Genomic DNA, 49,582 nt, shown 5'->3' on the forward strand with positions numbered 1-49,582 from the left:
GCCATCCGGGAGGTGCATCGGAGTGAAGCCATGACCCTCGATACCGAGGTGATGTCGCTACGGCAGGTGCCGCTGTTTCGGGAGGTCGAGCCGTCGCGTCTCAAGCTCCTCGCCTTCGCCAGCGAGCGGGTGCATTTCGAGGCCGGCCAGACCTTCTTCGTCCGCGGCGAGGCGGCGGACGCGGCCTATCTCATCCTCGAAGGTTCGGCCGCCGTCTCCATCGACGGCCCCGTCGGCCCCTTGCGCCTCGCCCTGCTCGGACCGAACGCCCTGGTCGGGGAGATGGGCATCCTCGCCGATCAGCCGCGCTCGGCGACCGTGACCGCCGATGGCGCGACGACGGCGCTGCGCATCGATCGCGACGTGTTCCTGGAACTGCTCGCCCAGTTTCCGCAGATCGGCATCGCCGTGATGCGCGACCTGGCGCTGCGCCTCGAACAGACCAACCAGCGGCTCGCCGAGCGCAACGGCAGCGCGTGACGTAGAGCGCCGCCGCGGCGGGTCAGCGGTACTTCCACCCCCACTCGCCGTAGATCGGGTAGCCCCGCCGCCGCGCCTCGTAGGCTGCCCCGGGATCGTTCGGGCGGTAGCCGCCGCGGTAGGCGTAGGGGCTCGGCTCGATGTCGTCGGGGTTCTGCAGTTGCTGGCGCAGGTCGTCGTCGCCCTCGCCCGAGGAGCCGCCCGCGCCGAAGGCCCAGGCGGAGCCAGCCGGCAGCACCAGGGCGGTCAGGACCGCCGCGCCTCCGATCAGCCTGCGCTTCATCGCCGGTCTCCGTGCGCCACCGACCCGTCAACGGCGACGGCCCGCCGCCGGTTGCGGTCCGCAGCGTCGCAAACGGCCTACGGCGTCGGATAGGTGATGAATTCCATCAGCGAGCCGTCCGGGTCGCGGAAGTAGACGCTGATCCCCGCTCCGGCCGCGCCGCTGCGCTCGACCGGGCCGAGTTCGACCGGGACACCGTGGGCTTCGAGATGCGCCCTCGCCTCCTCGATCGGTCCGGACCAGCGGAAGCACAGGTCGCTGTTGCCGGGCATCACCGGCTCCCGCGCCCGCGGCGTGCCGATCTGGCCCGGGCCGTGGACGTTGAGCTGCACGCCGCCGAAGCGGAACACCACGCCCTTGCCGAACGGGATCACCTCCGCCCGCAGCACGTCGCGGTAGAAGGCCGTCGAGCGCTCCCAATCGGAGACGTGGATGACGCAATGGTCGAGGTGGATCGCCGGGGCCAGCGCCGCCGCGTCGGTGTCGCCTCCCTCGGCGAGCTGGGTCTCCGTCTCGGGCATGCGTCTCTCCTCCGAATGCGGTTGCGCCGCCCAGATAAGGCGGCCCGCCGTCGCGGCGAGGCGCCCTCACGGCAACGTTCCTGGCTCGATGCGGCCTCGAAGTCACACCCGACCCGCCTCGGGACGGGTAGTCATAGAGCCATGACATGCAACCTCGACCCGACCCCGGGAGCGACGACAGGAGCCCCTATGGCAGCCCGCAAGACCGCCCTCCTGACCACCCGCCGGGTGATGCTCGCCGCGCTCTGCCTCGTGCCGCTCGCCGCCTGCCAATCCGCGAAGCCGGGCCTGATGGCCGGGGCCGACGACGACGCGGCCTGGTACATCGGCACGATGCCCGACAAGCCGTTCGACGTGCCGCTGGTCGACAGGTCCCGCATCGATCCGAAGTACCGCCGGCAGGAGGTCGCCTATAACGGCCCCGAGGCGCCGGGAACGATCGTCGTCGATATCGACAAGCGCCAGCTCGCCCTGGTGCAGGAGGGCGGCACCGCGCTCCAGTACGGCGTCGGCGTCGGCAAGGCCGGCTTCTCGTGGAAGGGCGACGCACGGGTCGGGCGCAAGGGGGTGTGGCCCGATTGGAGCCCGACCACGACCATGGTCTCGCTCAATCCCGGCATCGAGCGCTCGCGCAAGGGCGGCATCGACAACCCGCTCGGCGCGCGCGCGCTCTACCTCTACCAGGGCAACCGCGACACGTTGTTCCGCATCCACGGCACCAACGAGCCCTGGAGCATCGGCGAGCAGATGTCCTCGGGCTGCGTGCGCCTGCTCAACGAGGACATCGTCGATCTCTACGAGCGCGTTCCCGTAGGCGCTCGGGTGATCGTGAGGCGCAGCGGAAAGTACCGCGCCTGATCGGACCGCGCAGGGAACTTTTCGCGCCCGCCGAACGTCCTCATCCCGCGGTCAAGCTTGATCGCGGGATCGACGCCGCACGAACCTGCCCATGACCCTCTCCATCACGAACCTTCAGCCGATCATCGCGATCCTGGCCGGCATCCTGATCCTGATCGCCCCGCGGCTGCTCAACTACATCGTGGCGATCTATCTCATCGTCGTCGGGCTGATCGGGCTGGGTGTGCTGCGGCACTTGTCCTGAGCCCCACCGCCGATCCGGAGGCTGCGGCGATGGCCGCGTTCGGGCGCGATGAAACGTGCCTGAAACCGGCGGTCGCACGGCGATCTTCGTCATCCCGTGCCCTTCGGCGCCGGGATGCCATCCCCTTTTTCGGATGGTGCTCCAGCCTCTGACAGAGCGATCACATCGTCACTCCTCCTCACGGAGCGACGCGAAGCTTATCCTTGCACTGCGACATGAGATGCGCCACGCCCGCGTGAGCGGCGCTTGGTCGCCACGTCCGTCCAGCGGAGAGACTGATGACGAAATGGGTCTATTCCTTCGGTGACGGCAAGGCCGAGGGCGAGGCGTCGATGCGCAACCTCCTCGGCGGCAAGGGGGCCAACCTCGCCGAGATGTCGAACCTCGGCCTGCCGGTGCCCCCCGGCTTCACCATCACCACGGAAGTCTGCACCTACTACTACCAGCACGATGAGACCTACCCGGCGGAACTCGCCGACGAGGTGAAGGCCGCCCTGGAGAAGGTGGGCGCGCTGACAGGCCGCCGCTTCGGCGATGCCGACAAGCCGCTGCTCGTCTCGGTCCGCTCGGGCGCCCGCGCCTCGATGCCGGGCATGATGGACACCGTGCTCAACCTCGGCCTCAACGACGCCACGGTCGAGGCCCTGGCGAAGGACGCCGAGGACGAGCGCTTCGCCTACGATTCCTACCGCCGCTTCATCACCATGTACTCGAACGTCGTGCTCGGCGTGGAGCACCACGCCTTCGAGGAGGCACTGGAGCACTACAAGGAGCAGAAGGGCCTCAACCTCGACACCGAACTGAAGGCCGGCGACTGGAAGCACCTGATCGGCGTCTACAAGAAGATCGTCCGCGACGAGCACGGCTCCGACTTCCCGCAGAAGCCGGAGGATCAGCTCTGGGGCGCGATCGGCGCGGTGTTCGATTCCTGGATGATCCCGCGGGCCAAGAAGTACCGCGAGCTGAACAACATCCCCGAGAGCTGGGGCACGGCCGTGAACGTCCAGGCCATGGTGTTCGGCAACATGGGCGACACCTCGGCCACCGGCGTCGCCTTCACCCGCAACCCGTCGACCGGCGAGAGCGCGCTCTACGGCGAGTTCCTGATCAACGCGCAAGGGGAAGACGTGGTGGCGGGCATCCGCACGCCGCAGGACATCACCGAGAAGGCCCGGATCGAGGCCAAGAGCGACAAGCCTTCGATGGAGAAGGCGATGCCCGAGAGTTTTTCGGAATTGACCCGCATCTACGGGATTCTGGAAAAGCACTACCGCGACATGCAGGACATGGAGTTCACCATCGAGCGCGGCAAGCTCTGGATGCTCCAGACCCGCAACGGCAAGCGCACCGCCAAGGCGGCCCTGCGCATCGCCGTCGAGCTCGCGGGCGAAGGCCTGATCTCTAGGCAAGAGGCGGTCAGGCGCATCGAGCCCGGCGCCCTCGACCAGCTCCTGCATCCGACCATCGATCCGGATGCCGAGCGCAAGGTGATCGCCACCGGCCTGCCGGCCTCGCCCGGCGCGGCGGTCGGCGAGATCGTGTTCAACTCCGAGGAAGCCGAAGAGGCCAGGAAGGCCGAGCGCCGCTGCATCCTCGTGCGCATCGAGACCTCGCCGGAGGACATCCACGGCATGCACGCGGCCGAGGGCATCCTCACGACCCGCGGCGGCATGACCAGCCACGCGGCGGTGGTCGCCCGCGGCATGGGCAAGCCCTGCGTCTCCGGCGTCGGCTCGATCCGCATCGACTACAAGGCCAGGACGCTCACCGTCGGCGGCGTGACCCTGAAGGCGGGTGACGTCATCACCATCGACGGCTCGACCGGGCAGGTGATCCAGGGCGAGGTCAAGATGCTCCAGCCGGAGCTGTCGGGCGACTTCGCCGCGCTGATGGAGTGGGCGGACGCGGTGCGGACCATGAAGGTGCGCACCAACGCCGACACCCCGGCCGACGCCCGCGCCGCCCGCAAGTTCGGCGCCGAGGGCATCGGCCTGTGCCGCACCGAGCACATGTTCTTCGAGGGCGACCGCATCGTCGCGGTGCGCGAGATGATCCTCGCCGACGACGCGGAAGGGCGCCGTGCGGCGCTCGCCAAGATCCTCCCCTACCAGCGCCAGGACTTTCTGGAGCTGTTCACGATCATGTCGGGCCTGCCCGTCACGATCCGCCTGCTCGATCCGCCGCTGCACGAGTTCCTGCCGCACACGGACGAGGAGATCCGGGAGGTGATGTCGGCCACCGGCATCGCCGAGGACAAGATCCGTCACCGCATCCGCGAACTGTCCGAGCACAACCCGATGCTCGGCTTCCGCGGCTGCCGCCTCGCCATCGCCTTCCCCGAGATCGCCGAGATGCAGGCCCGCGCGATCTTCGAGGCCGCGGTCCAGGCCGCCAAGGATACCGGCGCGCCGGTGACGCCGGAGGTGATGGTGCCGCTGGTGTTCACGCGGATGGAGTTCGACATCGTCAAGGCCCGCATCGACGCCATGGCCAAGGCCGTGGCGGAGGAGACCGGCGCGAAGCTCGCGTATCAGGTCGGCACGATGATCGAGCTGCCGCGCGCCGCCCTCAAGGCCGGCGAGATCGCCGAGACCGCGGAGTTCTTCTCCTTCGGCACCAACGATCTCACCCAGACGGCGCTGGGCATTTCCCGCGACGACGCCGCGACCTTCCTCGGGCCCTACACCCAGAAGGGCATCCTTTCGGTCGATCCGTTCGTGTCGATCGATCAGGAGGGCGTGGGCGAACTGGTGAGGATCGGCGCCGAGCGCGGGCGCAAGACCCGCGAGGGGCTCAAGCTCGGCATCTGCGGCGAGCACGGCGGCGACCCGGCCTCGATCGGCTTCTGCCAGGAGGTCGGCCTCGACTACGTCTCCTGCTCGCCCTTCCGCGTGCCGATCGCCCGTCTCGCGGCGGCCCAGGCCGCCCTCGGCAGCGATGCCTGAGACCGATGCCGCAAGACCCCGCGGGCCATGGCTCGCGGGGGCTTCGGGGAAGAGGCGACAAGCTTCGCAATTATTTTGCGGACAGCCCCCTGAACCCGTGTCGCGCGGGCACGTTACCTGCTAGCGGAAGACCTCAGCGCGGCGCGCGCCGATCGGCCTTCCGACCAGGGCACCCGCGGGACTTCCAGCCATGTCGAATCCCGACTCCCCTTCCGCCCTTCTCGATCATCGCACCATCGTTCCCGGCCACCGGGCGATGCAGGCCGCCTATCTCTGGATCATCGCGACGTTCGCCGCGGCGACCGGCGTGGTCGGGCTGGTCTATCTCGAAGCCGACCGCAACGGACGCGAGGCGGGCCGGATGATCGTGACGGCGCAGGGCGGCACCGGCTACGTCGCCGTCCTGGTCGACGGCATGGCCCGGCGCCACGGCCGCCCGGCGCCTTAACCGTCCGGCAACCACGTTCGCGATTAAACTCCACGCCGTGAGGAACGGTCGCATCGGCCTGCGCTAGGCTGGGGCTTCCGGCCGCTCGTGAGCGTGGAGTGTCGGCGTTGCGTACGAGACGCGTTCGAGGTCTGGGGCTCGGCCCCCGCTGGATCGTCTCGGCCGTCGTGCCGTGGATGCTGGCGAGCGGGCTTCTCATCTCCTTCACCGCGACGGCCGGCACCGACGCGACGCTGCGGCCGGGCCGACTATCCGAGCGAGATGTCGCCGCCGGTCCGCTCGCCGCCTCCACGACGTGGAGCCCGGACGTGATCGATGCCGGGCTGGTGGCGCCCGGCAGCGCGCACGAGGCCGAGCCGGGGGAGGACGGGCTGCCGGCGCCGGCCGACTCGGACGGCGCCACGCCCGCCACACCCCGCGCCGTTGCCCTGTCCTCCGTGACGCCCGCCCCCGCCGACGCGACGCCGATCGAGGTCGCCGCCGCGAACCTCGTGCTGCCCGGCTTCTCCGCGCGCCTCGATCACGGGCCGTCCGTCCTCGACCCGCAGACGTCCACGCCGGAGGCCAAATCCCACTACGCCGACCTGATCGAACCGGAGGCGATGGACCGCGAGCAGCGCTGCCTCGCCGAGGCGGTCTATTTCGAGGCCCGCAGCGAGTCCGAGGAAGGTCAGGCTGCGGTGGCGCAGGTGGTGCTCAACCGCGTCAAGAGCGGGCTCTATCCGTCCTCCGTCTGCGGCGTCGTCTACCAGAACCGCCACCGCTTCATGGGCTGCCAGTTCTCCTTCGCCTGCGAGGGCAAGTCGCTGCGCATCACCGACGCCGAATCCTGGCGCACCGCGACCCGCGTCGCCGGCGCGGTGATCGAGGGCCGCACCTATGTCAGCGAAGTCGGTGGCGCGACCCACTACCACGCCGACTACGTCCGCCCCGGCTGGTCCCGCCGGCTCAAGCGCAAGGACATGATCGGCCGGCATATCTTCTATCAGTTGAAGCCGAACCAGACGTGAGGGGCGGCGGACGGCACCGCGCCGCGGGCCGAGACTTGCCGGTGGATCGGAGACCGTTCTTGGAGCCGTCGCGGTCCTGGAGCGATCCAGGGCGCCGCATTTTCCGAAAAAAGTCGCGCCGCTGGGTCGCTTCGCCATCACTCGCGAACGACGGCTTGGCAAAAGTCACCAGACGTGCCCGCTCACCGCCCCCGCTTCGGATAATTGGCTCTCCCGATCACCAGCAGCTTGTCCGAATCCCGGTCCGGCGCGAACAGGCCCAGCGTCTCGCCGCGGCGCCCTTGCGTCCGCGCGGCGCGGTCGGCTCGAAGAGGCGCTCGAACACGAGGCCGTCGTCCGCCTCCCTTCGGGTCCAGCCCTCGAACACGGGGGGCACGTCGAAGCGGGCGGGGCCGAGCGTGATCTCGGCGGCGCGGGCGGGCTGCTCCACCGCGAACGGCAGGGCGAGGCCGAGCCACACCCCGCTCGGGCGAAGCCGCCCCGTCACGTCACGACGCTCGGCTCCGCGCGGCCGGTCAGCGCCGCGATGTCGGCCAGTTCCCGCGCCACGGCGACCACCGGGCCGAGGACGTCGGCCACCGGCAGCTCCAGCCGGTCGGGCGCGGATTCGTAGCGCTCGATATAGACCCGCAGGGTCGCGCCGGCGGTGCCGGTGCCCGAAAGGCGGTAGACGATGCGCGCATCCTCCTCGAAGATGACACGCACGCCCTGCGCCTCGGTGACCGAGCCGTCGACGGGATCGACGTAGCGGAAATCGTCCGCCGCCTTCACCGTGAGGCCGCCGACTTTGCCGCCCGGCAGGGAGTCGACCTTGGCGCGCAGGCCATCCATCAGCCGCTTGGCGGCGGCGGCATCGATCTCCTCGTAGTCGTGGCGGGTGTAGTAGTCGCGCCCGTATCGCCCCCAGTGCTCGCGCACCAGATCCCGGGCCGGCTTGGCCGTGGCCGCGAGGATGTTGAGCCAGAGCAGCACCGCCCACAGCCCGTCCTTCTCGCGCACGTGGTTCGAGCCGGTGCCGGCGCTCTCCTCGCCGCACAGGGTGATGCGGCCGGCATCCAGCAGGTTGCCGAAGAACTTCCAGCCGGTCGGCGTCTCGAACGCCTCGATGCCGAGGGAGGCCGCGACGCGATCGACCGCCCGGCTCGTCGGCATCGAGCGGGCGACGCCCGCGAGCCCTCCGGCATAACCCGGCGCCCGGTGGGCGTGGGCGGCCAGCAGCGCGAGGCTGTCGCTCGGGGTGACGAACAGGCCGGGCGCCACGATCATGTTGCGGTCGCCGTCGCCATCCGAGGCCGCGCCGAAATCCGGCGCGTCCGGCCCCTGCATCAGGTCGAAGAGCGCGTGGGCGTGGACCGGATTCGGATCGGGATGGTGGCCGCCGAAATCCGGCTTCGGCTCGCCGTTGACGACGGTGCCGGGCGCCGCGCCGAGCGCGCCTTCGAGGATCGCCTTGGCATAGGGGCCGGTCACCGCCGAGAGCGCGTCGAAGCGCATCCGGAAGCCGGAGGCGAACATCTTCGACAGGGCCTCGAAGTCGAACAGTTCGCGCATCAGCGCGGCGTAGTCGGCGACCGGATCGATCACCTCGACCGTCATCCCGTCGATCTCGGTGGTGCCGATCCGGCCGAGGTCGAGATCGGGCGCGTCGGAGATGCGGTACTCGCCGATCGCCTTGGTGCGCTCGAAGATCGCCGCCGTGACGCTCTCCGGCGCCGGGCCGCCGTTGCCGCCGTTGTACTTGATGCCGAAATCGCCCTGCGGCCCGCCCGGATTGTGGCTGGCCGAGAGCACGATGCCGCCGACCGCCCGGTGCTTGCGGATGACGCAGGAGGCGGCCGGCGTCGAGAGCAGGCCGCCCTGCCCCACCAACACCCTGCCGAACCCGTTGGCGGCGGCGATCTTCAGGGCGATCTGCACCACCTCCTCGTTGTAGAAGCGGCCGTCGCCGCCGACGACCAGGGTCGCGCCCTTGTGCTCGGGGATGCAGTCGACGATCGCCTGCACGAAGTTCTGGACGTAGTGCGGCTGCCGGAAGACGGGCACCTTCTTGCGCAGGCCCGAGGTGCCGGGCTTCTGGTCCGGATAAGGGCTGGTCGGCACCCGTTTCGACGCCATGGTTCGCTCGATTCTCGCAAGGGATCGGTTCGCAGGTCGTAGTGCGGTTTGCCGGTTCGAATAGGGCGGCGGCGCCGATTTCCTCAAGCTTCGGCGGTGCCGTCACGCCTCGGAGCCGGAGCGGACGTTCAGGACCGACGGGTTTTTCCTCAATCGCCCGGCGATGGCCTCGACGCTCGTCCGAGAGAGCCGCACGAAGGCGATGCTCACCTCCTCAAGGCCCTCCTCCTCGCCCGGGCGCACCACGAACTGGCGCACCCGCGAGGCCCGCTCGCCCGTGACCTCCTGCAGCGTGTCGATCGAGAGGCTGCCGGCCTTGACCGTGAGGTGGAGCGCGCGCGTCTGCATCCGGTCGCGCCAGCTCTCCTCGATCGGCTTCACCCCGGCCAGAATGCCGACGACGAGGACGGTGGCGGCGATGGCGGCGACGTAGAGACCGCCGCCGACCGCGAGTCCGATCGCCGCCACCGCCCACAGGCTCGCGGGCGGTGGTGAGGCCCTTCACCACCTCGCCGCGCAGCAGGATCGTGCCCGCGCCGAGGAAGCCGATGCCGGAGACGACCTGCGCGGCCACGCGGGAGGGATCGAGCACGACATCCTTCTGCCCGAGCACGTCGGAGAAGCCGAAGGCCGAGACCAGCATGAACAGGCAGGCGCCGACGCAGACCAGCATGTGCGTGCGCAGGCCCGCGGCCCAGAGCAGCCGCTCCCGCTCGAAGCCGATCACGCTGCCCATGGCGCCCGCGAGCACCAGCCGCGCCACCATCTCCCCGTTGCCGAGCATCGCCCTCCTCGTATCCGCCGCGGCGTCGAGACTGCGCCCGGCGCTTCCAGGGTGCAACGCGTCCGAGCCTTGACGCTTCCGGCCGCGCGGGTCCAATGCGGCGCGAGTTTCAAGCCGTCACGGGCCGTCGATGCCGCCGCTTCTCGCCCTGCCCTTCCCGGCCATCGATCCGGTCGCGGTCTCGATCGGACCGGTCGAGATCAAGTGGTACGCGCTGTCCTACATCGCCGGGCTGATCGGCGGCTGGTTCTACGCCCGCCGGCTGGCCGCGGCCGATTCCCTCTGGGGCGTGGTCAGGCGTCCGACGCTCGCCGACATCGACGACCTGATCGTCTGGGTGGCGCTCGGCGTCGTGCTCGGCGGGCGCATCGGCTACGTGCTGTTCTACAACCTGCCGCTCTACCTCGATCACCCGATGGAGATCCTGGCGATCCGCAACGGCGGCATGTCGTTCCACGGCGGCTTCCTCGGCGCGATCCTGGCGCTGCTGCTGTTCGCCCGCGCGCGGAGCCTCAACGGCTACACCATGCTCGACCTCGCCGCGGTGGTGGTGCCGATCGGCCTGTTCTTCGGGCGCATCGCCAATTTCGTGAACGGCGAGCTGTGGGGCCGACCCGCGCCCGACTTTCCCTACGCCATCGTGTTCCCGACCGGGGGCGACGTGCCGCGCTATCCCAGCCAGTTGTTCGAGGCGGGCACGGAAGGGCTCCTGCTCTTCATCGTCATGGCTCTCGCCGTGCGGCGCTTCGGCTTCCGCAAGCCGGGCCTGCTCGGCGGCATCTTCGTGCTCGGCTACGCGCTGACGCGCACCTTCTGCGAGTTCTTCCGCGAGCCGGACCGGCAGCTCGGCTTTCTGTTCGGCCAGGACGTGAACGCGCTGGGCGGCGGCGTCACCATGGGCATGCTGCTCTGCGTGCCGATGGCGTTGGTCGGGCTCGTCTACATCGTGCTCGCCGCCCGCGGGGTGACGCGGCCACGGCCGAAAGGGCCGGAAATCCAGGCCGAAGCCGGGCAGATCTGAGCGTGGAGCCCGGGGCGACACCGCTTTTCGCGATCCTCGCGCGGGAGATCCGCGAGAGCGGGCCGATCGGGCTCGACCGCTACATGGCGCTCTGCCTCGGCCATCCGCGCCACGGCTACTACGCCACGCGCGATCCCTTCGGGGCGGCCGGCGACTTCGTCACCGCGCCGGAGATCAGCCAGATGTTCGGCGAGCTGATCGGCGCCTGGGCCGCCGCGGTTCTGGCGACAATGCCGGGCGAGCGCCCTTGCCTGGTGGAACTCGGGCCCGGCCGCGGCACGCTGATGGCCGACGCGCTGCGGGCGCTCCGCGCGGCCGGCGCCGCCTTCGACCTCCACCTCGTCGAGACGAGCCCGGTCCTGCGCCGGCTCCAGGCCGAGCGGCTCGCCGGGGCCGCGCCGACCTTCCACGATTCGGTGGCGAGCCTGCCCGACGCGCCGCTCCTCGTGATCGCCAACGAGTTCTTCGACGCCCTGCCCGCCCGTCAGTTCGTGCGCACGGGGCGAGGCTGGCGCGAGCGCCGCGTCGGCCTCGCGCCGGGGGGCGATGCGCTGGCCTTCGGCCTCGATCCGGAGCCCGACCCGCGCCTCTCGGCGGAGGCGCCCGAGGGCGCCGTGCTCACCCTGCCGAGTCAAGGGCTCGCCGTGATGCGCGACCTCTGCCGACGCCTCGTCGCCCGGGGCGGTGCCCTGCTCGCCATCGATTACGGTCACGACCGATCCCGTTTCGGCGATACCTTTCAGGCCCTCGCCGACCATCGCTTCGCCGATCCGCTGGCCCGACCGGGCGCGGCGGATCTGACCCTTCACGTCGATTTCGGAGCGCTCGCCCGCGCCGCCCTCGTGGAGGGCGCGGCGGTGCACGGACCCGTCACGCAGCGCGATTTCCTGTTTGGGCTCGGGCTGGCGGCCCGCGCCGAGCGGCTCTCGGCCCGTGCGACGCCGGCCCAGGCCGAGGCGATCGGAGCTGCCTTCGCCCGCCTGACCGATCCCGATCCGCACGGCATGGGGGCCCTGTTCAAGGTGCTCGGCGTGAGCCATCCGGCGCTGGGCCCCCTGCCGGCGCTCCCGCCTCCCGTCGAGAGACCCTGAGAGCCCATGTTCATCGAAGCGCCCGAACTCAGCTCGCACTCTTACGTGCGGCACGCCTTCTTCACTCGGCAGGGCGGCGTCTCGGAAGGGCTCTACGCGTCGCTGAACGGCGGGATCGGCTCGCAGGACGAGGCGGCGCGGGTCGGCGAGAATCGGGCGCGGATGTGCGCGCAGCTCGGACTGCCGAGCGGGAATCTCGTCAGCCTCTATCAGGTCCACTCGGCCGAGGTGGTCACCGTCGAAGCGCCCTTCCCCCTCGCCGAGCGTCCGAAGGCGGATGCCATGGTGACCCGCGTTCCCGGCCTCGCGCTCGGCATCGCCACCGCCGATTGCGGCCCGATCCTGTTCGCCGATCCGGAGAATCGGGTCGTCGGCGCCGCCCATGCCGGATGGAAGGGCGCACTCGGCGGTGTCGTCGAGGCGACGGTGACGGCAATGGAGGTGCTCGGCGCGCAGCGCGAAAACATCGTCGCCGTCCTCGGGCCGACGATCTCGCAGCCCTCCTACGAAGTCGGCGCCGAGTTCGTGGATCGCTTCCGTGCCGAGGTGCCCGATTCCGAGCGGTTCTTCGCGGGGGGGCGGCCGGGCCATGCCCAGTTCGACCTTCCAGCCTTCATTCTCGATCGGCTGGCGCAGGCGGGCATCGGCGAGGCGGCCTCGCTCGGCCTGTGCACCTATGCCGACTCCGACCGATTCTACAGCTTCCGGCGCACCACACACCGGAAAGAGCCCGATTACGGCCGACTGATCTCGGCGATTGCACTGACGCCCTGACGGTTTATCTTACAGAATTCACAAAAATCGTTGCATCGATGCAACGCCCGCCGCAAGGGCACCCACGGCCAGGCTTTTGTGCGCTGAAGCACTCGCATCCCGCGCCGCATCCATCGTAAGCCTTCCGACGTCGCGGAACGCCGTGGTTGTATCCCTGCGACAATCTGTCCGGAACCGTCACCAAAAAAGCTCGGCCGTAAGTGAACCTTGGCCGTTTGGCGGCGTTTCCCGGTTGGCAACGACGGCAGTCTAAAGACCACTGCCACAAAGGGGCCGCCTTCTGGACGGTCGGCGTGGTCGAGCCGCAACAGCATCTTCCGGGATGCTGCAATAGATACGGGGCACCGTGCCGCTCCGCTTCCCTGGAGGCGGCGGCACAGTCTAAAGAGGATCAGAGTGATGAAATCCTTCCTTCGCGCCGGTACGGCCATGGCCGGCATCGCCTTCGCCGGTTCGGCGCTCGCCGCCGACCTCCCGCGCCGCGCGGCTCCCCCGCCGGTGTTCCAGCCGGTGCCGGTCTTCACCTGGACGGGCTTCTACGCCGGTTTCAACGCCGGTTACGGCTTCGGCACCGGTAACGACAACAACACCCCGACCGTGATCGGCGTCGGCCCCGCCAGCGGCCTCGTCGGCGCCGGCACCACCGCGGTTGTCGCCTTCAACAACCGCCGCAGCGACGAAGGCTTCGTCGGCGGTGGTCAGATCGGCTACAACTACCAGTTCACCCCGGGCTCCGGTGTCGTGATCGGTGTCGAGGCCGACGCCCAGTACGTCGATTTCGGCCGTGACCGGAACCGCTTCGCCCTGGCCGGCGGCCCGCTCCTGGCCGGCACCCAGGTGTTCAACCCGAACGGCCTGTCGGGCCTCGACTTCTTCGGCACCGTCCGCGGCCGCCTCGGCTACGCCTTCGACCGCACCCTCGTGTACGGCACCGGCGGCTTCGCCTACGGCTCCGGCGGCGGCTCCGACTTCGGCCTGCCCGGCGGTTCCTCCGACGACTTCCGCACCGGCTGGGCCGCCGGTGGTGGTATCGAGTACGCTCTCCCGACCGACTCGTTCCTGAACTTCTTCAAGTCCTCGGCCGTCACGCTGAAGGTCGAAGGTCTGTACGTGAACCTCGATCGCGGCAACCGTCTGAACGGCGCCTTCGGTGCCACCCCGGCCGGCAACCTCGTCTACACGAACAGCCCGGGCGTCGTGCTCGCCTCCGGCAGCGTTGCCCGTCAGCGCGAGACCGAGTTCGCCGTCGTCCGCGCCGGCCTGAACTACAAGTTCGGCTCGTACTGAGACCCAATAGCCGGCGGTTCCTCAGCGAACCGCCGGACATCGTTCGGAAAAGCCCGGCCTCGCGGCCGGGCTTTTTTGTCGTCCGCTGAAGACAAACCGACCGATTCCGGCCGCGGCGAGAACGGACAATCGCTGGACGCCCCCTGACAAAAGCTCGACCGGCCCCCATCTCGTAACCGCCGTGCGGTGACGACGCCGTCGGCGCCTTCAGGAGGACGGCTCCATGAACAGCGAAGAACGCGACATCATCAACGGCATCTTCCAGCGCCTCGAACAGGCCTCCGGCCAGCCCCGTGACGCCGATGCCGAGCGCTTCATCGCCGAGAAGCTGCGCAGCCAGCCCTACGCCCCCTACGCGATGGCCCAGTTGATCTACGTGCAGGAGGAGGCGATCAAGAGTCTCAACCAGCAGCTCGAGCAGGCCCGCAGCCAAGCCCAGTCCCAGCCCTCGGGCGGCGGCTTCCTATCGAGCATCTTCGGCGGCGGCCAGCGCTCCGAGCCGCAGCGCCCGGCCGGCCAGCCCTGGGGCCAGCAGGGCGGATACGGCGGTCCGCAGCAGGGTTACGGCCAGCCCGGCGGGTACGGCAGTGCACCTCAAGGCGGCCCCTGGGGTGGCCAGCCGCAGCAGCCGGCCCGCGGCGGCGGCGGCTTCCTCGCCACCGCCCTGCCGATGGCGGCCGGTGCGGCCGGCGGCATGCTGCTCGGCAGCGCCCTCTCCAACGCCTTCGCAGGCGGCCATTCCGCCCTCGGCAGCGCCGCCGCGGCAGGCCTCGGCGGGGGCGGCGAGACGATCGTCGAGAACAACGACTTCGGCGGCGGGGGCGACCAGGATCTCGGCTCGGCGCTGGGCGGCAGCGACGGCGGCTTCCAGGATGCCTCGTTCGGCGGCGATTCCGGCGGTGACTTCGGCGGCGATCTCGGCGACGGCGGCGACGACGACTGGGCCTGATCCCGCCTGATCTGCCCCGACGGATCGAAAAGCCCGGAGCCGGTGGAACCGGTGCCGGGCTTCTTCGCTCGAGTCTGTCGGTGTGTGCGGAAGCGGGAAGTGTATCGGCAATAGAGTGAACCGGGTCGGGTTTCCCGGAGGCCGTTTGATTTGGGTCACGCAGCCAAGGCCTGCGCCTCCTTGAGTAAAGTAGCGCGCTTCGGCTTCGGCGGGAGGTACATTTCCAGACCGGTTCGAGCAGGCGGCGGGTGTTGAACCAGTCGACCCATTCGAGGGTGGCGAACTCCACCGCCTCGAAGCTGCGCCACGGTCCGGATCAATGGATCACCCGGTCGCGCGGACAGATGGCGGCCGGGTCGGGGATCGTGGTGCGAACCTTCTTGCCCCGCACGATACCCTCCAGCCCCGTGACCCGCATCAGCCGCGCCACCGTGCAACGGGCCGCCGGGATCCCTTCCCGGACGAGTTGCCGCCAGACCTTGCGCACGCCGTAGACGCAGAAGTTTTCCTTCGAACACGCGCCGGATCTCGACCATCAGTGCCGCGTCCGAGCGAGTCCGGGCCGGCAGCTTGCCGGGATCGACCCGCCGCGCAGCATGAGCGTAGTACGTCGACGGGGCGATCGGCAGGACCTTGCAGATCGGCCTCATCCTGAGGCTCTCGAAGGACGGCCCCGTAGGTCGATGGGGTTGGTCCGTCTTCGGATCCCCCGGTGAGCGGTGAGCGCCTCCTTGCGCGTGAGCCGTGAAGGTCAGCGTCTTGTCGGCGTCTTGGATGTGGATCGTCGGCTCCGGCACCGATGGCTTGGCCACGTTCGGCCCGGCAGCGCGTTATCCGCATCAGTCGATCTCGAACGGAGCCGTCCCGTGTCCGCACGTGCCGCCTTGTTTCTCCTGACCCTCGTATCGGCCGCGGAGGCCGCTCCCTTCGACAACCTGAAAGAGGATCTCGCATCCTGTCTGCGCTTCGAGTCGGCCGGGGCGAGGGCGCAGAGATCGATGCCGATGAAGGACAGAGCGGGACTGGCGCTTCAGCGCTGCGCCGTCGAGTTCGAAAGGCTGGATCGCGCCGACGGCCGCCGCCTGCGGAGCGATCAAGGCCTCAGTCCTTCGACCTGGTCGGTGCTCAGAAGCGTCTTCGGTTCTGGCAGCCGTGGACGCAGCCCGGTGCCGAGGTAGCGATCGATCGTACCACCGAGTGTTTTCCTTTGGGTTCACCGGTGAATCGACGACCTTGGTTGGGGCCTGCCGGATTGCCATGTCGCTCTATGCCGACATGAGAAGGAGGGCGGCTCGTGTACGCCGAGGACGCAATCGGTCTGCTCGCGTCCGAAGCGGAGGGGCGGAGCAACCCGTTCCCGTGGCGAACCGCATCAATTCCGTGAAGATGTGTGCAGCAGCACTGACGGATGCCTGACAGGATCGGTCGATAACCGCGACTGCCGTCCGAGTGCGTCCCTGTTGCGCGGTCCGGCCCGGTAGGATGTCGGCCGTCACGTCTCGACGGGACCGGCCATTCGCAGCGGCGGCACTCAGGACTGGACTGGTGCTTGGCCAGATAGCGCCGCATCCTGGCGGCTCCCTGTCTCTCGAAGGCCGGCAGCAGCCGCGGCAGAATCCACGGGAAGAAGGCGCAGAGGCGAGAGAGAAAGCCGTCGCCATAGGGCGCGTAATACTCCAACCCGCCCTCCCGGATCGCCCGCATGATACCCTTGACGACCGTTTCGGGCGCCAACGGTTCCGCGAGGAAGTTCAGGGGCGATCCCCCGGCACGGGCCTCGGCCAGCAGCATCTTCGTGTCGACCGAGGAGGGATAGACGCCCGAGACGGCGATTCCGCGCTCGCGCATCTCGAGCGCCAGGGCCAGCGTGAGGCCGCGCAGGCCGAACTTGCCGGCCGAGTAGATCGCGCTGTTCTTCAGCGGCAAGATACCCGCCATCGAGACGACGTTGACGATGGATCCGCCCGTCGAGACCTGTGGCAGAAAGGCCGCCAGCACGCGGATCGGGCCGAGGAGATTGATCTCCATCTGCCGCTCGATCGCCCCGGAACTCGCCCTGCGGAACGGTCCGGGCACGATGCAGCCGGCGTTGTTGACGATCGCATGGACACAGGGGAAGCGAGCCTGGGTCGCGGCGGCCGCCTCCGCCACGGAGGCGGGATCGGTCACGTCGCACCGCAGGGTCGTCACCTCGTCGCCGAACGCGCGCTGGCAGTCCGCGAGCCCGGCGTCATCGATGTCCAGCATCACCACGTGGAAATGACCTTCGATCAGACGTCGAGTCAGAACGCGGCCGATCCCGCCGGCCGCTCCCGTGACGATGGCGATTCTGCTCAAAGGGTTGCTCACTCCACCGCTCCAACTGCTCGAGTTCGGCTGACGTTCGCCGCTGCCGGGCCGGCTTTGTCCGGACGCGGCGTGAACGCCTGCACGTGGTCGTGGTCGCGACGGAGCCCCTCGAAAGACGCATCGTCGAGATCCGGCCAGCCGAGCCGGCGGCGGACCTCCGACATCAGCCTCCGGAAGGTCGCGGTGTGAACGTAGTTGGTGTGGCGGGGAGATTCGACGTAGGTCCTGCCCCCGCGCAGATCCGGGAAATGGTCCCTGCGGCGTCCGTCGAGCCAGTCGCGGCCGTGGCCGGTCTCGGTCGCGTGGATGTCGGCGACGATCAACTGCGCCATCTCGTCGAAACGACGGTAGGCCGCGTCCGCGAACTCGGTGAAGCCGAGGACGTAGAGGCCACGCCGCTGGCGGTGGAGCACGTTGAGGTAGAGCTGAGGACGGCCTCCGTTCCAGGCGAACAGAGCGGGGTCGAAGAAGGGCATGGCGTAGACGTAGCCGGTGGCGAGCACCACCACGTCGACCGCCTCCTCCGAGCCGTCGCGGAAAACCACGCCGTCGGCGCGGAAGGCCGCGATGTCGGGCTTCGCGATCAGGTCGCCGTGGCTGAGATGGTGCAGGATCTGCGTGTTCATGATCGGGTGGCTGGACAGCGCATCGTGATCCGGCTTCGGCAGGCCGAGGCGGGTCAGGTCGCCGTTCAGCGTGTCGAGCATGGCCCCGACATCGCCCGACACGGCGATGCCCCGCGGTGGAGGAACCTGCCCGCTCATCATCAGGTCGGTCGGCACGCCGAAGAGGTGCTTGGGGATGAAGCGGTAGCCGCGCCGCACGCTGAAGAAGGCGCTGCGGCCGAACTTCGCGGCGTCGCAGGCGATGTCGACGCCCGAATTGCCGGCGCCGACGACGAGCACGCGCTTGCCGGCGAAGGATTGCGGCCGGGTATACGCCACCGAGTGGAGAACCTCGCCGCGGAACGCGCTGCGACCGGGGATCTCCGGCAGATTCGGATGCCACGTCACGCCGGGGCAGGCGATGACGCCGGCGTAGCGGCGCACCTCGCCCGTCGACAGCGTGACCCGCCAGCCGCCCTCGGCCGGCTCGGCCGACGTCACCGCGGTGTTCAGGGTCACGTGCTCGTAGAGCCCGTAGGCGCGGGCGAAGCTGCGGATGTAGTCGAGGATCTGCCGGCAGGACGGGTAGTCCGGGTAGTGCTCCGGCATCGGGAAGCCGTAGAAGTACGAGGTCCACTTCGACGAGATGAAGTGGGCGCTCTCGTAGATCGGCGTGCCGGGGTTGTCGGGATCCCACAATCCGCCCACGTCGCCGTGCCGTTCGAAGCAATCGAACGGAACGCCTTCCGCGAGGAGGGCCCGCGCCATGATGAGACCGCTCGGCCCGGCGCCGACGATGCAGTAGCGGTTGCGGTAGGTCTCCACCGGCACGGCCGCGCGCGTGCGCACCGGGCGGTACTCGGTCGCGGCGATCTGCGCGTAGGCGCCCGGCCGCTTCCGCTTCAGCCAGCGGGCATAGCCGACCGCGACGGCGGCGAGCGGCAGGAACAGCCAGGGCAGGCTGTTGACGACCGGATTGTCGGTGCCGGTCAGCGTGCCGTAGTTCAGCGTGACCAGCACGAGGAAGGCCGTCAGGCCCAGGGCCGCGACCGCGGGCAGGATCTTCGTGGCGAGCGGTCGTGACGGGCGCACAGTCCGGAAGAAGCCGATCACGGCGAGCGCGCAGGCGATCTGCATGGCGATGATGCCGATCGTTCCGAGACCGATCATTGACGATGCGATGCCGAGATACGGGCTGACGCCGCAGAGGCCGAGACCGATCACCAGCGCGGTCTCGAGCCCCGTCATTGCGATGCTCGCGACGTGGGGCGAGTGGTGATCGGGATGGAAGCGCGCGAACGTCGTCGGCAACAGGCGGTCGCTGGCCAGCGCGAACACGTAACGGCTCGCGGCGTTGTGGACCGCCAGGAAGCTTGCCAGGATGCTCAGGACCAGGAGGATGCCGAAGGTCGCGGCCAGCCCCTCGCCGCCGTAGGCGGTCGCCAGGGTGAACAGGAAGTTGCCCGACTCGCGCTGCGCGAGCGCGCGGACCGCCTCGGGACCGGCCGCGCCGATGATGATCCAGACGGAGGCGAGATAGAACACGCCGACGAGGCCGAGCGCCGCGTAGGTCGCCTGCGGGATGGCGCGCCGCGGATCGCGCGTCTCCTCGCCGTAGAGCGCCACGGCCTCGAAGCCGACGAAGCAGACGATGGCGAAGGGGATGACGGCGCCGATGCCCGGATCGGCGAGGTGGGCGAGGCTCCAGACATCCGGCGGGAACGCGCCCAGGCCCTTCTGCGCGATCACGAGAGCCTCGAAGACCAAGAGGACGGCGAACTCCGCCGACAGCAGCCAGGTCAGGAGCTTGGCCGAGAGATCGAGCGAGCGGTATCCGAGCAGGCCGATGAGGCCGATGCCCGCCGCGGCGCAGGCGAGCCAGGAGACCTCGATGCCGGCCTCGTGCAGGACCAGCGCGGCGAAGTAGCCGAACCCGGCCGCGGTCCCGACGGCGTAGGCCGCGTAGGCGATCGCCGCCGCATAGGCCGCGACGACGCCGGCGGGCCGGCCCAGGCCCTGGCCCACCTGCGTGTAGAAGGCGCCCCTGCTGACGATCTCGCGGCTGAGCGCGGTGTAGCCGACGGCGAAGCAGGCCAGCGTTAGGCCGACCAGCGCGAAGGCCCCGGGCATGGACAGCCCCGCTTCCCGCGACAGGGCGAGCGGCATGTTGCCGATCAGGGCCGCCAGCGGGGCGGCGGCGGCGACCACCAACACGACGACGCGGCCGGGACCGATCAACGCGGCGCGCCTGTGGGCGGTCGGGTAGATCTCGGACGTGCGGTTCGGCCGATTCATCGAACAAGCCTTCTCGGCAGGGAACGCGCCCGGATGTGCGCAGATGCGAGCGGGCCGCCGGGTCGGGCGGATGCCCGTGGGGAGAGGGCGCCGGCGATGCGGCCCGTCCCGTCGAGGATCTGGCGGATTTCCGGGATCAGCAGGTCCCGCCTGCCCGCTTGGACCGGGACGGGCGGGAGCGCCGGCTCCTCCTCCGCGATCGGGATCGAGCCGGCGAACGCCGCTGGCCCTGATCATCCAGTCCGGGGCGCCGATCTGCTCCCGCCGCACAGCACGCATCGCGGCCAGGGCCGCCCGTGAAGACCGCAACGGGAGTCAGGGCGGCGGCAACGGGAATCGGCACAACGGCGTCGTATCCGGATCCCGGGTCTCCCGGCAGCAGGGCGAGGATAAGCCCCGCTTCCGGCGGGGGGCATGCGGGCGGGATACGGCAAGCGGCATTTAGGCCGTGAGGCGGATCGGGGCCGCCTCCGTCGTGGCCGCTCCGGAGCCAGCCGTCCTGCGGGCTCTGGCCATCGTGATCAGCACGCCGAGGGCGCCACAGACCTCCAGGCTCATGTCGCGCGCGAGCGTGCCTACCGCGTGCGCGTTGATCAGGGCATGCGTCGCGCCGGGGAAGCGGCGCAGCATCACCGGCACGCCGGCGTCCTCCAGCCGTTTGGCATAGGCCTCTCCCTCGTCGCGCAGCGGATCGAAGGCGGCCACGCCGACATAGGCCGGCGGCAGACCCTCGACCGTCTCCGCCAGGAGCGGCGACACCCTCGGGTCCAGGGCCTCGGACGGATCGGACAGGTAGTGGTTCTTGTACCAGCGCATCTGGGCCGCGGTGAGGAAGAAGCCTTCCTTGAACAGCTCGTAGGACCCGCTTTCCCTGGACAGGTCGGTGACGGGCATCAGCATCGCTTGGAAGGCGGGAACCGGCATCTCCTTGCGGGTACGGGCGCGCTCCGCCGCGATCTGGCAGACCACCGCCGTCAGGTTGCCGCCCGCGCTCTCGCCGCTCACGCCGACGAGATCCGGGTCGCAGCCCCAGGACGCCGCGTTCGCGACCGCGAAGTCGAAGGCCGCGAGCGAGTCGTCCAGCCCCTTGGGGAACTTGTGCTCGGGCGCGAGCCGGTAATCGACCGAGAGGACGCAAACCCCGGCTTCGGCGACCAGGAAGCGGACGAGCGAGTCACAGGACTCGAAGCCGCCGAGCACCCAGCCGCCGCCGTGATAGTAGACGACGAGAGGCAGGTCCTTGCCGGCCGCCTCGGGCTTGTAGAGACGAACCGGGACCGGGCCATGTGGTCCCGGGGCCGTGAGATCCTGGACCGAGCCGACCGGGCGCGGGTCGCCGAATACCCAGGCCTCGACCGCGATCTCCTTGCGTCCCTCCGGCAAGGGCTTGGTCTCGAAGGTATCGCCCCCGACCAGCTTGATCAGCCGTATCCCGAGCTGGACCGTCGGATGCAGCGTCTGACCGTCGATCCGGATCGGGGTGCCTGCCAGCAGGCGCTGGATGCCGGTCGGCAGGCTCCCGAGCGTGCGCATGACGGTGCGGGCGATGCGATCGCCGAAGGTGATGAAGGATGGTGTCATCGAATCCTCGACATGGCGAACGGTGCAGGAGGGTCGGGCCGCGGGCGGACTTCAGAAGTCCAGCAGGTACGAGAGGCCAGTCACGACGGCGTAGCCGGGTCCCGCCGTGCCGTCGACCGTCGCACCGGCGGCGAACGTCTGCGATCCGCCGGACAAGCGCGCGAGCAGGACGCCGGAGGCGATCTTGCCGTAATCGGTCTTGTATTCGAGACCCAGGCCGACGCCGACGCTGGCCGGCAGGATGAAGGCCGCGCTTCCGGTCTTGGTGTCCCAATTCAGGTTGACCGTGCCGGACAGGCGGTCGGTGAAGGCGTGACCGACGCCGACCTGCGTGGTGAAGCCATCCCGCAGGCCCAGGATCTTGCTGGACGGTCCGAGCTGGTCGATGGTGAAGCCGAATTGCGGCAGCACGCTCCAGTTGACCCAGGTGAACGCGCCGTAGACGAGCCATTGCGGGGCGATGCCGGTCTGCGCGTAGACCCGGACGGATTGCGGCAGCGTCCCCGCGCCCGTGGCGACGAGCGGTCCGCCGGACAGCCCGATCGCCGAGGCCAGCGGTCCCAGGGTGAAATTGCCGGTCAGCGCGTGATCCACCGCGGAGCGATACATCACCTGCATGCGCATCGCGTATTCGGGTACCGCGTAGGCCAGGCCGACGCGGTACCCGGCCTTCGCGTCCTGTTCGAGGTTCAGCGTGCCGAGCCGGGTGTTCTCCCGGTACTGCACGCCCTCCAGGAAGCCGCCGCCGAGCACGTAGAGCTTGCCGGGCCCGACATTGGCGCTGGCGGCGCAGGTGGTGCCGTATTCCTGGGTCGTCAGCCGGATGCTGCGCGTCGCGTTGGGCAGCAGGCCGACCTCCGCGAACGAGAGTGCCTGAGCATTCTGCGCGGCGAGGTTGTAGCTCGCCTCGATGCCGTACGGGTACGAGAAGTGGAAGGCGCAGGAGAGCTCCGGCGCGATCCGGAACTTGACGGCGAAGCTCGGCGCGGGAATCGGATCCACGTAGTTGGCGTATCCGACCCGCTGCCCCCGGATCGTCGAGAAGCTCTGGTTCGGGAAGATCCCGAGGGCGCCGATTCGGATGCTGAAGTTCCCTTCCGTGAACAGGATGTCCGTGTCGGCGACCGGCAGCGAGAAACCGCCGGCATGGGCCGGCGCGGCACTCAGCCAGCCGAGCGCGCAGAGAATGGCAGAATACTTTCTCAGAGTCGCGCCGTTATTAATACCGATCATTGCCCGATGTCCCCTCAGCAAAAACTGTCTATACTACTATATCACTGGAAGCCCGCGCATGTAAAATCTGCATTCTCAAAACATGGAAATGATCCTGTGCTGTTGCATTTTTGTGCCGGTGCGGCGGGCCCGCAGCGGCTCACCGCATCATGAAGCGGGCAAGAAGCCGTGCGACCGGTCCGTAGGGAGGCGCGGCCAGGCGCGCCGGATTGAAGCCCCGCACCCGGGTGATGCCCCGGGCGTGGGAGAATCGGCGGAAGCCGTCGCGGCCGTGGTAGGCACCGATCCCGCTCGGCCCGACACCGCCGAAGGGCAGGTCGCCCTGGACGATGTGCAGCAGCGTCCCGTTGATGGTGACGTTGCCCGACAGCGTCCCGTCCAGGACCGCCGTCCGGACCGCGCGGCTCTGGGTGAAGAGGTAGAGGGCGAGCGGGCGCGGCCGCGCCTGGACGAATCGGATGGCGTCTTCGACCCGGTCGTAGGGAAGGATCGGCAGGATCGGCCCGAAGATCTCCTCGCGCATCAGCAGCGCGTCCGTGGGCGGGTCGAGCACGATGGTCGGGGCCATCCGGGTCGCCTCGCCCGCGGCGACGGCATCGTAGCTGAGGACGCGCACACCGCGCTCCCGGCATTCCGCGAGCATGCGGGCGAGGCGGGTGTGGTTGTGCGCGCCGACGAGGCTCGTGTAGTCGCCCTCCCGTCCGCGGGGATAGCAGGACGCGATCTCGGCCAGGATGCGCTCGGCCAGGGCGTCGATGCGCTCGCGCGGCGCCAGGACGTAGTCCGGAGCGATGCAGGTCTGACCGGCATTCATCATCTTGCCGAAGACGAGGTCGCGCGCCGCGCCGGCCAGGGGATAGTCCGGTGCGACGATCGCCGGGGACTTGCCGCCGAGTTCGAGCGTCACCGGCGTCAGGTTCTCGGCGGCCGCAGCCATCACCTTGCGGCCCACCGCCGTCGAGCCGGTGAAGACGAGGTGGTCGAACGGCAGGCGCGAGAAGGCCTCCGCCGTCTCGACGCCGCCCGTGACGACGCAGACCTCTTCGAGGTCGAAGACCTCGGAGACCGCCTCCTGCAGAACCTCCGCCGTCCGCGGCAGCAGTTCGGACGGTTTGATCATCGCGCGGTTGCCGGCCGCCAGCACGTCGACCAGCGGTCCGAGTGCCAGCAGCAGCGGATAGTTCCACGGCACCATGATGCCGACGACGCCCAGGGGCTGGTAGATCACCTGATTGCGGAACGGCCAGAATTCGAGCGCGGTGGCGCGGCGCTCCGGCGCCATCCAGCGTTTCAGCGCGCTCCGCGCATGGGCGATCGCCCGGAGCAGCGGCGCGAGTTCGAGCAGCGCCGTCTCGTGCGCCGAGCGGCCCGAGAAATCCTGCGCGATCGCCGCGCACAGGTCACGATTCCGGGACCGGATCAGGGTCTCGAGGCGCTTCAGTCGATCGCGCCTGACCGAGGGCGGCGGAGATCCGTCCCGCATGAAGGCCGCGCGTTGCGCATCGAGCAACGGGGCGAACGGCGGGACGGCGGTCGACATGGCGTCAGATCCGGGGACGGAGGCCGGAGCCGCCGTGGCAGCGCGGGTCCGCGCCGTGGATCGCATCGCGCCGGCGGCCCGCCGCCGTCTCCGGCAACGAAACCGTATCGATCGAGCGATGTCGTGCCCAGGGATTCATGCGGCTCACCGAAAGCATCTTGCGCGACGACCGTGTTTCTTCGCCTTGAGCAATCATGGAAAAGAGCCTAAGCTCGAAATATCATCGAGACCGACAAGCATCGTCTTATGTTTCACGTTCGGACGTTAGGACTGGTGATCCGGCTCAGAAAGGTGCCGGTCGTGACAATCACGGGTCACATTCGGCCAAACGGGGCGAGCCGGACGCGCCGCGATCCGAGACAAGCGCCGTGATCGAGCCGGCCGCGACACCGAGGGGCGAACCGGCCGAATCCCGCGCGGCCCCGGACGAGACCGCGGATGCGCGCTACGTGACCGCGAACATCCCGGTCTTCCTGCTCCGCTGCCTGGCGGCCACGCTCGAAGACCTGGGCTTCAACCCGTCGCGCATCACCCTCGGGTTCGGGCTGACCCTGGACGATCTCGCCGATCCGAGCTGCCGCGTCTCCTTCCGCCAGGGGCACGAGATCATCCGCCGCGCGCTCAGGCTGGCCAAGGGATACGCCCTCGGGCTGGAGACCGGCAGCCGCGAGACGATCACCTCCATCGGCCTCGTCGGCTACGCCATGATCACCAGCCGCACCGTCGGCGCGGCGATCGACCTCGGGCTCGCGCTGCAGAAGGACACCGGCAGCATGCTGGAGTTCGACAAGCGGATCTCCGGCCGGGACGTGATCGTCTCGGCCAGCAGCCGGTTCCACGCCCCCGACATCAACATCTTCCTGGTCGAAGAGGCGTTCGCGAGCTTCCTGCAGATCGGGCGCGGGCTCGTGGGCGAGCGCTTCCGGCCGCGGCGGATCGAGCTGGCCTATCCGCCCCCTGCCTGCGCGGAGGCCTATCGCCGGATCTTCGACTGCGAGATCCGCTTCGGGTGCACCGAGAATCTCTTCGTCTACGACGCGGAGGAACGGGCCAGACCGCTGACGACTTCGGATCCCCTGAGTCACCGCGAGGTGATGAGCTTCCTCGAACGCAATCGTGTCCGCTGCCGCGAGGCGCAGGAGATCATCGACTCGGTCGAGCGCGTGCTGCGGCAGAACCTTCGGCAGGCACCGAACTGCGAGCGCGTCGCTCAGGAACTCGGCCTGTCCGAGCGGACCCTGCGGCGGCGGCTGGCGGAGTTCGACACCTCGTTCCAGGATCTCCTCGATCGGCAGCGGCGGAACCGGGCCCTGGAACTCCTGGCCAATGCCGGGCTGACGCTCGACGAGATCGCCCTCGCCGTCGGGTTCACGGACGCTCACAACTTCCGCCGTGCGTTCCGGCGCTGGACCGGCAGCACGCCGGGCGCGGTTCGCTCGGACGCCGCCAGATTATGGCCGGAATAGACCCTGGTTTGGGTCCATGCGGCCCTTAGAGAACGCTAGGGTGCCGGCTATCGTCGTGGCTCGATCGTCAAAGCCTCGAACGGACGCACGGTGCAGCCCACCGACCACAACAACGGCGACGCCTATATCCTGTCGCTCGATCTGGGAACGAGCGGCTGCAAGGTCGGCCTCGTCTCCCTGACCGGCGTCGTCGTCGACTGGGCCTTCCGTCCGGTGCCGCTCGTCGTGGTCGATCAGGTCGGCGCCGAGCAGGATCCCGGCGAGTGGTGGAAGGCCTTCGTCTCGGCGACCCGGGAGGTTCTCGGACGCGGCACGGTTCCGCGCTCGCATATCCGCTCCGTGTGCTCGTCGACGCAAGGGGAGGGAACGATCCCGGTCGACCGGGACGGCGAGCCCCTGATGAACGCCGTGCTCTGGATGGACATGCGGGGGGCACAGCCGCTGGCCAAGCAGTTCGGCGGCCGCTTCACCGTCGCCGGCTACGATCCGTTCAGGCTGCAGCGCTGGATCCGGCTGTGCGGGGGGGCGCCCGCCCTGTCCGGAAAGGACCCGGCCGGGCACATGCTCTTCATCCGGGATCATCGCCCGGCCGTCTACGAGCGGACCTACAAATTCCTGAACGTCCTCGACTATTTCAACCTGAAGATGACCGGGCGCTTCGTGGCGACCCAGGACTCGATCCTGACCTCCTGGGTCACGGACAACCGCTCCCCCGACGCGATCCGCTACCACGACGGCCTGATCGCCGGCAGCGGCATCGCCCGCGAAAAGTTCCCGGACCTCGTGCGCTGCACCGACGTCATCGGAACGCTCCGCCCGGCCGTGGCGGCGGAGCTCGGCCTGTCGCCGGAGACGGTGGTCGTGGCCGGGGCGATCGACAACACGGCGGCGGCGATCGGGGCGGGGACGATCGCGGACTACGACGCGCATCTCTACGTCGGCTCGTCGTCCTGGATCGGCGCCCACGTCCCCTTCAAGAAGACCAACATCCTCGATCAGATCGGCTCGGTGCCGTGCGCGCTGTCCGCGCGCTACATGATGATCGCCCTTCAGACGAGCGGCGCGAACAACGTCGCCTTCCTGAAGGACCGCATCATCTTCCACGACGACGGGCTGATCGCGTCGGAGCCCGCGCCGGACGTCTACGAGATCCTCGACCAGATCGTCGCCCGCACCCCGCCCGGCAGCGACGGCGCCATGTACCTGCCCTGGCTGTTCGGCGAGCGCTGCCCCGTCGACGACCGCTCGCTGCGCGCCTGCCTGTTCAACCTCAGCATGGAGCACACCCGCGAGACGGTGGCGCGGGCGGTGTTCGAGGGAACGGCGCTCAACACCCGCTGGATGATGAAGCCGGTGCGACGCTTCCTCGGGCGCCGGACCGAGCACCTGACGATCCTGGGCGGCGGCGCCCTCTCGGACGCGTGGTGCCAGATCTTCGCCGATACATTGGATCTGCCCATCCGCCGCCTGCACGAGCCGCTCAAGGCCAACGCGGTCGGCGCAGGCATCATCGGCGGCGTCGGGCTCGGCCTGACGGACTTTCCCGAGGCGGCCCGGCACATCCGGATCGCCCGCGTCTTCGAGCCGAACCCGGCCCTGCGCCGGCTCTACGACGACCGGTTCGCACTCTTCACCGATCTCCACCAGCGACTGGGCCCACTCTACCGCCGGCTCAACGGCACGAGGACTCCTCAGCACCATGCCTGATTTCCTGACGGAACGGCAGGCGGTCGTCGATACCTGCCGCGACCTGTCGGCCCGGGGCTTCCTGGCCGGCACCGGCGGCAACGTCGCCCTGCGCGTGGACGAGCGGCACTTCGCGATCACGCCTTCGGCCACCGACTACGCCGCCATGGCGGCGGCGGATATCGCCGTGCTCCGGCTCGACACGCGCGAGCAGATTGCGGGCACGCGGCCGGCCTCGGTCGAGCGCGGCCTGCACGCGGCGCTGCTCGCCGCCCGCCCGGACCGACGCGCGAGCGTACACACCCACCAGCCGGTCGCCAGCGCCGTCGCGGTGCTGCACGAGCGCCTCGCGTGGCGGCCGGGCACGGACCGCGCCCTGTACGGCGACCATGTCGGCCTCGTCCCCTACCGGCCCTCCGGGACCGGCCTGCTGGTCAAGGCGCTGGCCCGGAGCCTGCGCCCCGACATCCACGCCTTCCTGCTGGCGAGCCACGGCGTGATCTGCGCCGCGCCGACCCTCGCCGACGCCGCCGCCATGGTGGCCGAGGTCGAGGCGTCCGCCGCCGCGCACCTGCGCGACGCCATCGCCTCCCGCCCCGGCCTCGATGCCGGCCTGCGGGAACTCGCACTCACCTGTCTGGACGGAATCCGAGCGGAGGAAGCACGCGCATGAACATGCAGAATCCCGTACCGGGGGCGGCCTACGCCATCTCCGAATGGCCCGACAACGCGGCGGTGATGGATCGGCTGAACGCGCTGCTCAAGCAGCCGGTCCGCGGAATCCGGAAAGACGCGCTGCCCAAGGTACTCGACTACTTCGAACAGAAGTGCCGGACCTCGAAGGAGCTGGCCGCGCGCACGGCGGAGGTCATTCCCGGCGGCGTGCAGCACAACCTCGCCTTCAACCACCCCTTCCCGCTGGCGGCCACGCGCTGCGACGGCGCCTACATGTGGGATGCCGACGGCAACCGCTACATCGACTTCCTGCAGGCTGGCGGCCCGACGCTGCTGGGCTCCAACTACCTCCCCGTGCGCGAGAAGGTGCACGAGCTTCTCGACGCGTGCGGCCCCGTGACGGGCCTGTTCCACGAGTACGAGGTGAAGCTCGCCGAGCTGATCCGCCGGCACATGCCGAACATCGAGATGTTCCGCATGCTCGGCTCCGGAACCGAGGCGGTGATGGGGGCCATCCGGCTGGCCCGCGCCTACACGGGCAAGAAGTGGGTCATCAAGGTCGGCGGCGCCTATCACGGCTGGAGCGACCAGCTCGTCTACGGCATGCGGGTTCCCGGCACGGGACGCCGCGAGGCGATCGGCATCCCGAAGGGCTCCACCGCCTACACGCAGGAGGTCTTCCCCAACGATCTCGGCGCCCTGCGCCGCAAGCTGTGGCTGAACCGGGCGCGCGGCGGCACCGCGGCCATCATCGTCGAGCCGCTCGGGCCCGAGAGCGGCACCCGCCCGGTCCTGCGCGACTACAACGCGAAGCTGCGCGCCCTCTGCGACGAGTTCGGCGCGCTGCTGATCTTCGACGAGGTCGTGACCGGCTTCCGGGTCGGCATGGGCGGCGCGCAGGGTTACTTCGGCGTCCGCCCCGATCTGACGGTGTTCGGCAAGTGCCTGACCGGCGGCTATCTGATGGCCGGCGGCATCGGCGGCAGCAAGGACGTGATGATGCTGCTGGCCGGCGGCATCGGCACGAGCAGCCGCCGCGCCTTCGTCGGCGGCACCCTGTCGGCCAACCCGCTCTCCTGCCTCGCCGGTTACTATGCGATCGACGAGATGGCGCGGACCAACGCGGCGGTCGCCGCCGGCCGGGCCGGCGACCGGCTCCGCAAAGGACTGAACGAGATCATCGACCGGCTCGGCCTGCCCTACGTCGCCTACAATTTCGGCTCGATCGTGCACCTTCAGACCTCCGCGGTGCTGCTGATGAGCATGCGCAATCCGATCAAGCTGATGCGCGAGGCGTCCGCCCGCAAGCACGCGATGGAGGAGATGGGCGCGGCCTACCTCGCCCACGGCATCCTCACGCTTGCCGGATCGCGCATCTACACGAGCATGGCCGACACCGACGAGGTCATCGACGACGCGCTCTCGCGCTTCGAAGACGTGTTCCGGCTGGTCTGACGATGACCATGGAGAGCCGGGATTCGGTGGCGGAGACCTTGCGCCACGCCGCAGGGCGCCTCGCCGCCAAGGGGCTGATGCAACCCGAGGATACGCTCTCGCAGCGCATCCCCGAGCGTGCCGAGATCGTGCGGATTACCCGCCCTGCGGACGGCGGTCCGGCGCAGGACGTGGTTTGGGAGTCTCTCGACCGGTCGGTCGCGCGCGACCCGCACCACGCGGTCTACGCCGCGCGCCGCGATGTCGGCGCGATCCTCGAGGGCCGCCAGCGCTGGGGCGCGGCCATCGGCCGGCTCGGGCGGCCGATGCCGGCCCTGTTCGACGAGCAGGTGCGCCATCTGGGCAGCGAGGTCCCGCTCGCGGCCGGTCCGGTTCCGACCGTGCCCGGCGCGAGTACGAACGCCCTCGTCTGGGGTGACCGCGTGCTGTGTTTCGGCATGGGCCTGGAGCGCCTGCTGCTGAATGCCGAACTCTTGGAGAAGTGCGCCCAGGCCTTCGTGCTGTCGGCCGCCACGGGACGGCGGGTGAGACGGGTTCCGTGGTGGGTGCGTCTCATCGCGAACCGGCGCCTGTCCCGCGACGAGGGCGAGGCGGCCGAGCGCCATGGACGCGGCGAGCGCTCCGTCATGAAGGCGGGCTACTGAGCGAAGCGGCGGAGCGCAGGTGGCCGATCCCGCCGCGCGACGGTACGTCCGCGGGGTGGCCGGCGACGTTCGGATGGTGCCGGCGGAGGCCGCCCCGCCGTGCCGGACCCGAAAGGGTCGTCATCGCGGCCGTCCGGTGCCGCGGCCTCGCGGTTCGACGACTGCCGGAAGGCAGCGTCTTCCATGCCGGCATTTGTCGGTGAATCTGAGTTGTGGCAGGGGGGATCGATGGACTTTGCGGGCAAGGTGATCCTCGTCGTCGGAGCTTCTTCCGGCATGGGACGCGGCACGGCGGTCGAACTGGCGCGACAGGGAGCCACCATCGTTGCGACGGCACGGCGCCAAGCGCTCCTCGATGAGCTGGCTGCCGAGATCGTGGCAAAGGGGGGACGATGCCTACCGATGGCCGCGGATGCCACGGACGATGCCGCCGCCGCCGCCATCGTCGCGGCGACCATCGAGAAGTTCGGGCGCATCGACTTGGTGTTCCTGAATGCGGGCGGCGCGCCCGCATTGGATCTCACCAAGATGAATGCGATCAATGTCAATCAGTACATGCGGAACAACTACGACGTCGTCGTCAACTATCTCATGCCGACGTTGCAGCAGATGATGAAACAGGGCGGAGGACTGGTGGCGCATACGAATTCGCTCGCCGGCTTCCTCGGCATTCCGCTCCAGGGCCCCTATTCGGCCGCCAAGGGTGCGGCACGGCTGCTGATCGATACGTGCCGCATCGAGTTTGCCCCGCACGGCATTCGATTTGTTACCGTCTATCCCGGTTTCGTCGCGACGGCCGTCACCGCCAACGACGGCATGCCGGCCCCACTGGAGATCTCCGAGGAAAAGGCCGTGCAGCACATCATCTATGCGCTTCGCAAGGAGAAGCCTGACTATCTATTCCCGATGATCATGCGCTGGATCATCAAGCTGCCTCACGTCCTGCCGAAACGTGTGACGAATTGGATTCTTTCCAAGTCCATGCCATGACAGGCCGGTCGCCATGCCGCTGCTGTTCGTCCAGCACGGCCTGATGAAGGCAACGTGACCGGACGCCCGGCCGACGCCGCTCCCGTAGACGGAAGCGGCGCGCTGCGCGGCTCGGAACGCTCCTACGGCCGCGTCGCCCGCGCATTCCACTGGACCACCGCCGCGCCGTTCCTTTGCGTCTATTGCGCGGTCTATTACCGGCACCGGTTCACCGATCGCCGGACCCCGGCGAACTGGACCGCGCCCCAGTTCCACCTCTCCTTCGGGATCAGCATCTCGGGGCTCACCACGCTGCGCGTGACGTGGATGCTGGTCGATCGCCGGCCCGCCCCGGAACCCGACACGAAGCTGGCGCAGCGCGCCGCGCATATGGGCCACCTGCTGCTCTATGCGGTGCTGATCGTCATGCCGGGACCGGCTATCTCGGCACGTCGGTGCCGACCGAATGGTTCTTCGTGCTCGACATCCCCATGTTCCAGGACACGCGCGCCTTTACCACGCTGGTCGGGCGAGGGCTGGGCATGAGCTTTCACGAATGGGGGCGCCGATGGACTTCATCCACAAGAACGGCGGCGCTTACCGCGTCTGGCCGCTCAACCTCGGCCATGCCATCGCCGCCCTGTACCATCATTATGTGCTGCGGGACCGGACCCTCCTCAAGATGGCGGGATGAGCCCGGGTCGTCAGTGTCCCGAGCCCAGGCGCCCGGCGACCAGGATCAGCGTCACTATGACGGTCCCCGATATCCGGTCGACCACGCCGGCCACCTGCGTCCTGCTTCTCGACACGGCGCGCGAGCCGCAGGCCATCCCATGCCGGAGCGCGGCATAGTGCTGAACGGCGCTCGTCAGACTTTCGTCGTCCGGGCGAAATCGAAGGCGCGGAGCACCGGGCGCATCGGATCGCGGCTCGGGTAGTGGAGGAAGCAGCCGGGAATGGCAGGGCACCAGTCCTCCAGCACCCGCTAACGCAGCCTCGGCGATCAGCCGGTCGTTGTCGAAGACGAGCGGCCCGCGCATGCAGCAGGATGCCGGTGTGGTCGGCCAAAGCGCTGCGCGACTTCCCGTCGCGAGGCTCCCTCCTCGATCGCAGCCACAACACGCTCGCGCAGATCGGCGGACAGGGCAGACACCATCGGCTCTCCTCCTCGGAAAGCCGGGAATCGAATCGGATTCCCGCCCGCGTCAAAGCCCCAGGCATTCAATCCGGTCGGTTGACGCTCTAGCCAATACGGGAAGCGCGCTGGCAACTGTGTTGCCAACATCGAGATCAAACATCTGATGTACATCGCGGAAGTTCTACAGAAACAGCAATAATCCGATCAAATTGCTCGATAATGACCCCTTCTGCATAAAAAAGGGGCGTCGCTTCGAGTGCAAGTTTTTTCACCGATCGGGCTTGTTGCATCTGCGGCTTTGTGACATCGTTGTATAGACAATTAGGAGAAGCGCCACAGCCCGAACGGAGACGCGGGCGATTTCTCCGGCGCGGCATCCGCTGGCGCGATGAGTCTGAAGGGTAAGATGACCGAATGATCGTCTTCGATAGCGTCATCAAGCATTATCCGGGCATGACGGCGGCGGTTGGAGGCTTGTCGCTTACCGCGCCGACCGGTCAACTGACAGCCCTTGTCGGTCCTTCAGGCTGCGGGAAGACGACATTACTGCGAATGGTCAACCGACTGATCGTTCCATCCTCTGGTCAGATCCTGCTCGATGGAGAATCAACGGACAACATCGACGTTGTCCGCTTGCGCCGAAGGATCGGTTACGTGATCCAGCATGCCGGCCTGTTTCCCCATCGGACCGTCGTCCAGAACATCGCGACCACCGCACGTCTCAACGGATTGCCGAAGGACAAGGCCCTCCGGGTTGCCCATGAACTTCTCGAGCGCGTCGGCCTAACCGCCGACTTCGCGAGCCGCTATCCCTGGCAGTTGTCGGGAGGCCAGCAGCAACGTGTCGGCGTAGCCCGTGCTCTGGCCTCTGATCCGAAGTTCATGCTGATGGACGAGCCGTTCAGCGCCGTCGATCCAGTGGTGCGCGGGCAACTCCAGGACGAGTTCCTGAGGCTCCAGCGGGACATCGGCAAGACCATCATCATGGTCACGCACGATATAGACGAAGCTTTGAAGCTCGGCGATCAGGTCGCCGTCCTCAGGACGGGCGGCACGCTGGCTCAGGTCGCGACGCCCCAAAATCTTTTGGCGCGCCCGGCCGACGCTTTTGTGGCCGACTTCCTCGGAAGGGACCGAGGGTATCGTCATCTGGGATTCTCCGACTTCGATGCAGCCTTGCCGCTCTGCGCCGAGCCGACGGTATCGCTCGGCACGACGCCTGACGCCGCTCGGAGGGTGGCGCTAGACCGTTGGATTCTGGTGGCAGACGCGGCAGGCCAGCCGCTCGGCTGGGCAGACGTCGAGACGCTCAGACAACCGCTGCGAGAGGGCGATCTCTATCTCGGCGGGACGCTTGCATCGAAAGGCGGCTCCCTGCGGCAGTTCCTGGACGCGGTTCTCAGCTCACCTTCCGGTCGCGGGGTCGTCGTTCACGCATCCGGCGAGCTTGCCGGCACCGCTACGATGGCGCGCGTCGTTGAGGCGATCGAGGGCGTTCGTGGTGGTCATGCCGGCGGAGCCCGGCCATGATTTGGGGCTGGCTCTACCAAGAATCTGGCCGCATCTCGGAACTCTTCGCCTGGCATCTCGGCCTGTCCACGCTCCCGGTCATCATCGGGCTCCTGCTGGCGATTCCGCTCGGTTGGCTCGCCCGGCATCTCGGCCTGTTCCAGGCGGCTTTTCTCGGCGGCGCGGGCCTCCTCTATACGATTCCTTCGCTGGCGCTGTTCGTCCTGCTTCCGCTGGTGCTCGGCACCCGGATCCTCGATCCGCTCAACGTCGTCGTCGCGCTGACGCTCTACTCGCTGGCGCTCCTCGTGCGGACGGTCAGCGACGGACTCGGCGCGGTCCCACCGGCCGTGTTGCAGGCGGCCAGCGCCATGGGCTACCGGCCCGCCGCGCGCTTCCTTCTCGTGGAGCTGCCGCTGGCCGTTCCGGTCATCGCGGCGGGCCTGCGCGTCGCCGTCGTCTCCAACGTCAGCATCGTCTCGGTGGCCGCCCTGGTGGGCACGCCTCAGCTCGGGCTGCTCTTCACGCAGGGGCTGCAGCTTCACTTCCTCACACCGATCATCGTCGGCATCGTCCTGTGCGTGCTTCTGGCGGCGCTGCTGGATGGCTTGGTGCAGTTGCTCGCCAACCGTCTCACCCCCTGGCAAAGGAAAGGGCCCTGACCATGGTGTCCTGGTTCATGGATCCAGAGCACTGGGGTGGGCCGGACGGCGTTCCCGTCCTCCTCGCCCAGCATCTCGCCTATAGCGGCATCGCCCTCTTCGTCGCCTGCCTGATCGCGATGCCGATCGGCCTCTATGTCGGCCATACGCGTCGCGGCGTGGTCGTGGTTGCGGGGGTCGCCAACGCCCTGAGAGCGCTGCCTACTCTCGGGCTGATTGTCCTGCTCGTCATCCTGCTGGGGCCGAGCTTCGCATCCGACCTCGCTTTCGTCTTACCGAGCCTGATCGTCCTCGTACTGCTGGCGGTCCCGCCGATCATGGCTGCGACCTATGCAGGTATCGGGGCCGTGGAGCCGGAGGCGGTGGATGCGGCCCGCGGCATGGGTCAGCGGCCTCTGCAGATTCTCTTCGGTGTCGAACTGCCCTGCGCCCTGCCCCTGATCTTCTCAGGCCTGCGCAGCGCAACCCTACAGATCATCTCGACCGCGACGATCGCGGCCTACGTCTCGCTCGGCGGTCTCGGCCGGCTGATCATCGATGGGCGCGCGCAGAACGACTATCAACAGATGGCGGCCGGAGCGATCCTCGTCGGTCTCCTCGCATTCGCCGTCGATCTGCTGATCGGGCTCCTGTCCCACCTCTTCGTCTCGCCAGGGCTGAAGCGTCATTCAAGACGCTCACCCCTGTGAGCGTCCCCGCATCCCGATCTCCGGCCCACACGTCTAGGAGTACAACGGCATGGTCATCAAGACACTCGCGGCGGTAGGCGCCTGCGCCATCCTTGCTCTTTCAGGCCTCTCGACAACCGCCGTGAGCCAGCCTGCATCGGGAGTCCCAACCGGGCAAGGCGTCACAACGATCGTAATCGGCTCGGGCGACTTTCCCGAGAGCCAGCTAATTGCGACGATCTACGCCAAAGCTCTGACGGCGAAGGGAATCGTCACCACATTGCGAACCAACATCGGCAGTCGCGAAGTCTACATGCCGGCGCTGCTCGACGGGTCGATCGACTTGCTTCCGGAGTATGCCGGTGCCCTATTAAGCTACCTCGACAAGAAGGCAACCGCGCATTCCTCAACCGATGTGGAGGCTGCCCTCAAGGTCGCACTGCCCTCGGGCATTTCCATTCTGACGCCGTCGACGGCCCAGAATGCCGATACGCTGGTCGTAACGCGCTCCACGGCGACGAAGTACAACCTAAAGACAATCGCTGATCTCGCTCCGGTCGCTGGTGAGTTCGTCCTCGGCGGACCGCCGGAATGGAAGACCCGTAAGGAAGGAGTTGTCGGCCTGAAGACTGTCTACAATCTCAAATTCAAGTCATTCAAGGGATTGGACGCCGGCGGTCCGCTAACCCTTTCTGCCTTGAAGAACGGACAGATACAGGTTGCCGATCTGTTCACCAGCGATCCAGAAATCACCACGCAGGATCTCGTCGCATTGGAAGATGTAAAGAATCTCTTCCCCGCCCAAAACATCGTTCCATTGATTGCAACATCGAAGTCTAACGCCATCGTTGCCAAAACATTGGATGCCGTTTCCGCATCTCTGTCGACGCAAGATCTCATTAAGATGAACGAGCGTCTCGCAAAACATGCGTCCTTCGATGATGTGGCTAACGATTGGATTGCCGCAAAAGGCCTGAATCACTGATCGAATATGGCTGAAGTCCGAGGATCGGGCTCCCGGCGGATTGCAGGACAGTTCAGCCCCGCCGGGAGCCTCTCACAAAGCTCCTGATCACCGGGATTTTTCCTTCTGCACCAACCGTGCACCGGAATTTGTCGGGCCGATCTTGAGAAGGGGCGACTGCGGTCGTGGAGGCCGAACAGTCTGGTTCTCCAACATGCGGATGGGTCACCAAGCTTCGTCCACAAGTACAAAGCCCGGGCGGAAGATAGCTGCGGAATGCCACTGCTAGCAATCTTGGAGTGAGCCTTCGCAATCTTGAAGTTGCGCCTCCAAGCATTGCGGTAATGATTTGGCCTCTGATAATACCGAATTCGAACGCCGCCTGGGATAAATATTGTGAATATCTATATATAATTGGAATATAAATATCAGCTCTATTGATTATTTTTTATATTAAAAATTATACAACATCAGACAACACAAGAAAAATCAGCAATAATTCAGTTTTATATAGTTATTTATTCGATTGTCAGGTCAAAATATATATTAGGCCAATTTTACACAATACGAAAATGGTCCCTCGATTTTGAAGAAGGAAAGACACATCATGAGCAATCGGATCATGACCTTCAGGCGGCGGAGTCTGACGCTTGGCTGCTGCCTCGTCGTGAGCGGGGCCAGTGGTGTGGTGGCCCAACCGCAGGAGCTCGATGCAGAGCCGACGCAGTTGAACCGCACCCAACCCGTGACCGTACCGGAACCCAAGCGCAAGAAGATCCGCGTGGCGCCTCCCGCGGCCGTGACGCCGACGGCCCTGTCCGGGCCACCGGTCGCGCTCGACGGCAAATGGACTTTCGGCGGTGCCCTGCGAGCCCGGATCGACGTGAACTTCGATGCGGCGAATGCACGGACCGGTGCCCCCGACACCCGAAGCTATATCGGCTTCGACACGCTCATCCTGAAAGCCGCCTATGATTCCAGCACCTTCTTCGGCGCGGCCCAATACCGTATCCACGGAGGTGCCTTCCCCTACACTCGCGTGGCCGGTTACAAGGGCTATCTCGGCGAATTCAGTTTCCTGCAATTCGCCTATGCGGGCGTCAAGCTCAACGCCAACGACAGCGTCTCGATCGGCCTGCAGCAGGTGCCGTTCGGTCTGTTGCCGTACTTCAGTACGACGTTCTTCGAGACGATCGGTTTCGTCAATGGTATCGAAGATTTATACAATGTCGGAGTGAAATACAATCACACGGAAGCTGACCTCAATTATCAATTCGGTTATTTTCCGTCCGATGGCGGCAATTACTTCGGAATCAGTCGCAACAGTGCCCGCTACTCCACCAATATCGTCAAAGCAGACGGCTACCTCGCGGGTGGGACCAACAATGTCGAGCAGCACATGCTCGTCGGTCGTGGTGAATATACCTTCTTCAATTCTGGGGATGCAACGGCTACCGTCGGCGCCTCGATCCTGCGTTCGAGCATCTACAACTACGATACGCAGGAATACGGTTCGAAGCAGCAGGAGGCCCTTCACCTCGTGGGGACCTATGGCCCATGGACCTTGCGCACGCTCGGTGCGCGGATCGATATCGATCCGCGCAATCCCGGGGGCGCCAACAGCCTGATTTCCGTTGGCGGCTATGATGGTTCCTATAATCTCGCGACGAAAGGGTGGTTTGTTTCCGGCGATCTGTCCTATAAACTTTCCCCCGAGCACGGTCCGTTCTCGGAATTGACACCTTATGTGAACTACAGCGCTCTGTACAAGGATCGCGCCGATTTCCGGGATACCGAGCGGTACATGGTCGGTTGCGTCTGGGTGCTCCGTGAGATCCCGGAAATCTACATCTATACCGAGGCACGTTTCGGCCGAAATGACCCCTATACTGGGGCTGGGCAATACGCTCAAGGTCTTGGCGCAGGTGGCGACAACAAATTCAAGACCAGCTTCTATACCAACATCGGATATTATTTTTGATACGAGGTCTCTATGACGACGGTTCAGTGGCGTCCGTCCCACGACCGTGGGGCAGTGGGAGGCCAGTGAGCCGCTTGTCCGATCCGATGCTTGGTCGAAAAATCCGATCGATGGGAAGTACGGAAGGCTGTCCCTTCCTCGGCGGACGTTGGACCTCCGGTATGACGTCCGCCCGAACGTTTAGGACTTTCGGCGGACATGCGGCGGCGGTCCTGCCCATGCAATAGCGTTACTTTGAAAACCCGCTTTGGAGGCGGTATCGACTTCCCGGATAGAGCAGACGAACCGTTGATACGGGCCCCTCAGCAGACCAGGTTCGTCGCCTGATCAGCAGGCAGGGATCGATTTTGGAGATCGCTAGAAGCTTGCATTCCCACGGCAAAGCGTTCGTGGCCTCCACATATTGCTCAGCCTTCACGATGGGGGCCACCTCGGACAGATAAGCGTTCGACGTTGTCGTCATGAAATCTTGATGGATGTAGTCGGGAGCTCGCTTGGGATTGACGAATCTATCCTCGAGCTGGATCGGGAGTTCATCTTCGCGATGGACGATAATGGTGTGGAAGAGAAGGCTCCCGAGCGGCAGCTCGAGCAGGTCCGCCAGTTCGGGCCCGCAGGCTTCTCCCTGGATGAAAACGATGGTCGCGCTGTGCCGGCTGCCGCGTTGTCGGATTTCGTCGGCGATGTTCGGCACCGTTTCGAACTGGGAGGCGCGCTTCTTCGCCGCGACGAACGACCCCTTTCCCCGCACACGATCGACCAGCCCCTCCGCCGCCAGTTCACGCAAGGCACGGTTGGCGGTCATCCGGCTCACGCCCAGGCTGTCGACCAATTCGTTTTCCGAGGGAACCCGATGGCCGACGCTCAACTCGCCGCTCTCGATGCGGCTGCGTATGTAGGCTTTCAGCTTCTCGTATAGAGGTGCCGTGAGGTCGTCGACATCCTGCGTCTCACTCGGACTTGCTTCGGTCGATGACATGCCGGTTCCGTACTGCGTATGCTCCGGCATCTTATAGCCACGGACCACATGGCGCTGCCAGCCTCGGCTTGTGTTTCCCCTCAACATGCCCCATGTTGTATATGCAACTTGATCGGAGCGGGCCTACCTATGCAACCGCGGTCCCTCTTTTCCCCGTCCGCCCTGCTTCCCGAGGGCTGGATGCGCGACGTCGTGATTCATGTCGATGGTGCCGGATGCATCTCTGATATCGTCCCGGGCGCATCGCCCATCGGTTGTCAGGGCCTCGGTGGCCCGGTCGTGCCGGCTCTGTCCAATCTCCATTCCCACGCCTTCCAGCGCGCGATGGCAGGTTTGGCGGAGACGGCCGGCAGCGAGGACGACAGTTTCTGGACATGGCGGACGCAGATGTACCGGACCGTGTCCAAGGTGGACCCGGACGACGTGGAGGCGATCGCCGCCAAGGTTTATGTCGAGATGCTGAAGGGCGGCTTCGCCCGCGTCGCCGAGTTCCATTACCTGCACCATGGTCCCGGCGGGGACCGGTATGCCGACCCGGCCGAAACCTCGCTCCGGATCCTCCGCGCCGCGTCGCAGGCCGGCATCGGGCTGACGCATCTTCCCGTCTTCTACGCCCATGCGAATTTCGGCGGCATCGCACCCGGCGAGGGCCAGCGTCCGTTCCTCCACGAGGTCGACGGCTATCTCGCGCTCCTGGAACGGCTCGCACCGGCTTGTGCGAGGCAGGACGCGAAGCTCGGTCTGGCGATCCATTCCCTGCGGGCGGCGACGCCCGACGAGATCCGCGCGATCCTCGAAGCCGAGCGGACCGGCGGACCGATCCACATCCATGTCGCCGAGCAGGAGCAGGAAGTCGCCGATTGCCTCGCCTGGAGCGGGCGCCGTCCGGTGCAATGGCTGCTCGACGAGCTTCCGATCGACGATCGCTGGTGCGCGATCCATGCGACGCACATGGACAAGGACGAGACGGCCCGGCTCGCCGCCTCGGGCGCCGTCGCCGGCCTCTGTCCGGCGACCGAGGCCAATCTCGGGGACGGCCTCTTCCCCGCAACCGCCTTCCTTGAGGCCGGCGGTCGCATCGGCATCGGCACCGACAGCCACGTGGCGACGAGCGTTGCCGAGGAGTTGCGCCTCCTCGAGTACGGCCAGCGCCTGCGGGACCGGCGGCGCTCACGTTTGGCGGCCGGACCCGGCGCCTCGGTCGGGCGCACGATGCTCGATGCCGCCCTCGCCGGCGGGGCGCAGGCCGCCGGTCTCCGGACCTGCGGCCTCCGGCGGGGCGCGCCGGCCGACCTGATCGTGCTCGACGGGGCCAACCCGTTCATCGCGGCGGCGCAGGAGGACGCCATCCTTGGCCGCTGGCTCTTTGCGCTCGGCGGCGACGTGGTGCGCGACGTCCTGGTCGGCGGGCGCTTCGTGATCCGAGCGGGGCGGCACGAGGCGGACGAGGCCATCGACCGCGCCTTCCTGAAGACGCTTCGGAGACTGCACGCGTGAAACCAGTTGCTGTCGGGATTGTCGCCGAGCCTGCCGGCGACATCCTCCGGATCGATGGGCCGCCCAGTCCAGAGTGCATCGTCGCCGTCGCGCGCGGGGCGCAGATCGCCCTGGCGGAGACCGCCTGCGCCCGCGTTGCGCGAGGGCGGCGCATCGTCGAGGCGGTTTCGGAGCAGGGCATTCGCGGCTACGGCATCAACACCGGCGTCGGTGCGTTCAGCGACGTCATCATCGACCGGTCCCGACAGCGGGCGCTGTCGCGCAACATCCTGCTCAGCCATGCCTGCGGTCTCGGCGATCCGCTCGGTCGGCCGGAGACGCGAGCCGTGATGGCGGCCGAGATCGCGAGCTTCGCCAGCGGCGCATCCGGCGTGCGGCTCGAGGTGGTCGATGGCCTGGTCGCGCTGCTGAATGCCGACATCCTGCCCGTCATCCCCTCGCGCGGTTCGGTGGGCTATCTCACCCACGCCGCCGCCATCGGCTTGGTCCTCATCGGGCAGGGCGAGGCAATCGCCGGAGGTGAGCGGATCAGCGGCGCGCAGTCGCTCGCGCGGATCGGCTTCGCCCCGCTCGTCCTGGAGGCCAAGGAAGGTCTCAGCCTCGTCAACGGGACCCCCTGCTCGACCGGCCTCGCCTGCCTAGCCCTCGTCCGGTTCGCCGAACTGCTCGACTGGGCCGATGCCGCAGCGGCCATGACCTATGAGAACCTGGGTGCGCAGGCCGGGGTCTTCGACGCGGTGACGCTGTCGCTGCGCCGTTCCAACGGACTCCAGACGGTCGGCCAGCGCTTGCGTCGGCTTCTCGACGCAAGTCCGCTTCTGCGGCGGCGTACCGGAAGCCGCACGCAGGATCCGCTCAGCTTGCGAGCGATCCCCCAGATCCATGGTGCGGCGCGTGACGTGCTCGCCAGCGCACGCGTCGTCGTCGAGAGCGAACTCGGGAGCGTCACCGACAACCCCTCGATCGGCGGCACGCCCGATGCGCCGCAGGTTCGCTCGCAAGCCCATGCCGTGGCGGCGGCCCTGGGTCTCGCCCTGGATGCGCTCGCGGTCGCGGCGGCCGAGGTTGCGGCGATCTCCGAGCGACGGATCGACCGGCTGGTCAATCCGCTCGTCAGCGGCCTGCCCGCCTTCCTTGCACCCGAAGAGGGGGTTTTCTCGGGCTTCATGATCGCGCAGTACTCCGCCGCGGCGCTCGTTGCCGAGAACCATCGGCTGTCGATGCCTGCGAGCCTCGGCGGCGGCATCACCTCCGCCCTGCAGGAAGATATGCTGACGCACGCCACACCGGCGGCCACGAAGCTGCTGTCCATCCTCGACAACCTGCGCGACATCCTGGTCATCGAGCTTCTCGCCGCCGCGCAGGCCTACGACCTGCAGCCGGGCGTGGAGCTCGCGCCCGGCACCGAGGCGCTGCGGGCTCGCATCCGAGCCTTCGTGCCGGCCTATGCCGACGACCGTCCGCTCAACCGCGATATCACGATGCTCACGTCGCTCCTGTCCACACCGGCCTTCGCGGAGGATACCGCATGAAAAGGCTCCTGACGCGGGCCCGGCTCGCCACGCTTGCGCCTGACCGGCCGGGCCTCGGTCTCGTGGAAGACGGGGCGATCCTCATCGAGGATGGACGCATCGCCTTCGCCGGCGCGGCGCAGGACCTGCCGGCTCACAGCGCCGCCGGGGCCGAGACGCGCGACCTCGAAGGCCGTTGGGTGACCCCGGCGCCGATCGACTGCCACACCCATCTCATCCATGGTGGCGACCGGGCGCGCGAGTTCGAGATGCGGCTCGCCGGTGCAACTTACGAGGAGATTGCCCGGGCGGGCGGCGGCATCGTCGCCTCCATCGCGGCGACCCGGGCGCTCTCCGTCGAGGCTCTCGTCGCGTCCGCACTGCCGCGCCTCGACGCTCTCCTGGCGGAGGGGACGACGACGGTCGAGATCAAGTCCGGCTACGGTCTCGCGATCGAGGCCGAACTCCGGATGCTCGCCGCCGCCCGACGTCTGTCCGAACTCCGGCCGATCCGGATTGCAACGACCTGGCTCGCCGCCCACGCGACGCCGCCCGAATACAGCGGCCGCAACGGCGCCTACCTCGGCGAGGTGGTGATCCCCGGCCTGCATCTGGCGGCGGAGCGCGGGCTGGTCGATGCCGTGGACGGCTTCTGCGAGGGCATCGCTTTCTCCGCCGACGAAATCGAGCGGGTCTTCGCGGCGGCGCGGGCTCTTGGACTGCCGGTCAAGCTGCATGCCGAACAGCTCTCGCATGCGGGCGGTGCGGCGCTGGCCGCCCGCTTCGGCGCGCTCTCCGCCGATCATCTCGAATATTGCGATGCCGCGGATGCGCGGCTCATGGCCGAGGCCGGTACGGTCGCCGTGCTGCTGCCGGGCGCCTATTACTTCCTTCGCGAGACGCAGGTGCCGCCGGTTGACTTGCTTCGTGCCGCCGGCACGCGGATGGCGCTCGCCACCGACTGCAATCCGGGCACCTCGCCCCTCACCTCACTGCTTCTGACCATGAACATGGGCGCCACGCTCTTCCGCATGACCGTCGCGGAGTGCCTGGCAGGGGTGACGCGCGAAGCGGCGCGGGCCCTCGGCCTGCTCGGAGAGACCGGCACGCTCGAGTCCGGCAAGTCCGCCGACCTCGCCGTTTGGGACATCGGTCAGCCGGCGGAACTCGTCTACCGCATCGGCTTCAACCCCTTGCACGCGCGCTTCTTCCGCGGCGAGGAGACCTCTGCATGAACCCCGTCGAGATCCGCTGGGGTTCGTCCCCCATCATTCTCGGCCTGCCGCATGCGGGGACCGACGTTCCCTCGGGCATCGCGGCCCGCCTGAACGCCGATGGTGCCCGCCTGCGCGACACCGACTGGCACATCGATCGGCTCTACGAGGGCTTGCTCCCGAACCTGACCACGGTGCGCGCGACCTTTCACCGCTACGTCCTCGATGCCAATCGCGATCCCCGCGGAGTCAGCCTGTATCCGGGCCAGAACACCACCGGGCTGATCCCCGAGACGGATTTCGACGGCGAGCCGATCTGGCATGCGAGTGCGGGACCGACGGAGGAGGACGTCGCCGAGAGGCTGGCCCGCTTCCACGCCCCCTATCACGCCGCGCTCGCCGCCGAGATCGCTCGTGTGAAGGCCCTCCATGGCGTCGTGATCCTCTACGATTGCCATTCGATCCGGTCACGCATCCCGTTCCTCTTCGACGGCGTGCTTCCGGATCTCAATGTCGGCACTGCTGGCGGCGCGACCTGCGATCCGCGCGTCGAGGCCCTGGTCACGGCGGCCTGCCGAGCGGAGGAGGCCAGCTATACCACGATCCTCAACGGGCGCTTCCGCGGCGGTTGGACGACGCGGCATTACGGACGCCCCGCCGATGGCGTGCATGCGATCCAGATGGAGATCGCCCAGTCCGCCTACCTCGCCACCGAGCACGCCCCGTTCGCCTACGACGACGGCAGGGCGGAGCGCTTGCGCGCGCTCCTCGCCACCATCCTGTCCGGCCTCGAAACCCTCGCCCCCACGCTTGCCGCTCCCCTTGCACAAGGCCCCGTCCGATGAGCCCGATCGACCGCCTCCACAATGCACGCCCCGTCCGCTCACCGCGGGGAACCGAGCGCAGTGCGAAGTCCTGGCTGACCGAGGCGCCGCTGCGGATGCTGATGAACAACCTCGACCCTGACGTCGCGGAGAACCCCAACGAGCTCGTCGTCTATGGCGGCATCGGCCGAGCCGCGCGCAGTTGGGGCGATTTCGACCGGATCGTCGCATCGCTGCGGGATCTGGAAGCCGACGAGACGCTGATCGTGCAATCCGGCAAGCCGGTCGGCGTGTTCCGCACGCACAAGGATGCGCCGCGAGTCTTGATCGCCAATTCCAACCTCGTTCCCCATTGGGCCCACTGGGACCACTTCAACGAGCTCGATAAGAAGGGCCTCGCGATGTACGGCCAGATGACGGCCGGCTCCTGGATCTACATCGGCACGCAGGGAATCGTTCAAGGCACCTACGAGACCTTCGTCGAGGCCGGCCGCCAGCACTATGGCGGCGATCTTGCGGGGCGTTGGGTGCTGACCGGCGGATTGGGCGGCATGGGCGGCGCCCAGCCGCTTGCGGCCGTGATGGCCGGCGCCTCGTGTCTCGCCATCGAGTGCAACCCGGATTCCATCGAATTCCGCCTGCGCACCCGCTATGTCGATGAGAAGGCCGAGACGCTGGACGAGGCGATGGCGATGATCGACGCCTGGACCCGGGGCGGCGAGGCCAAGTCCGTCGCCCTCCTCGGCAACTGCGCCGAGATCCTCCCCGAGATGGTCAAGCGCGGTATCCGGCCGGACATGGTCACCGATCAGACCTCCGCGCATGATCCCGTCAACGGCTACCTGCCGATCGGCTGGACGATGGCTCGGTGGCGCGAGATGCGCGAGAGTGATCCAAAGGCGGTTGCTGTCGCCTCGCGCGCCGCCATGCGGATCCATGTGCAGGCGATGCTTGACTTCCAGGCACAAGGTATCCCGACCTTTGATTACGGCAACAACATCCGTCAGGTCGCCCTTGACGAGGGCCTGCGGAACGCCTTCGACTTCCCCGGTTTCGTACCGGCCTACATCCGCCCGCTCTTCTGTCGGGGCATCGGTCCGTTCCGCTGGGCGGCCTTGTCGGGGGATCCGGAGGACATTTACAGGACCGACGCCAAGGTGCGGGAGCTTCTGCCCGAGAACACCCATCTCCACCGCTGGCTGGACATGGCGCGCGAGCGCATCGCCTTCCAGGGATTGCCGGCGCGCATCTGCTGGGTCGGCCTGGGCGATCGGCATCGGCTCGGCCTTGCCTTCAACGAGATGGTGCGGAACGGCGCGTTGAAGGCACCGATCGTCATTGGCCGCGACCATCTCGACTCCGGCTCCGTCGCCTCGCCCAACCGCGAGACGGAAGCGATGAAGGACGGCTCGGATGCGGTCTCCGACTGGCCTCTCCTCAACGCTCTGCTCAACACGGCGTCGGGTGCGACCTGGGTCTCGCTCCACCATGGCGGGGGCGTGGGCATGGGCTTCAGCCAGCATTCCGGCATGGTCGTCTGCGCCGACGGCACCGACGACGCGGCGCGGCGCCTGGAGCGTGTGCTCTGGAACGATCCCGCAACCGGCGTGATGCGCCATGCCGATGCCGGCTACGAGATCGCCCGCGCGTGCGCGCGCGAACACGGCCTCAACCTGCCGGCCATCCTCTAACGGAAAAGCCGGCACCGGGTTGCCTCCCTGAGGACCGGCCCCGTACATCACCGAAGGAGCCCGGCGATGCGCCTCCTAAGACAAGCCGAACGGAGACGCATGCCGTGGAAGAACGGCGGAGGCACGTCCATCGAGATCGCGGTCCATCCGCCCGGATCCGATTTGGCGCACTTCGACTGGCGCCTCTCGATGGCGACAGTGACGGACGATGGTCCCTTTTCGATTTTTGATGAGGTTGACCGGACGTTGTGCCTCCTCGAAGGCGCATCCCTTGATCTTGAAATCGCCGGCCAGGAACACCATCGGCTGACGCCCGATTCTCCCCCCTTGTCCTTCCCCGCCGACGCCGTGGCGACGGCGCGCCTGGAGAACGGCGCGATCTCCGATCTCAACGTCATGACGCGCCGCGGCGTCTGTCGGCATCGCGTCGTCGAAAGGACGTTGTCTGGCCGGACTGAGATCGACTTGTCAGGCACTTGGAATGCAATCTTCCTAACAGGGCGCTGCTTCATCGAAGCCCAGACCTTCTGTGAAGAAGCCGTAGCCAATGATGTGCTCGTCAGTAACAGCGCGATCTCATCGGTTGTTGCACCATCCCATGAATCACTGAAAATCTACATGATTGAGATATTTAATCTATAAAATCATATTTTTTAAAAATTATTACTGAAACAATATTGTATTACATTGAGAAATATTTATAATGACAGTTGCGGAGGCTAAGCCATGATTTTCTTTTTAGGTTTGGTACCCGCGCTTCCAGCTCACACCCTGCTGTTTGGTCCCGGTATTTGGTGGAGCGGATTGAGCCTGAAGGGGCCGGGCTCAGCGGACCATGCCTTGCAGATGGCCTCGAACGGGGTGAGCCCGCGCAAGGTCTTGAGGCGGCGGCCGTAGTTGTAGGCGGCAATGAAATCGGCCAGATGCGCGCGCAGCTGCTCATGGCCGTCATAGTAGTAGCGCCGGACGGCTGCGTCCTTGATCGTGCGGTTCATTCGCTCGACCTGACATTCGTCCAGGGATGGCGCGGTTTGGTCAGACGGTGCTCCACGTCGTTGCGGGCGCAGGCTGACTCGAAGCTGTGGGCGCGGCAGGCCTCGCCAGCGGCGATCGCCTCCTTGATGAGTGGGGCTGCCGAGGCGACGTTGCCGGGCGTGGTGAAGTGGGTGCCGTTATCGGTGAGCACCGTGTGAACCCGGTAGGGCACGGCCGCGATCAGGTGGCGCAGGAAATCGCCCGCCACCCGGCGCGTGGCGCGCTCGTGCCGCTCGACGAAGGCGAACTTGGTCGTGCGGTCGATGGCCACGAACAGGTAGAGCCGGCCTTCAGACGTGTGCACCTCGGCGAGATCGATGTGGAAGTAGCCGGATCGCCGATGGCGTCGCCGGCGGATCAAGCAGCCGAGATCGCACGGTTGCGCCGTGAGCTGGACCGTGCGCGCATGGAGCGCGCCATCCTAAAAAAAGCCGTCGGCACCTGTGCGGAGATGCCGCGGTGAAGGTCGAACGCGTCCATCGGTGTCGATGGAAGACGCACGCCGAGGCCCGCCAGGCGGTGTTCGGATACAGCGAAGGCTACTACAACCGGCATCGCATGCACTCGGTCATCGGGGACCTCACCCCCGAACAAGCCGACCAGCGCATGACCGGCTAACCCTGCGTGGCCGCCAAACCGAGGGATGATCAGATCAGTCGAACCGCCTCGATCTTGAACTCACGCCCGAACTTGCGGCGCTGCATGGAGCACCTCCGGCTTCATCATCACACCTAAACCGGGTGTCCGTGAAACCGGCAGCAGGCCAAACGGTTCAAGGAGATCCGCAGGCGCACCTGCGTCGTGCGCATCTTCCCCAACGCCGAAAGCTGCCGGCGCCTCGTGCGGGCGCTCGCGATCGAGACCCACGAGAACTGGATGGAGGCCAACCGCTACCTCAACATGGACGACCTGCGCGAGCACAAGAAACTCGCCCTACGCCAAGCCAACAAGCCAGCAACACCGCCCTTTTGCAGAACTTGACGCACAAAACCTCCACCGTCTTGAGGCGTGGCCGGTCGGCATAGCCAGATTTCAACCTTCTGTTACGCCTTTTGCGGGTAAGGGCAGTACGCTTCAATCCGAAGCGTCCGATTCAGGCTCGTCCTTCATGCGCCCATACCCGAGCACGGGGTCGCATCTCGACAAGCTGATCCGCCGCGATCAACTCGAAGCGGTGCGCGCGAGCGTGCGCCAGGCGCTGCCGGTCAACGTCCTGCTCGGCCTGGCCGGCTTCCTGGTGGCCGCGCAAGCCGGTCACGGCATGGCGGGCGGGCTGTGGTTCGCGGCCTCGAGCGCCGCCAACCTCCTGCGGTTTGGACTTTGCCGTGCGCCGTGCCCGGGTCTCATGGCGTCGGCGGACGTTTCGTCGGCCCAGGCGGAGGAGGCCGCCCGCTCGGTCGACCGGCATCTGAGCCTCGCCTGCCTCTTCGCTCTGCTCTCCGGCTCGGTCTGGGCCCTGCTGCCGGTGCTGTGCGACGGCTACACCTCGGCGCAGACCCTGTTCTACCTCACGGTCACCTGCGGCATCACGGCGGGCGCGGTGACCCACGGCACCGCCTACGCGCGCGTTCCGATCTGCTTCATCATGCTGCCGCTTCTCTCGGTCGCGGGCTGCCTGCTGGCCGCCGGGGATTTCGACCGGATCTGCCTCGCGGCCACCGTCCTTCTCTACCTGGCCGCCCTGAGCCGCAGCGCGGTCGCGACCGAGTGGAATTTTCGCGAGACGAGCCGCCTGAAGAACGAGGCGGCTGCGCTGGCCGAGGCGCGCAAGGCCGCGCATGCGAGCGCGAGCGCCCTGGCCGAGGAGATGCGAGAGCGGGCGACCCATGACGGCCTCACCGGCCTTCTGAACCGGGCAGGCTTCGTTCAGCGGGCGGAGGAGCGGCGGGCGGCGGGCGGCGCCGTCTGCCTGATGCTGCTCGATCTCGACGGCTTCAAGTCGGTCAACGACGTCTACGGCCACACCACGGGTGACCGCGTCCTCGTCGAGGTCGCCCGGCGCATCCGGGCCGCCCTGCCGCCGGACTGCGACGCCGCCCGGCTCGGTGGCGACGAGTTCGCCCTCGTCTTCGACGGGAACCACGTCGCCGAGAACCCGATCGCCCTGGCCGAGCGCCTCGTCCGGACCGTGGCCGGACCGTTCGAGGGGTTCGATGCGGGCCGGCTCGGCATGAGCGCCGGCGTCTGCGCCCGGCCGGCCGACAGCCTCACCCACCTGTTGAGCTGTGCCGACGAGGCGCTCTACGCGGCCAAGCATTCGGGCCGGAACCAGGTCCGTCTGTTCGACGAGGGCCTGTGCAAGCGCCTGGAGATGCGGCGCGACTGCGAGCGCGACCTCTCACAGGCCCTGGCCGAGGGCGCGCTCGAAGTCTGGTTCCAGCCGATCTTCGGGCACGGCGGACGCAGCGTCACCAGCCTGGAGGCGCTGGTGCGCTGGCAGCATCCGGTGCACGGCTGGGTGCCGCCGGCCGACCTCATCGCCGCCGCGGCCATGGCCGGGCTGACGGAATCCCTGCTGCGCTTCATCCTGGAGCAGGTCTGCACCATGCTGCGCGCCCTGCGCGTCCGGGGCTTCGACGATCTCTCGGTAGCGATGAACGT

41 protein-coding genes and 6 pseudogenes (1 of these 47 running past the window's edge) are annotated in these 49,582 nt (G+C 67.6%); 33 read left to right on the plus strand and 14 right to left on the minus strand.

Annotated features, from left to right (window positions below; all coding sequences use genetic code 11):
* Positions 1 to 30 precede the first annotated feature (30 nt).
* Positions 31 to 480 (plus strand): Crp/Fnr family transcriptional regulator, encoded by a 450-nt coding sequence (locus tag PGN25_07750; protein MEH3117491.1) that lies wholly within the window; start codon positions 31 to 33, stop codon positions 478 to 480.
* A 22-nt stretch (positions 481 to 502) separates the two neighbouring features.
* On the opposite strand, the gene PGN25_07755 is transcribed toward PGN25_07750, so the two are convergent.
* Together PGN25_07755 and PGN25_07760 are read right to left on the minus strand one after the other, a co-directional pair.
* Positions 503 to 763 (minus strand): hypothetical protein, encoded by a 261-nt coding sequence (locus PGN25_07755; GenBank protein MEH3117492.1) that lies wholly within the window; start codon positions 761 to 763, stop codon positions 503 to 505.
* A 77-nt stretch (positions 764 to 840) separates the two neighbouring features.
* Positions 841 to 1,284: a VOC family virulence protein gene (locus tag PGN25_07760; protein ID MEH3117493.1), complete on the minus strand. Its 444-nt coding sequence runs from the start codon at positions 1,282 to 1,284 to the stop codon at positions 841 to 843.
* Between the two features lie 189 nt (positions 1,285 to 1,473).
* Between PGN25_07760 and PGN25_07765 the strand changes: the two genes are divergently transcribed.
* From PGN25_07765 to PGN25_07785, 5 genes are all read left to right on the plus strand, one after another.
* Positions 1,474 to 2,142 carry a L,D-transpeptidase gene (locus tag PGN25_07765; protein MEH3117494.1) on the plus strand — a complete coding sequence of 223 codons (669 nt, stop codon included), beginning with the start codon at positions 1,474 to 1,476 and terminating at the stop codon, positions 2,140 to 2,142.
* 91 nt (positions 2,143 to 2,233) lie between these two features.
* Entirely contained in the window at positions 2,234 to 2,386 is a 153-nt protein-coding gene (locus tag PGN25_07770) for a DUF3096 domain-containing protein (GenBank protein ID MEH3117495.1), read from the plus strand.
* A gap of 278 nt (positions 2,387 to 2,664) precedes the next feature.
* Positions 2,665 to 5,331 carry a pyruvate, phosphate dikinase gene (gene ppdK / locus PGN25_07775; GenBank protein MEH3117496.1) on the plus strand — a complete coding sequence of 889 codons (2,667 nt, stop codon included), beginning with the start codon at positions 2,665 to 2,667 and terminating at the stop codon, positions 5,329 to 5,331.
* A gap of 190 nt (positions 5,332 to 5,521) precedes the next feature.
* Positions 5,522 to 5,779, plus strand: coding sequence for a hypothetical protein (locus tag PGN25_07780; GenBank protein ID MEH3117497.1), 258 nt, complete (start codon positions 5,522 to 5,524; stop codon positions 5,777 to 5,779).
* Positions 5,780 to 5,886: 107 nt separating this feature from the next.
* Positions 5,887 to 6,789 (plus strand): cell wall hydrolase, encoded by a 903-nt coding sequence (locus PGN25_07785; GenBank protein MEH3117498.1) that lies wholly within the window; start codon positions 5,887 to 5,889, stop codon positions 6,787 to 6,789.
* A 217-nt stretch (positions 6,790 to 7,006) separates the two neighbouring features.
* Here PGN25_07785 and PGN25_07790 read toward each other — a convergent pair whose 3' ends face one another.
* From PGN25_07790 to PGN25_07800, 3 genes and pseudogenes are all read right to left on the minus strand, one after another.
* Positions 7,007 to 7,276 carry a hypothetical protein gene (locus PGN25_07790; protein MEH3117499.1) on the minus strand — a complete coding sequence of 90 codons (270 nt, stop codon included), beginning with the start codon at positions 7,274 to 7,276 and terminating at the stop codon, positions 7,007 to 7,009.
* A complete protein-coding gene (locus PGN25_07795) occupies positions 7,273 to 8,904 on the minus strand; it encodes an alpha-D-glucose phosphate-specific phosphoglucomutase (GenBank protein ID MEH3117500.1) in 1,632 nt (543 codons plus the stop codon). The genes PGN25_07790 and PGN25_07795 overlap by 4 nt, the downstream gene beginning before the upstream one ends.
* A gap of 102 nt (positions 8,905 to 9,006) precedes the next feature.
* Positions 9,007 to 9,688: pseudogene (locus PGN25_07800) on the minus strand (MgtC/SapB family protein).
* Between the two features lie 130 nt (positions 9,689 to 9,818).
* Between PGN25_07800 and lgt the strand changes: the two are divergent.
* The 5 genes from lgt (at position 9,819) to PGN25_07825 (ending at position 14,810) form a co-directional block, all read left to right on the plus strand.
* Positions 9,819 to 10,709, plus strand: coding sequence for a prolipoprotein diacylglyceryl transferase (lgt, locus tag PGN25_07805; GenBank protein MEH3117501.1), 891 nt, complete (start codon positions 9,819 to 9,821; stop codon positions 10,707 to 10,709).
* A 2-nt stretch (positions 10,710 to 10,711) separates the two neighbouring features.
* Positions 10,712 to 11,800, plus strand: coding sequence for an SAM-dependent methyltransferase (locus tag PGN25_07810; protein ID MEH3117502.1), 1,089 nt, complete (start codon positions 10,712 to 10,714; stop codon positions 11,798 to 11,800).
* Positions 11,801 to 11,806: 6 nt separating this feature from the next.
* Positions 11,807 to 12,574: a peptidoglycan editing factor PgeF gene (gene pgeF, locus PGN25_07815; protein ID MEH3117503.1), complete on the plus strand. Its 768-nt coding sequence runs from the start codon at positions 11,807 to 11,809 to the stop codon at positions 12,572 to 12,574.
* Positions 12,575 to 12,973: 399 nt separating this feature from the next.
* Entirely contained in the window at positions 12,974 to 13,861 is an 888-nt protein-coding gene (locus tag PGN25_07820) for a porin family protein (protein ID MEH3117504.1), read from the plus strand.
* Positions 13,862 to 14,084: 223 nt separating this feature from the next.
* Positions 14,085 to 14,810, plus strand: coding sequence for a DUF2076 domain-containing protein (locus PGN25_07825; protein ID MEH3117505.1), 726 nt, complete (start codon positions 14,085 to 14,087; stop codon positions 14,808 to 14,810).
* A 155-nt stretch (positions 14,811 to 14,965) separates the two neighbouring features.
* On the opposite strand, the pseudogene PGN25_07830 reads toward PGN25_07825, so the two are convergent.
* The 6 genes and pseudogenes from PGN25_07830 to PGN25_07855 form a co-directional block, all read right to left on the minus strand.
* Positions 14,966 to 15,460, minus strand: a pseudogene (locus PGN25_07830) (IS3 family transposase).
* 475 nt (positions 15,461 to 15,935) lie between these two features.
* Positions 15,936 to 17,159: an SDR family NAD(P)-dependent oxidoreductase gene (locus tag PGN25_07835; protein MEH3117506.1), complete on the minus strand. Its 1,224-nt coding sequence runs from the start codon at positions 17,157 to 17,159 to the stop codon at positions 15,936 to 15,938.
* On the minus strand, positions 17,156 to 20,059 hold the full coding sequence (locus tag PGN25_07840; GenBank protein ID MEH3117507.1) for an NAD(P)-binding domain-containing protein: 2,904 nt from the start codon (positions 20,057 to 20,059) through the stop codon (positions 17,156 to 17,158). The genes PGN25_07835 and PGN25_07840 overlap by 4 nt, the downstream gene beginning before the upstream one ends.
* A gap of 441 nt (positions 20,060 to 20,500) precedes the next feature.
* Entirely contained in the window at positions 20,501 to 21,640 is a 1,140-nt protein-coding gene (locus PGN25_07845) for an alpha/beta hydrolase (protein ID MEH3117508.1), read from the minus strand.
* Between the two features lie 51 nt (positions 21,641 to 21,691).
* On the minus strand, positions 21,692 to 22,873 hold the full coding sequence (locus PGN25_07850; GenBank protein ID MEH3117509.1) for a long-chain fatty acid transporter: 1,182 nt from the start codon (positions 22,871 to 22,873) through the stop codon (positions 21,692 to 21,694).
* A 139-nt stretch (positions 22,874 to 23,012) separates the two neighbouring features.
* Positions 23,013 to 24,413, minus strand: a complete 1,401-nt coding sequence (locus tag PGN25_07855) for a coniferyl aldehyde dehydrogenase (GenBank protein ID MEH3117510.1) — start codon at positions 24,411 to 24,413, stop codon at positions 23,013 to 23,015.
* 368 nt (positions 24,414 to 24,781) lie between these two features.
* On the opposite strand from PGN25_07855, the gene PGN25_07860 reads away from it, so the two are divergent.
* The 8 genes from PGN25_07860 to PGN25_07895 all read left to right on the plus strand — a co-directional run bounded on the left by PGN25_07860 (position 24,782) and on the right by PGN25_07895 (position 32,002).
* Positions 24,782 to 25,879, plus strand: a complete 1,098-nt coding sequence (locus PGN25_07860) for an AraC family transcriptional regulator (GenBank protein ID MEH3117511.1) — start codon at positions 24,782 to 24,784, stop codon at positions 25,877 to 25,879.
* A gap of 90 nt (positions 25,880 to 25,969) precedes the next feature.
* Entirely contained in the window at positions 25,970 to 27,586 is a 1,617-nt protein-coding gene (locus tag PGN25_07865) for an FGGY-family carbohydrate kinase (GenBank protein MEH3117512.1), read from the plus strand.
* Entirely contained in the window at positions 27,579 to 28,238 is a 660-nt protein-coding gene (locus PGN25_07870; GenBank protein MEH3117513.1) for a class II aldolase/adducin family protein, read from the plus strand. Before PGN25_07865 ends, PGN25_07870 begins: the two co-directional genes overlap by 8 nt.
* A complete protein-coding gene (locus PGN25_07875; protein ID MEH3117514.1) occupies positions 28,235 to 29,695 on the plus strand; it encodes an aminotransferase class III-fold pyridoxal phosphate-dependent enzyme in 1,461 nt (486 codons plus the stop codon). The genes PGN25_07870 and PGN25_07875 overlap by 4 nt, the downstream gene beginning before the upstream one ends.
* An 8-nt stretch (positions 29,696 to 29,703) precedes the next feature.
* Positions 29,704 to 30,339, plus strand: a complete 636-nt coding sequence (locus tag PGN25_07880) for a hypothetical protein (GenBank protein MEH3117515.1) — start codon at positions 29,704 to 29,706, stop codon at positions 30,337 to 30,339.
* A gap of 183 nt (positions 30,340 to 30,522) precedes the next feature.
* Positions 30,523 to 31,329, plus strand: a complete 807-nt coding sequence (locus PGN25_07885) for an SDR family NAD(P)-dependent oxidoreductase (GenBank protein ID MEH3117516.1) — start codon at positions 30,523 to 30,525, stop codon at positions 31,327 to 31,329.
* A 54-nt stretch (positions 31,330 to 31,383) separates the two neighbouring features.
* On the plus strand, positions 31,384 to 31,854 hold the full coding sequence (locus PGN25_07890; protein MEH3117517.1) for a cytochrome b/b6 domain-containing protein: 471 nt from the start codon (positions 31,384 to 31,386) through the stop codon (positions 31,852 to 31,854).
* Positions 31,855 to 31,876: 22 nt separating this feature from the next.
* Positions 31,877 to 32,002: a hypothetical protein gene (locus tag PGN25_07895; protein MEH3117518.1), complete on the plus strand. Its 126-nt coding sequence runs from the start codon at positions 31,877 to 31,879 to the stop codon at positions 32,000 to 32,002.
* 174 nt (positions 32,003 to 32,176) lie between these two features.
* Here the strand turns inward: PGN25_07895 and PGN25_07900 are convergent.
* Positions 32,177 to 32,293: pseudogene (locus tag PGN25_07900) on the minus strand (LysR family transcriptional regulator).
* Positions 32,294 to 32,860: 567 nt separating this feature from the next.
* On the opposite strand from PGN25_07900, the gene PGN25_07905 reads away from it, so the two are divergent.
* The 5 genes from PGN25_07905 (at position 32,861) to PGN25_07925 (ending at position 38,230) form a co-directional block, all read left to right on the plus strand.
* A complete protein-coding gene (locus PGN25_07905; protein ID MEH3117519.1) occupies positions 32,861 to 33,976 on the plus strand; it encodes an ATP-binding cassette domain-containing protein in 1,116 nt (371 codons plus the stop codon).
* Entirely contained in the window at positions 33,973 to 34,617 is a 645-nt protein-coding gene (locus PGN25_07910; GenBank protein ID MEH3117520.1) for an ABC transporter permease subunit, read from the plus strand. Before PGN25_07905 ends, PGN25_07910 begins: the two co-directional genes overlap by 4 nt.
* A 2-nt stretch (positions 34,618 to 34,619) precedes the next feature.
* Complete coding sequence (locus tag PGN25_07915; GenBank protein MEH3117521.1) at positions 34,620 to 35,306, plus strand: ABC transporter permease; 687 nt, start codon at positions 34,620 to 34,622, stop codon at positions 35,304 to 35,306.
* A 49-nt stretch (positions 35,307 to 35,355) separates the two neighbouring features.
* Entirely contained in the window at positions 35,356 to 36,270 is a 915-nt protein-coding gene (locus PGN25_07920; GenBank protein MEH3117522.1) for an ABC transporter substrate-binding protein, read from the plus strand.
* 586 nt (positions 36,271 to 36,856) lie between these two features.
* Positions 36,857 to 38,230 (plus strand): hypothetical protein, encoded by a 1,374-nt coding sequence (locus PGN25_07925; protein MEH3117523.1) that lies wholly within the window; start codon positions 36,857 to 36,859, stop codon positions 38,228 to 38,230.
* Between the two features lie 229 nt (positions 38,231 to 38,459).
* On the opposite strand, the gene hutC is transcribed toward PGN25_07925, so the two are convergent.
* Positions 38,460 to 39,209, minus strand: coding sequence for a histidine utilization repressor (gene hutC, locus PGN25_07930; protein ID MEH3117524.1), 750 nt, complete (start codon positions 39,207 to 39,209; stop codon positions 38,460 to 38,462).
* A gap of 129 nt (positions 39,210 to 39,338) precedes the next feature.
* Here hutC and hutF point away from each other — a divergent pair, with 129 nt between their 5' ends.
* The 6 genes from hutF to PGN25_07960 all read left to right on the plus strand — a co-directional run bounded on the left by hutF (position 39,339) and on the right by PGN25_07960 (position 46,588).
* Positions 39,339 to 40,706 (plus strand): formimidoylglutamate deiminase, encoded by a 1,368-nt coding sequence (hutF, locus tag PGN25_07935; GenBank protein ID MEH3117525.1) that lies wholly within the window; start codon positions 39,339 to 39,341, stop codon positions 40,704 to 40,706.
* Entirely contained in the window at positions 40,703 to 42,238 is a 1,536-nt protein-coding gene (locus PGN25_07940; GenBank protein MEH3117526.1) for a histidine ammonia-lyase, read from the plus strand. The genes hutF and PGN25_07940 overlap by 4 nt, the downstream gene beginning before the upstream one ends.
* The gene (gene hutI / locus PGN25_07945) at positions 42,235 to 43,452 is read left to right on the plus strand and encodes an imidazolonepropionase (protein ID MEH3117527.1); all 1,218 of its coding nucleotides are present in this window, start codon (positions 42,235 to 42,237) and stop codon (positions 43,450 to 43,452) included. The genes PGN25_07940 and hutI overlap by 4 nt, the downstream gene beginning before the upstream one ends.
* On the plus strand, positions 43,449 to 44,276 hold the full coding sequence (gene hutG, locus PGN25_07950; GenBank protein MEH3117528.1) for an N-formylglutamate deformylase: 828 nt from the start codon (positions 43,449 to 43,451) through the stop codon (positions 44,274 to 44,276). The genes hutI and hutG overlap by 4 nt, the downstream gene beginning before the upstream one ends.
* Positions 44,273 to 45,946: a urocanate hydratase gene (locus tag PGN25_07955; GenBank protein MEH3117529.1), complete on the plus strand. Its 1,674-nt coding sequence runs from the start codon at positions 44,273 to 44,275 to the stop codon at positions 45,944 to 45,946. Before hutG ends, PGN25_07955 begins: the two co-directional genes overlap by 4 nt.
* Positions 45,947 to 46,012: 66 nt before the next feature.
* The gene (locus tag PGN25_07960; protein ID MEH3117530.1) at positions 46,013 to 46,588 is read left to right on the plus strand and encodes a HutD family protein; all 576 of its coding nucleotides are present in this window, start codon (positions 46,013 to 46,015) and stop codon (positions 46,586 to 46,588) included.
* A 122-nt stretch (positions 46,589 to 46,710) separates the two neighbouring features.
* On the opposite strand, the pseudogene PGN25_07965 reads toward PGN25_07960, so the two are convergent.
* Positions 46,711 to 47,312 (minus strand): annotated as a pseudogene (locus PGN25_07965) (integrase core domain-containing protein).
* A gap of 128 nt (positions 47,313 to 47,440) precedes the next feature.
* On the opposite strand from PGN25_07965, the pseudogene PGN25_07970 reads away from it, so the two are divergent.
* The 3 genes and pseudogenes from PGN25_07970 to PGN25_07980 all read left to right on the plus strand — a co-directional run.
* Positions 47,441 to 47,599 (plus strand): annotated as a pseudogene (locus PGN25_07970) (IS3 family transposase).
* Positions 47,600 to 47,758: 159 nt separating this feature from the next.
* Positions 47,759 to 47,962 (plus strand): annotated as a pseudogene (locus PGN25_07975) (transposase).
* Positions 47,963 to 48,089: 127 nt separating this feature from the next.
* Positions 48,090 to 49,582 carry the 5' portion of an EAL domain-containing protein gene (locus PGN25_07980; protein MEH3117531.1) on the plus strand. Its footprint extends 517 nt past the window's final position, so only the first 1,493 of its 2,010 coding nucleotides appear in the window; it begins with the start codon at positions 48,090 to 48,092; its stop codon lies beyond the right edge, outside the window.

Origin of the sequence: Methylorubrum populi (genome assembly GCA_036946625.1) — a bacterium.
GTDB classification, from domain to species: Bacteria; Pseudomonadota; Alphaproteobacteria; order Rhizobiales; family Beijerinckiaceae; genus Methylobacterium; species Methylobacterium populi_C.

What these genes read in the sequence shown, in the direction of transcription:
- PGN25_07795 (MEH3117500.1), bottom strand. Translation starts at nt 8,904, where the DNA reads ATGGCGTCGAAACGGGTGCCGACCAGCCCTTATCCGGACCAGAAGCCC.
- PGN25_07850 (MEH3117509.1), bottom strand. Translation starts at nt 22,873, where the DNA reads ATGATCGGTATTAATAACGGCGCGACTCTGAGAAAGTATTCTGCCATT.
- PGN25_07885 (MEH3117516.1), top strand. Translation starts at nt 30,523, where the DNA reads ATGCCGGCATTTGTCGGTGAATCTGAGTTGTGGCAGGGGGGATCGATG.
- PGN25_07780 (MEH3117497.1), top strand. Translation starts at nt 5,522, where the DNA reads ATGTCGAATCCCGACTCCCCTTCCGCCCTTCTCGATCATCGCACCATC.
- hutI (MEH3117527.1), top strand. Translation starts at nt 42,235, where the DNA reads ATGAAAAGGCTCCTGACGCGGGCCCGGCTCGCCACGCTTGCGCCTGAC.
- PGN25_07875 (MEH3117514.1), top strand. Translation starts at nt 28,235, where the DNA reads ATGAACATGCAGAATCCCGTACCGGGGGCGGCCTACGCCATCTCCGAA.
- PGN25_07905 (MEH3117519.1), top strand. Translation starts at nt 32,861, where the DNA reads ATGATCGTCTTCGATAGCGTCATCAAGCATTATCCGGGCATGACGGCG.
- PGN25_07925 (MEH3117523.1), top strand. Translation starts at nt 36,857, where the DNA reads ATGAGCAATCGGATCATGACCTTCAGGCGGCGGAGTCTGACGCTTGGC.
- PGN25_07910 (MEH3117520.1), top strand. Translation starts at nt 33,973, where the DNA reads ATGATTTGGGGCTGGCTCTACCAAGAATCTGGCCGCATCTCGGAACTC.
- PGN25_07960 (MEH3117530.1), top strand. Translation starts at nt 46,013, where the DNA reads ATGCGCCTCCTAAGACAAGCCGAACGGAGACGCATGCCGTGGAAGAAC.
- PGN25_07750 (MEH3117491.1), top strand. Translation starts at nt 31, where the DNA reads ATGACCCTCGATACCGAGGTGATGTCGCTACGGCAGGTGCCGCTGTTT.
- PGN25_07870 (MEH3117513.1), top strand. Translation starts at nt 27,579, where the DNA reads ATGCCTGATTTCCTGACGGAACGGCAGGCGGTCGTCGATACCTGCCGC.
- PGN25_07755 (MEH3117492.1), bottom strand. Translation starts at nt 763, where the DNA reads ATGAAGCGCAGGCTGATCGGAGGCGCGGCGGTCCTGACCGCCCTGGTG.
- PGN25_07920 (MEH3117522.1), top strand. Translation starts at nt 35,356, where the DNA reads ATGGTCATCAAGACACTCGCGGCGGTAGGCGCCTGCGCCATCCTTGCT.
- PGN25_07845 (MEH3117508.1), bottom strand. Translation starts at nt 21,640, where the DNA reads ATGACACCATCCTTCATCACCTTCGGCGATCGCATCGCCCGCACCGTC.
- hutF (MEH3117525.1), top strand. Translation starts at nt 39,339, where the DNA reads ATGCAACCGCGGTCCCTCTTTTCCCCGTCCGCCCTGCTTCCCGAGGGC.
- PGN25_07825 (MEH3117505.1), top strand. Translation starts at nt 14,085, where the DNA reads ATGAACAGCGAAGAACGCGACATCATCAACGGCATCTTCCAGCGCCTC.
- hutG (MEH3117528.1), top strand. Translation starts at nt 43,449, where the DNA reads ATGAACCCCGTCGAGATCCGCTGGGGTTCGTCCCCCATCATTCTCGGC.
- lgt (MEH3117501.1), top strand. Translation starts at nt 9,819, where the DNA reads ATGCCGCCGCTTCTCGCCCTGCCCTTCCCGGCCATCGATCCGGTCGCG.
- PGN25_07840 (MEH3117507.1), bottom strand. Translation starts at nt 20,059, where the DNA reads ATGAATCGGCCGAACCGCACGTCCGAGATCTACCCGACCGCCCACAGG.
- PGN25_07855 (MEH3117510.1), bottom strand. Translation starts at nt 24,413, where the DNA reads ATGTCGACCGCCGTCCCGCCGTTCGCCCCGTTGCTCGATGCGCAACGC.
- PGN25_07895 (MEH3117518.1), top strand. Translation starts at nt 31,877, where the DNA reads ATGGACTTCATCCACAAGAACGGCGGCGCTTACCGCGTCTGGCCGCTC.
- ppdK (MEH3117496.1), top strand. Translation starts at nt 2,665, where the DNA reads ATGACGAAATGGGTCTATTCCTTCGGTGACGGCAAGGCCGAGGGCGAG.
- PGN25_07955 (MEH3117529.1), top strand. Translation starts at nt 44,273, where the DNA reads ATGAGCCCGATCGACCGCCTCCACAATGCACGCCCCGTCCGCTCACCG.
- PGN25_07820 (MEH3117504.1), top strand. Translation starts at nt 12,974, where the DNA reads ATGAAATCCTTCCTTCGCGCCGGTACGGCCATGGCCGGCATCGCCTTC.
- pgeF (MEH3117503.1), top strand. Translation starts at nt 11,807, where the DNA reads ATGTTCATCGAAGCGCCCGAACTCAGCTCGCACTCTTACGTGCGGCAC.
- PGN25_07915 (MEH3117521.1), top strand. Translation starts at nt 34,620, where the DNA reads ATGGTGTCCTGGTTCATGGATCCAGAGCACTGGGGTGGGCCGGACGGC.
- PGN25_07880 (MEH3117515.1), top strand. Translation starts at nt 29,704, where the DNA reads ATGGAGAGCCGGGATTCGGTGGCGGAGACCTTGCGCCACGCCGCAGGG.
- PGN25_07770 (MEH3117495.1), top strand. Translation starts at nt 2,234, where the DNA reads ATGACCCTCTCCATCACGAACCTTCAGCCGATCATCGCGATCCTGGCC.
- hutC (MEH3117524.1), bottom strand. Translation starts at nt 39,209, where the DNA reads ATGTCATCGACCGAAGCAAGTCCGAGTGAGACGCAGGATGTCGACGAC.
- PGN25_07760 (MEH3117493.1), bottom strand. Translation starts at nt 1,284, where the DNA reads ATGCCCGAGACGGAGACCCAGCTCGCCGAGGGAGGCGACACCGACGCG.
- PGN25_07765 (MEH3117494.1), top strand. Translation starts at nt 1,474, where the DNA reads ATGGCAGCCCGCAAGACCGCCCTCCTGACCACCCGCCGGGTGATGCTC.